The following is a 56,642-nucleotide window of genomic DNA, read 5'->3' as shown; positions in this document are numbered from 1 at the left end:
GCGATCTGGGTGTGGACGTGATCTCCCACCCGGAGCCCGTCCCGTACCGGGAGCTGAGGCGTCCGGGCGTCCAGGTGGTCCGGGTGGATCCGCGCGACGGCGACCTCGTGGCGGCCGTACGTCAACCGAGCGTCAGCAGCCTGCCGTGGGCGCTCGGCCGACTGGTCGAGGGGCGACGGCCCGCCTGAGCGCTCGGACCTACAGCCTCTTGTGGATCGCCTCCGCGGCCGCGAGGAGGTCGGCCGCCCAGCGCACCCCGGGGCGTCGACCGATGCGGTCCACCGGGCCCGAGACGGAGATCGCCGCCACGACGCTTCCGCCGGCGTCCCTGATGGGGGCGGAGATGGAGGCGACGCCCGCCTCGCGCTCGGCCACGGACTGGGCCCAGCCGCGTCGCCGCACCTCGGCGAGCTGACGCTCGGTGTAGGCGGCGTCCACCAGTAACGCCCGCTGGGTGGCGGGGTCGGCCCACGCCGCCAGGACCTTCGCACCCGAACCCCGGCTCATGGGCAGGATGGCCCCCACGGGGACGGTGTCCCGCAGGCCGGTCGGGGGCTCGGCGGAGGCCACGCAGATCCGCCGGTCGCCGTCGCGCCGATACACCTGGACGCTCTCCTCCGTGGCCTCGCGGAGGCGGGGCAGGACCGAGGATGCGGCCTCCGCCAGGGAATCCGCGGCGTGCGCGGCGAGCTTGGCCAGGCCCGGGCCGAGGCTCCACACGCCGGCGTCGTCCCGGGACAGGAGTTGGTGGATCTCGAGGCCCACCGCGAGCCGGTGGGCGGTGGCCCGGGGGAGTCCGGTGCGCTCGCAGAGGTCGGCCAGGACGCACGGCTGCTCGGCCACCGCGTGGAGCACCGTCATGGCTTTGTCGAGGACTCCGATCCCGCTATACTGTCTCACAGTTCGACTATAGCGTCCTACATGGTGAGAATCCATCGGTTCGACACCCGGGCGTGGACTGGAGGCGTGATGAGTGTGACACCGTCCGGAGGTGCCCGGGGCCGAACCCTGGCGGAGAAGGTCTGGGACGACCACGTGGTGGTCAGGGGCGAGGGGGAGGGCGAAGCCCGTCAGCCGGACCTCATCTACGTCGATCTCCACCTCATCCACGAGGTCACCAGCCCGCAGGCCTTCGACGGACTCCGGCTGGCGGGCCGCGTCCTGCGCCGTCCGGACCTCACCCTGGCGACCGAGGACCACAACGTCCCGACCGACATCGTCGGCGGGGCCGTCAACCTCATCGCCGACCGCGTCTCACGGACCCAGATCGAGACGCTGCGCACCAACTGCGAGGAGTTCGGGGTCCGGGCGTACCCGATGGGTGACCCGGGGCAGGGCATCGTCCACATCATCGGGCCCCAGCTCGGCCTGACCCAGCCCGGCATGACCGTCGTGTGCGGAGACTCGCACACCTCGACCCACGGAGCGTTCGGCTCCATCGCGATGGGTATCGGGACGTCCGAGGTCGAGCACGTCATGGCCACCCAGACACTGTCGCTGCGGCCGTTCAGGACCATGGCCGTCACCGTCACCGGCGAACTGCAGCCGGGGGTCTCCGCCAAGGACCTCATCCTGGCCGTGATCGCCCAGATCGGGACGGGCGGGGGTCAGGGGCACATCATCGAGTACCGCGGCGAGGCCATCGAGAAGCTCTCGATGGAGGCGCGGATGACCATCTGCAACATGAGCATCGAGGCCGGCGCCCGGGCCGGGATGATCGCCCCGGACCAGACCACTTACGACTACCTGAAGGGGCGGCCGCACGCCCCCGCCGGGGAGGAGTGGGACGCCGCCGTCGAGTACTGGACCGGCCTGCGGACCGACGATGACGCGGTGTTCGACACCGAGGTGGTGATCGACGGCTCCGCCCTCACCCCGTTCGTCACCTGGGGCACCAACCCCGGCCAGGGTGTGCCCCTCGGGTCCACCGTCCCGCACCCGGAGTCCTTCGGGGACGAAAGCGACCGTGTCGCCGCCGAGGGTGCGCTCGAGTACATGGACCTCGAGGCCGGCACCCCGTTGCGCGATGTCCCGGTGGACGTGGTCTTCGTGGGCTCGTGCACCAACGGGCGTATCGAGGACCTCCGGACCGTGGCGGAGATCATCGACGGCCGCGCGGTCGCCGAGGGTGTCCGGATGCTGGTCGTCCCGGGATCGATGCAGGTGCGCCAGCTCGCCGAGCAGGAGGGCCTGGACAAGGTGTTCACCGCGTTCGGCGCCGAGTGGCGTCAACCGGGGTGCTCCATGTGTCTCGGGATGAACCCGGACTCACTCGAGCCCGGCCAGCGCTGTGCCTCGACCTCCAACCGCAATTTCGAGGGCCGCCAGGGCAAGGGCGCCCGTACCCATCTCGTCAGCCCGGCGGTCGCCGCGGCCACGGCCGTCGTCGGCCGCCTGGCCTCGCCCGCCGATCTCGAGCCCGCGAAGGGGGCCTGATCATCATGGAGCCGATCACCACCCACACCGGCATCGGGGCGCCGTTGCACCGGTCCAACGTGGACACCGACCAGATCATCCCCGCCGAGTACCTCAAGCGCGTCACCCGCACCGGTTTCGAGGACGGACTGTTCTCGTCCTGGCGAGCGAACGAACCCGACTTCGTCCTCAACCGTTCCCCGTACGACCGCGCCTCGGTGCTCGTGGCGGGTCCGGACTTCGGCACCGGCTCGTCGCGCGAGCACGCGGTCTGGGCCCTGAAGGACTTCGGCTTCCGCGTCGTCATCTCCTCGCGCTTCGCCGATATCTTCCGCGGCAACTCCGGCAAGTCCGGACTGGTGGCCGCGCAGGTCGAGCAGCAGAACGTCGACCTGCTGTGGAAGATCATGGACGAGCGTCCGGGCCTCGAGTTGACCGTCGACCTGGGGACCCGGACCGTGACCGCGGGGGACGTGACCGTCCCGTTCGAGATCGACGACTACACCCGCTGGCGCCTCATGGAAGGTCTCGACGACATCGGGCTCACCCTCCGGCAGGCCGATGCGATCGCGGAGTTCGAGCAGCGCAGGCCGACCTTCAAGCCCGTCACCACGCTGCCCGGTCGCGGCTGACCGACCGGGCACCTGGCGGCTGACCGACCGGTCCGGAGTCACGTCCGGAACGCTCCCCGTGACGGCAACGTGTGAGTATGCTTATATTTCGTATGACGCGGTGCTCTGCCGCGTCGGCGTACTCACCCTAAGGGGGATCCCTCGTGAACAAGGCCGACCTGATCGCCGAGCTGGCGGAACGGATGGACGGAGACCAGCAGCTCGCCACCGAGGCGCTGGAGAACACTCTCGACATCATCGTGCGGGCGGTGGCGGCCGGAGAGTCCATCACCATCATGGGATTCGGCATCTTCGAGAAGCGCGCGCGTGCGGCCAGGGTCGCGCGCAACCCGCACACCGGTGAGTCCATCCCGGTGCCACCCACGTACTCGCCCGCCTTCCGGCCCGGGCAGTACTTTAAGTCCGTCGTCCAGGGCACCGAGACGCTCCCGGAAGGGCGACTCGCCGCAAAGCGGTCCAGTTCACACCAGTCCTTCGGCGGTGTCGGGAAGAACGGCGTGAACCACCGCGACAAGGTCAGCTGACCGTCTGCCTCACCGCACGGGGAGCGGGCTCGGGTAGTAGTCGGCGAACACCAGGGTCCCGCCGTCGAACCCCAGCCCCCAGGCTCCGGCCTTCTTGGTCGAGGTGTCTCCCACATCGATCCCGGCCAGCCCGGCCAGGTCCCCCACGAGTCCGGGAATCGCGGTTCCCTGGGAACTCACCGCCGCGACCCCGTCGCCGCCGGCGATCTCGACCACGCGCTCGCGCGCGGTGACGGGATCATCCAGGTACGCCTCATCGCTCAGGACCGGCTCGACGGCGACGCCGACCCCGAGTTCGTCGGCCAGTGGACCCACGGTCTGCTCGCAACGCACCCGCGGGGCGCTGTGGAGCCTCCGGACGCCGAACGCCCTGAGCATCGGGACCAGGAGTTCGGCCTGGGTGCGTCCGGCCCTGTCGAGCGGGCGCGACGAGTCGTCACCGCTCCACTCCGAGCGGCTCCCCGCCTTGGCGTGCCGGACCAGCAGGAGAACCGAATCCACCGGTCGGGCCGCGGCGAAGCGCGTCAGGATCTTGCGGTCCAACGCGTACGAGACCAGATCCCGGGCCTCATCCACCGGGAGCCACCGGATCTCGTCGACCTCGGAATTCGGCTCGAAGCCGCCCCCGGACGCCAGAGCGGACCAGTAGGTGACCTCCTTCCGGGTGTTCTCCTTGAGCGGGTACGCGGTGGTCCCGATCCTGGACTCGAGAGCCGCGGAGAACCCCGTCTCCTCCGCGATCTCGCGCACCGCGGTGACGGGCAGCGACTCACCGGGATCGACCTTGCCCTTGGGCAACGACCAGTCGTCGTACCGGGGGCGGTGGACCACGGCGCAGCGGGCGGACCCCCCGTCCATGCGGTACAGGACGGCCCCGGCCGCGGGGACCACCCGGACGCTGGTCCGGCCGCCGTTCGACTTCCTGCTCATCGGTCCCGGAACCCCGCGTGGACGGAGGCCATGCGCTCCTGGTGGTCGACCGAGTCGGACCGGTCCCCGGGGGCGGGCATCCGCGCCCACGAGGCGTCAGGCCTCAGATGGAAGCTGCGCGTGGCCGGGTCGAGGGCGGAGTCGAAGATGCGGTGGATCTGACCCTTGAGCCGGGGGTCGGTGACGGTGGTCATCACCTCGACCCGGCGGTCGAGGTTCCGGTGCATCATGTCGGCGCTGCCGATGAGCACCTCGTCCGCCCCGCGGAAGTTGAGGATCCGCGAGTGCTCGAGGAAGCGTCCGAGGATCGAGCGGACGTGGATGTTCTCGCTGAGCCCGGGGACACCGGCGCGCAGGGCACAGATCCCGCGGACCACGATGTCGACCTGCACGCCCGCCTGCGAGGCCCGGTAGAGGGCGTCGATGATCTGCTCGTCGACCAGCGCGTTGGCCTTGAGCCGGATCCCCGCCTCGCGACCCTCGGCCGCGAAGCCGATCTCGCGGTCGATCCGCTCGATGATCCCCGAGCGGATCCCCTCGGGGGCCACGAGCAGTCGTCGGTACTTGGAGACGTTGGAGAACCCGGTGAGGTGGTTGAACAGGTCCGTCAGATCGGACACGACCTCCTCGTCCGCGGTGAACAACCCCACGTCCTCGTACAGGCGGGCCGTCTTGGGGTTGTAGTTCCCGGTGCCGATGTGGGCGTAACGCTGTAGCCGGTCGCCCTCCTTCCGGACCACCAGGCAGGTCTTGCAGTGTGTCTTGAGTCCCAGCAGGCCGTACACCACGTGGACACCGGCCTGTTCGAGCTCTCGCGCCCAGCGGATGTTGTTCTGCTCGTCGAAGCGGGCCTTGATCTCCACCAGTGCGACGACCTGCTTGCCGGCCGCCGCGGCGTCGACGAGAGCGTTGACGATGGGGGAGTCGCCGGAGGTCCTGTACAGGGTCTGTTTGATCGCCAGCACGTTCTCGTCCGCAGCAGCCTGTTCGATGAACCGCTGGACGGTGGTCGCGAACGAGTCATACGGGTGCTCGACGAGGACGTCGCCCTCCTGGAGGGACGCGAAGATGTTCCGGGCGGTCTCACGCTCACCGAATGCCGGGGGGGTGGCGGGGACCATCGCCGGATCCTTGAGGTCGGGCATGTCCAGGCCGTGGATCTGCCACAGCCCCGTCAGATCGAGCAGTCCCGAGAACCGGATCACGTCCTCGGAGTCCACGTCGAGTTCGTGCTGGAGGATCCGGAGCATCCGCGGCGTCATGTCCTCGGCGATCTCCAGCCGCACGGCGGAGCCGAAGCGGCGGCGGGCGAGCTCGCGCTCGAGCGCCTGCAGCAGGTCCTCGTCACGGTCCTCCTCGACCTCCATGTCCGCGTTGCGGGTCACGCGGAAGACGTGGTGCTCGACCACCTCCATGCCCTGGAACAGGTCGCCGAGGTGGGCCGCGATGATCTCCTCGGCGGGCACGAACGAGTACTCGTCCTCCGCGTCCCGGGCGACCCTGACGAACCGGGGCACGTTGTGGGGGATCTTGACCCGGGCGAAGTGCTCCTGCCCCGAACCGATGTCGCGGATGATCACCGCGAGGTTGAGGCTGAGTCCGGAGATGTAGGGGAAGGGGTGCGCCGGGTCGACGGCGAGCGGCGTGAGGACGGGGAAGATCGAGTTCCTGAACAGCTCCGCCAGGGAGAACCGCTCGTCGGCGGTGAGCTCGCCCCAGGGCAGGATCCGGATCCCGTGTTGCTCGAGTTCGGGTCTGATCTCGTCGTGGAACAACCGGGTCTGCTCGTCGCAGAGCTCGCGGGTCCGGACACTGATCCGGCCGAGCTGCTCGGCGGGCGTCTGGCCGTCGGCGGATCTGACCGACAGACCCGTCTTGTCGCGGCGCTTGAGGCCGGCCACCCGCACCATGTAGAACTCGTCGAGATTCGACGCGAAGATCGCGAGGAACTTGGCCCTCTCGAGTAGCGGCAGGTCCTTCTCGCCCGCCAGGGCCAACACTCGTGCGTTGAAGTCGAGCCAGCTGAGTTCTCGGTTGAGGTAGCGGTCACGGGGTCGGGGGAGTTGCTCGAGCACGGGGTCGTCTGCGGTCACCGGACCATTGTGGCCGATACCCCGGCGGAGTGAGCACGTTGACTCAGAGAGGGGGTCCTCAGGACGGCCGCGGTGGCCTCACCGACGGCCCGTCCGGTCAGTGCCCGGACATCCTCGGGGGTGTCGACGTCGCGACCGGCCGCGCCCGAGGGGTCGGCCCCGTCGAGCGGGACGGCACCCCCCTCGGACAGGTGCCGGGCCGCGGAGCCGGGTCCGAACCGGGGCACGCGTGCTCCGGCGGGGCCGGTCCAGAACGCCATGGTGGTCCCGGCGCCACGATGGTCGGGGACGATCGAATGCGGGTGCCGGGAGGCGGCCGTGAGCACCCGGGCGAGTTGGCGGGCCCCGAGCTCGGGCAGATCCGCGGTCACCACGCCCACCGGGCCGGGGACGCCGTGGATCGCCCCGGTGAGCGCGGCGTTGAGCGGGTCGCCGTCCGGCCGTCCCGCGGCGTCGACCGGCTCCGGGACGATCTCGACCGGGAGGAGGCGGGCGAGCGCCGCCATGTCGGGATCCGAGGTCACCACCCGCACCCGGGAGACACCGGGCGTCGCGACGCAGGTCCGGAGCACGTCCGCGGCCATCGCGAGGGCGAGTGCCCGCCTGTCGGACGCCGGAAGAGCGCGGGCGAGGCGGCTCTTGGCACGGTCGAGGGCCTTGACGGGGACGATGATCGTCCACCCGCCATCAGCCGCCCCGTGACCCGACACCGTATTCATCGACCGCCATCCTGCCAGCAGACCCTCGCGAGCGCGCCGGGCCGGGTAGCGTTTGCTCACGATCCACCGGCGATGGCCCGGGTGGGGGACGACGAGCCGGGAGGCGAAATGGCACGGGTCGCGGTGATGGGTGCGGGGTCGTGGGGGACCGCCGTCGGTAAGATCCTCGCGGACGCGGGGTCGGAGGTGGTCATGTGGGCCCGCCGGGACGAGGTGGCCCTCGGGATCAACGAACGGCACTGTAACGAGAAATATCTGCCGGGCATCGTCCTGCCCGCGACGGTCACCGCCTCGACGGACCCGGCCGAGGTGCTCGCGGGCTCCCACGAGGTCGTCCTGGCGGTCCCGTCGCAGAGTCTCAGGGGGAACCTGGAGCAGTGGGTCGACCTCCTCGAGTCGGATGCCGGGGTCATCTCCCTGGCGAAGGGGATCGAGACCGGGACGCTGATGCGCATCAGCGAGGTCGTCGCCGAGGTCACCGGGTTGACGGCGGACAGGATCGCCGCGTTGTCCGGCCCCAACCTCGCGCGGGAGATCGCCGAGGGCCAGCCGGCGGCGACCGTGATCGCCTGTACGGACGTCGACCGGGCGGCCCGCCTGCAGGACGCGTTCGCCACCCCCTACTTCCGTCCCTACACCAACACCGATGTGGTGGGGTGCGAGATCGGTGGCTCCACCAAGAACGTCATCGCACTGGTGTGTGGGATCGCGACCGGGATGGGCCTGGGTGACAACACCATGGCCACGCTCGTCACCCGTGGGTTGGCGGAGTCGACGAGGCTCGGGGTGGCGCTCGGTGCCAACCAGATGACCTTCGCCGGACTCGCGGGGCTCGGCGACATGGTCGCCACCTGCACCTCGCCCCTGTCCCGCAACCGGACCTTCGGTGAACGGCTGGGCAAGGGCGAAACCCTGGAGCAGGCCCAGGAGGCCACCAACGGACAGGTGGCGGAGGGGGTCAAGTCCTGCACGTCGATCCGTGCGCTCGCCCGACAGGTGGGCGTCGAGATGCCGCTCACCGAGGCCGTCCACGAGATCTGCCACGAGGGCGGCGACGCCGTCGAGGTGGCGGTGCGCCTCATGAGGCGGAGCACCAAGCCCGAGTAGCCTCGGCCCGGTGAATCGCATCACCGTTGCCGTCCTCTATGGCGGCCGCAGCTCGGAGCACTCCGTGAGCTGCGTGTCCGCCGGCGCCGTCATGGCACATCTCGACCGATCCGTCTACGAGGTGATCCCCGTCGGGATCACCGGATCGGGGAGGTGGACCCTGGGTCCCGACGACGTGTCGGGCCTGCGGATCGTCGACCGCGTCATGCCGGAGGTCGACCCGGGGCGACCACAGGTGGCTCTCGGACTGTCCACCGGCGACCGCGGGGTCCTGCGGTACGTGGACGGGGAACGGGCCGGTGAGCAGGCCGCCCGTGTGGACGTGGTCTTCCCCGTCATGCACGGCACCCACGCGGAGGACGGCACCGTCCAGGGGCTCCTCGAGCTCTCGGGGATCCCCTACGTGGGGCCGGGGGTGTTCGCCAGTGCTGCCGGCATGGACAAGGAGTTCACCAAGGTCGTGCTGGGTGCGGCCGGTCTGCCGATCGGTGAGCAGGCGGTGTTGCGCCCCGGGGCCGAGACGCTGCCGCAGGCGGAACTCGACCGCCTCGGGCTCCCGTTGTTCGTCAAGCCCGCCCGCGGTGGCTCGTCCATCGGGATCACCAAGGTCTCCCGCGCGGGAGACCTCGACGCGGCGATCGCCGAGGCCCGCCGGTTCGACCCCAAGGTGATCGTCGAGGCCGCCATCGTGGGCCGCGAGGTCGAATGTGGTGTCCTGCAGTACCCGGACGGTCGGGTGGAGGCGAGCCTGCCCGCCGAACTCCACATCCCCGGTGAGCCGACCGGTCTGGAGGGTGAGACCGAGGGCGACTCCTTCTACGACTTCGACACCAAGTACCTCGACGACGTCTGCACGTTCGACCTACCCGCGCTGCTCCCCACCGCGGACACCGACCGATTGCGCACGCTGGCCGTCGAGGCGTTCCACGCCCTGGACGCCCGTGGACTGAGCCGGGTCGACTTCTTCGTCACCGAGCACGGACCGGTGATCAACGAGGTCAACACCATGCCGGGGTTCACCCCGATCTCGATGTACCCGCAGATGTGGGCGGCCTCCGGCGTCGACTACCGGACCCTGCTCGACACTCTGGTGCGGACCGCGCTCGCCGGCTGCTGACCCCGGGGGGTCACCCGATCGGAGCGGGCCGCGGTTCGACGGCCTCGAGACCGGCGGAGAGGGCGTCCGAGAGATCCTGGATCGGACCCGTACCGCCGGTCGCGGGGAGAGTGACCGCGATGTACTCCGGTCGGTCGACGGCGACCCAGGTGGACGACGTCACTGCGGGGTCCGGGTCCGGTTCGTTGAACCACTGGACGCCGTTGACCTCCTGGAGCGACACCCCGACGGTGAAGGTCGGCGGGGCCGGGAGGCCGCAGCGGACGACGACGGTCTGGGCGTCGGGCAGCCGGTACGCCGCGGCACCCGGCGGGGCGGGCTCGACGAACGCGACCCGGTTCGCCTCACCGAGGGTGTCCGGGAGGGACTCGACCAGCGACAGGCACACCTCGGAATCGGCTCCGGGGGCCGGGATGGTCACCGCGGTCACGGGCTCGCTCGCGGCGGACTCGGCTGCCTCGTCCCGGACGTCACGCACCAGGACGAGCACCACGGCGAGCAGCACCAGCGGGATGAGTACCGCCGCGACCACCACGAGGGGCGAGACCGGCGGTCGGTGGCCGCCATCGGATGACCGGCCGTCGGATGATCGGACGTCGGGAGTCCGCGGCCCCGAGCCGCCCGCGTCGTGACCGTCGCCCGGGACCGTGTCCGTGCTGCCCACCTCGAGTAGTCCTCTCTCCCGCGGTCGGCCGCCCGGGGTGGCGGCCGCTAGCCTGTCGGCAACGCTACAGCCACCCGCCGGTCCTCCCGGCGCCTGACCTCCGAGGACGCCGATGAGCCCTGCGACCGAACGGCCACCGACCGTCGCGGAGGTGGGGGAGGCCGGGGTGCTGGCGGTGTTGAGCGGTCCGGGGGACGCCCACTCCGGCGACCCGGTGGGCAACGGGGACGACGCCGCCGTCCTCGGTCCGGCCGCGGCGACGGTGGTGACGACAGACATGCTGGTCGAGGGGACCCACTTCCGCCTGGACCTGACCACCTGGAGGGACATCGGTCGCCGCGCCGTCGCACAGAACGTCTCCGACGTCCTGGCCATGGGCGCCGACTGCTCCCGCGTCCTCGTGGCCCTGGCGGTGCCCGGGGAGACGACGATGGAGCAGATCGGGGAGCTGGCCGCCGGGATCCACGGAGAGGCCGCGCGATCCGGTGCCGTGGTGGTGGGCGGTGATCTCACCAGCGCTCACCTCGTCGTCGTCAGTGTCACCGCGATGGGCACCCTCCCGGACGGCGCGCGCCCCCTGCGGATCGACGGCGCCGCCCCCGGCGACCGGGTGGCGCTCACCGGTCAACCCGGTCGCTCCGCGGCGGGGTTGGCACTGCTGTTGGCGGGCCACACCGAGGGCCCCCTGCAGCAGGCCCACCGGGTCCCCGTACCCCCGATCGGGTCCGGGAGGGCGGCCAGACTCGCCGGCGCCAGCGCACTCACCGACGTCAGCGACGGCCTGATGCGCGACCTGTCGGGATTGGCGCGGGCCTCCGGCGTCGCGGCGGACCTCGTCGTCGACGCGCTCCCCGTCGACCCCCGCCTGGGCGAGGCCGCCGCCGTCTTGGGTCTCCCCGATCCGGAGGCGCAGATCGCGGACTGGATCCTCGACGGCGGTGAGGACCACGGTCTGCTGGGCACCTTCCCGCCCGGGACCACCGTCCCCCCGGGTTTCACCGTCATCGGGACGATCCACGAGGGAGACCCCGGAACCGTCTCCCTCGACGGGCGCCCGCGGACCCCCGGGGGCTGGGACTCCGCGCGGGGTGCGAACTAGGCTGGCCGCATGGCTGTCTACGCACTCGGAGACCTCGAACCCGACATCGCCCCCGACGCCTGGGTGCACCCCGACGCGGTGGTGATCGGTCGCGTCCGCCTGGGACCGGGCGTGTCCGTGTGGCCGACCGCCGTCCTCCGCGGCGACTACGGGCGCATCGAGGTCGGCGCCATGACCAACATCCAGGACGGCACGATCGTCCACTGCACGGAGTCGGAACCGACGGTGTTCGGGGAGCACTGCATCGTGGGGCACAACGCGCACATCGAGGGGGCGACCATCGGGGACGGAGCCCTGGTCTCCTCCGGTTCGATCGTGCTCAACGGCGCCGTGATCGGTGCCGGGGCGGTCGTCGCCGCCGGGTGTCTGATCCCGCCACGGTTCGAACTGCCCCCCGCGCGGATGGCGATGGGAGCCCCCGCGCGGATCCGCGAGGGGTACGAGGTGGACCCGGCGATGCTCGAGGGGAACACGCAGAAGTACCACGAGAACGCGATGCGGTACCGCTCCGAGCTCCGACGGATCGACTGACCGGGTGGCGGGCGACCGATCGGCTCGACCTCCGCTGGGGGAGGTCGTCGACCCGGGGTGGGCGAGCGTGTTGGCGCCGGTGGAGGACCGCATCCACCGGATGGGCGACTTCCTCCGCGCGGAGGACTCCGCGGGCCGCGGATACCTGCCGGAGGGTGACCGGATCCTGCGCGCCTTCACCCAGCCGTTCGACGACGTCCGCGTGCTGATCGTGGGTCAGGATCCGTATCCGACGCCCGGGCACGCCGTCGGCCTGAGCTTCGCCGTGGACGGCCACGTCCGCCCCCTGCCACGGAGCCTGGTCAACATCTACCGCGAGTACTCCGACGATCTGGGGCTGCCGGCCCCCCGGCACGGCGACCTGAGCTCCTGGGCCGGCAGCGGGATCCTCCTGCTCAACCGGGTCCTCACGGTGACGCCGGGGCAGCCGGCCTCTCACCGACGGAAGGGGTGGGAGGAGGTCACCGGGCGCGCGATCGAGGCGCTGGTGGAGCGCGGCCGTCCGCTGGTGGCGATTCTCTGGGGCCGCCAGGCACAGTCCCTGGCGCCGATGCTCGGCGACACCCCGGTCATCGCCTCCGCCCACCCCTCACCCCTGTCGGCCTCGCGAGGGTTCTTCGGTTCCCGGCCGTTCAGCCGCGCGAACGACGAACTGCACCGACTCGGCGTGGACCCCGTCGACTGGCGACTGCCGGAGATGCCGGAGCAGACGTAGAGGCGCGCTCAGGCCCCACCGAAGCGCGGGGTGCGCTCAGGCCCCACCGAAGCGCGGGGTGCGCTCAGGCCCCACCGAAGCGCGGGGTGCGCTCAGGCCCCACCGAAGCGCGGGGTGCGCTTGGCGACGAACGCGTCCACTCCCTCGATGCCGTCGGGCGACACCGCGAGCGCCGCGATGGCGTCCCGCTCGGCGTCGAGCTGCTGCGCGAGAGTCCTCTCGCCGGACCGTCGCAACAGCTCCTTGGTGGCGGCATAGGAGGCACGCGGGCCCGCCGCGAGGCGGACCGCCAGCGCACGAGCCGTGGTGGAGACGTCCTCCTCCGTGTAGGTGGTGAGCAGTCCGATCCCGTAGGCCCGCGCCCCGTCCACAGGCTCGTTGCCCAGGATGAACGCCCGGGCCGCCGCGGGCCCGATCGCGCGGGGCAGCCGCCAGGACATCCCGCCGTCCGGCGACAGGCCGATTCCCGGGTAGGCCGCGAGCAGGCGGGTGTCCGGGCCCCCGACGGAGAAGTCGGCGGCCAACGCGAGGGAGAGCCCGGCCCCCGCGGCCCAGCCGGCCACCGCGGCCACCACCGGCACAGGTGCCTCCTCCAGTTGCCTGACCACCACGTGCAACCGGTCGGCCAGCTCGCGGACGTGCTCCGAGCGGTCCTCGGCGGCGGCGAAGCCGGGCACGTTCCCACCCGCGCAGAAGTTCCTGCCCAGGCCCACGAGGAGGATCGCACCGGCGTCGATCTCGCCGGCGAGGAGCGCGGCCAGTGCGGTTCCGGCCTGGGTGACGGCGTCGGAGTCCAGCGAGTTCCCCCTGCCCTCGAGGGAGATGGGGATGGTGAGCACACCGTCCTCGAGGGTGACGAGGGGAGTGGCGTTCAGGGCAGTGGTCATCTGGGCTCCAGGGAGTGGTACGGGCCGTCTCGGCCTTTTCGACGGCTGTCGCAAGGTGAGGGTACTAGGCTTGGCCGCGCCGACCGACGGAGTCGGACCGTTGGGGTGGACGGACGCCGAGGAGGGGTGATGGCACAGGAGTCGACGAGTGTCGAGAAACGTCCGTCATCACTGGACGCCCACGGGCTTCTGGGGTGGGCGCGTCGGTGTGTGGAACATCTGGCGACCCACCGCGAGGAGATCAACGCCCTGAACGTCTTCCCGGTGCCGGACTCCGACACCGGGACCAATCTGCTCTACACGATGAGAGCCGCGGTCGACAGGGCCGAGGGCGAGGAGGCGTGGATCGCCGAGGGCGGGGGAAGTGCCGGCGCCCGCGAGATCGCCGTGGCGCTCGGTCACGGGGCCGTCCACGGTGCGCGGGGCAACTCCGGCGTCATCCTGTCCCAGGTTCTCCGGGCGGTCGGCGAGGCCGCGACCTTCACCGTCGTCGACGCCTCCACCTACCGTCGAGCGCTCCGGACGGCGGTGACCCTCGTCGACCATGCGCTCAGCGATCCGGTGGAGGGCACCATCGTGACCGTGTTGCGGGAGGCCGCCGGGGGCGCCGGTCGGTCGTCGGCGACCTCGCTCGTCGAGGTGGCACGGGCGGCCGCGGATGCCGGGGCGGAGGCCCTCGACCGCACCACGTCCCAGCTGCCCGCGCTGGCCCGGGCGGGGGTCGTGGACGCGGGCGGCAGAGGCCTGCTGGTGCTGCTGGACACCATGGTCGAGGTGCTCGGGGGACAGGCGCCGGAGCGACCGGACTACTTCGTCCCCGAGGACCCGTTCACCGAGCCGTCCGCGCAGTGTGACGGGACGGACGGTGGTGCCCCGGAGTCCTCCGCCGACACCCGGTACGAGGTCATGTACTCCCTGACCCATTCGGACGACGCGCGCGCCGACGAGCTCAGGTCCGCTCTCCGGACCCTGGGCGACAGCGTGGTGGTCGTGGGCGACGGTGGAACGGGGGACAACGCCCGCTGGGCGGTCCACGTCCACACCGACGACATCGGAACGGCGGTCGAGGTCGCGCTCTCGCTCGGCCGGGTCACCGAGATCCGTGTGACGGACATGTTGGACCCGGTGGGCGGGAGCCCGTCGACAGGGCACCGTCGACGGGATGGGTCCGGGGAGGGGGCGGACCGGACCGGGCGCGAACCCGAGCGGACGGTGGTGGCGATCGTCCCCGACGGGCCGCTCGCCGAGCTGTTCTCGGGCGCGGGGGCGCGAACGGTCGATCCGGACGAGGGCGGGGTGATCGACGCGGTGCTGGCACTGTCCGCGGACGAGTTGCTGGTGCTGCCCAACGGTGAGCTGTCCAGGGCGCAGATCGGAGCACTCGACGCCGCCCTGCGCGACGTCGACGGCAACGCCCTCATCCTCCCGACGGGGTCGGTCGTCCAGGGGTTGTCCGCGCTGGCCGTCCACGACCCCTCGACCACGTTGTCCCTGGACGGCTTCGGGATGGCGGACGCGGCCGCGGCCACCCGGCACGCGCACCTGGTGCGGGCCGAACACGACGCGCTCACCCTGGTGGGTCGCTGCGCCGCCGGGGACCTCCTCGGCATGGTCGGCCACGATGTCGCCCTCATCGAGACGGACCCGGTGGACGCGGTGTGCGCGCTCGCGGACCGGTTGCTCTCCTCGGGCGGCGAACTCGTGACCCTGCTGCTCGGCGCCGACTACGACGACGCCGCGACGCAGGAGGCGCTGACCCGGATCCGCGACGGTCACCCCGACGTGGAGGTCGCCGGGTACGCGGCCGGACCGGGCCGGGTGCTCGCGCACGTCGGGGTCGAATGACCGCGTTCGCCACCACGGACACTCCGCTGTCGGAGGTCCTCGACGCCGGACTGGCCGAGAGGATCACCACGGCCTTCGGTCACCGGACGGTCGGCGACCTGCTCCACACCCTGCCCCGCCGCTACCGCCAGCACGGGCAGCGCTACGACCGGCGGGAGCTCGTCGACGGCGAGCGGGTGACGATCATCGGGACCGTCGCCACCGCAGCGACCCGCACCTACACCACCAAGCAGGGCCAGCCGCGGGAGATGCTCACGCTCACCGTGAAGGACGAGGACACCACGTTCAAGGTGGTCTACTTCGCCGGCCGCAGGATCAAGTTCATGCTCCCGGTGGGCACGGTGGCGATGTTCGACGGGACGGTGTCGCGGTTCCGCCAGTCCCTGGATCTCAAGCACCCCGAGTTCCTGGTCCTCCGATCGGTCGCCGGGCCCGGCGGCCAGCTCAAGGGCTCGGGTGACCTCGCCGCGCTCGCGCGACTCTCCGCGGAGATCGACGCCGAGGGCGGCCCGAGCCTGTTCGACCGCCCGCTCCTGCCCATCTACTCGGCCAAGGAGAGTGTGACGTCGTGGGACCTCCTCGGTGCGGTCGTCACCGCGATCCGCGCCCTGGTCCCCGTGGTGGACCCCCTCGACGACGCGGTCCGGCAGGCCGCGGGGTTGATGGGCCTCGACGAGGCGCTGCGCAAGGCCCACCTGCCCGGATGCGTCGAGGACGCGGACAGGGCCGGCCACCGCCTCCGGTTCGACGAGGCGATCGCACTGCAGCTGCTGCTGGGGGCCCGGCGCCGCTTCGTCGCCCGTGACCCGGCGCCGGCCAGCCCGGTGCGCGGGGACGGCGTCCGAGCCGCGATGGAGTCGCGGATGCCGTTCGAGCTCACCGCCGGGCAGCAGACCGTCCTCGAGGAGATCTCGGCGGACCTCACGCTCGACGAACCGATGAACCGCCTGCTCCAGGGTGAGGTCGGCTCCGGGAAGACGGTCGTCGGACTGCTCGCGATGCTCCAGGTGGTCGATGCCGGGCGCCAGTGCGTGATGCTGGCGCCCACCGAGGTCCTGGCCACCCAACACCACCGCTCGCTGACGGCCATGCTCGGTGATCTGGGGGAGCGGGGCCGACTCGGTGCCGCGGACCAGGCCACCCGGGTGGTGCTGCTGACCGGGTCCATGTCCACCGCGGAGCGGCGGGCGGCCCTGCTCGACATCGTCACCGGTGAGGCCGGGATCGTCGTGGGCACGCACGCGCTCATCCAGGACTCCGTCGACTTCTTCGACCTGGGGTTGGTCGTGGTCGACGAACAGCACCGCTTCGGGGTCCGTCAGCGTGACCGGCTCCGCGCCAAGGGGCGGGACGGGATGGTCCCGCACCTGTTGGTGATGACCGCGACGCCGATCCCCCGCACCATCGCGATGACGGTGTTCGGCGACCTGGAGGTCTCCGAGCTGGGGGAGCTGCCCGGTGGCCGCAGACCCATCTCGACCTCCGTCGTGCCGGCCCGGGACAGGCCGAGATGGGTGGAGCGGACCTGGGAGCGGGTACGGGAGGAGGTCGGGGCGGGTCACCGCGCGTACGTCGTGTGCGCGCGGATCGACGCCGACACCACCGACGCCCCGGACGGGGCCACGAAGGGAGGGGACGACGACAGGGCCGGCGACAGGCCCCCGCTGGTCGCCGCCGTGGAGCTCCACCAGTACCTGTCCACCGGGCCTCTCGCGGGGCTCCGCATCGGCCTCATGCACGGTCGGCTGCCTCCCGAGGCCAAGGACGCGACCATGACCGGTTTCGCCACCGGCGATCTCGACGTGCTGGTGTCGACGACCGTGATCGAGGTCGGGGTCGACGTACCGGAGGCCACAGTGATGGTGGTGATGGACGCCGACCGGTTCGGGGTGAGCCAGCTCCACCAGCTCCGGGGACGAGTGGGTCGGGGTGGCCTGCCCGGGCTCTGCCTGCTCGTGACCAACTCCCGCGAGGGGGGCAAGGCGATGGAACGTCTGAACGCCGTGGCCGCCACCACCGACGGGTTCCTGCTGGCGCAGCTCGACCTGGTCCAACGCCGCGAGGGCGACGTCCTCGGAGACGCCCAGTCGGGTGCGCTGGCCTCGCTCCGGTTGTTGTCCGTCGTCGACGACGGCGAGGTCATCGAGATCGCACGCCGGCACGCCGAGGAGATCCTCGACTCCGACCCCGGTCTCGACACCCACCCGGCGTTGGCCGAGCGGGTCCGCCGACTGTCCGGATCGGACGAGTCGGACTACCTGTTCAAGTACTGACCACCACCATCTCGACCATCAGGGGAGCCATGACCCGCATCATCTCGGGCCGCCTGCGCGGGCGGTCGATCACCGTGCCGCCCTCGGGGACCCGGCCCACCACCGACCGCGTCCGTGAGGCCCTGTTCAGCGCGATCGTCAGCCGGATGGATCTGGACGGTGCCACGGTCCTGGACCTGTTCGCGGGATCCGGCGCCCTCGGGTTGGAGGCGGTATCCCGGGGCGCCGACGAGGTGTGGTTCGTGGAGGACAACCCCCGGGCGGTCGCGAGCATCCGCGCGAACACCGCGGGTCTGTCGTCGTCGTTCCCGTCCGTCCGCCCGTCCGTGAGGCGGGCGGCGCTACCCGCCGCCGTCGCGGGGCCGTGCCCGGTGGCCGGCGGGTTCGACCTCGTCCTCGCCGACCCACCGTACGAGAAGTCCGGGGAGGTCGACGCCCCCGTCCTCGAGGCGTTGTCGGCGGGAGGCTGGCTGGCCGGGGACGCCCTCGTGGTGTGGGAGAGGTCCCGACGGGACCCGGCCGTGCGATGGCCCGACGGGTACGAGGTGGTGTTCGAACGGACCTACGGGGAGACCGCCGTCGAGATCGCCCGGACGGTTGATACGGTCGCCCGATGACCACCGTCGTCTGCCCAGGCTCGTTCGACCCGGTGACCCTCGGGCACCTCGACATCATCCGGAGGTCGGCGCAGCTGTTCGACGACGTGATCGTGTGCGTCGTGGCCAACCCCAACAAGCAGGGGACATTCACCATCGACGAGCGGAAGGCGCTCATCGAGGAGGTCTGCACCGACCTCCCCGGGGTCCGCGTCGACAGCTTCTACGGGTTGCTCGTCGACTACTGCCGCGAGAAGGGCGCCACGGCCGTGATCAAGGGCCTGCGCGACTCGACCGACTACGACTACGAACTGCCGATGGCCCACATGAACAGGTCGATCGCGGGGGTGGACACCGTGTTCCTGCCGACCCGGGCGGACCTGGCCTTCGTGTCCTCGTCGCTGTGCCGCGAGGTCACCCGTCTGGGCGGGGACGTCTCGCATCTCCTGCCGGATCCCGTCGCACGGGCCCTGAAGGACCGGCTGGGCTGAGCGGTGGGGCCGGGCGGCGAGCCCCTGCGCCCCGGACCACCGGACACACCGCCGCCGCACCCGCACCGGGACCCGGCTTGCGGGCACACTGGTGTGGCAAGAGTGACGATCCGGTGAAGGGACGAGCGTGTACCGAGTGTTCCAGGCCCTCGACGAGCTGAACGCGATGATCGAGGATGCCCGCAGTCTGCCCATGACCGCGAACTGCGTGGTGCCCCGGCACGAGTCGCTGCTGTTGCTCGATGACATCCGTGACTCCTTCCCCGGTGAGCTCGACGACGCCCAGGACGTGCTGGATCAGCGTGACAGCGTGCTCGCGGAAGCCGACGCGACCGCCCGGGACACCGTGTCCGCCGCGGATGCCGAGGCGGATCGCACGCTGCGTGAGGCCCGGGCGGACGCCGACGCGATGCTCGCCGACGCCAAGGCACGGGCCGATCGCATGGTCGCCGAGGCCACGGCCCACGCCGACGGCCTGGTGGGCGACGCCCGCGCGGAATCCGCCGATCTGCTCGACCGGTCCCGCCGCGAGGCCGAGTCGACCACCGCCCGTGCCCGTGCCGAGTCCGACCGGCTGGTGGAACAGGCCAACATCATCTACGACCGCACCATCACCGAGGCCCGCCAGGAGCAGCAGCGGATGCTGTCGGAGTCCGAGGTCGTCCGGATCGCCGACGAGGAGGCCAGCCGGATCCGGGACGCCGCGCACGCGGAGAGCGACCGTCGGCGCGAGGAGTGCGACGCCTACATCGACGACAAGATGGCGCGGTTCGAGGAGTTCCTCGGCTCGACCATCCGTACCGTGTCCCGCGGGCGCGAGGAGCTCCACGGCGTCACCCCGGCCGGGCGGCGTGAGGCCACCGGCCGCCGCGGGGCGCGCGAGGGCGATCACTACGGCGACGGGTACGGGGACTACTGATCAGAGACGGGTAGTCTGCTGGGCGTGTCCACCACCTCCCGCAAGCGACGCCAAGGCCGCCCGGCCGCCGATTCCCTCGTCCTCGACACCCGCAGCATCACCCGGTCCCCGGGGGCGATGACGCAGGTCCAGCGTGCCGCGGTGCTGCCGTCGGACATCGGGGTCGAGCTGATCCGGATCCCCCAGGGGGCCGAGGTCGACCTGGATCTGGCCCTGACCTTCGTCGAGGAAGGGGTGTTGGTGACCGGCACCGTCGCCGGGCGGGCCACCGTGGAATGTGCGCGGTGTCTCGGCGAGTTCACCAGCGAGGTCTCCGTGGATCTGACGGAGATGTACGCCGTCGAGGGCACGGCCGCGGCGGACGGCGCGGAGCAGGACGAGGTGCGCCTGCTCGACGGAGACCTGCTGGACCTGGAACCCGCCCTGGTCGACGCCTTCGGTCTCGAGTTCCCGATGTCGCCCACGTGCACGGACTACGGTCTCAGCGACTGCGTCAACCCCGACACCCCCGCGCCGGACGGGGTCTCGGGCAGCACCGAGGGACGCATCGATCCCCGCTGGGCCGGCCTGGCGGAGAAGTTCGCGGACCCCGGGATCGACGAGGGGGCCGGGTGACGGACCCCTCCCCGGAGCTCGGCGCGGTCCTGGGTGTGCAGCTCCCCGCGGAGCTGGCCGCACAGGCGCTGACCCACAGGTCGTACGCCTACGAGCACGGGGGCCTACCACACAACGAGCGGCTCGAGTTCCTCGGCGACGCCGTCCTGGAGCTCGTCGTGACCGAACATCTCTACACCGCGTACCCGGACCGCCCGGAGGGCGACCTCGCGAAGATCCGTGCCAGCCTGGTCAACACCTACGTCCTGGCGGACATCGCCCGCGAGCTGGGCCCCGACGGACTGGGCGCGCTCCTCAGGCTCGGCAGGGGGGAGGAACTCACCGGCGGGCGGGACAAGCACTCGATCCTGGCGGACACCCTGGAGGCGGTCTTCGGCGCCGTGTACCTGACCCACGGTCTGGAGGTGGCGCGGGGGATCGTCGAGGGGATCATCGGTGAGCGCCTCCGCGTGGTGCCCACCCTGGGTGCGGCGTTGGACTGGAAGACCAGCCTCCAGGAGAAGTGTTCGGCGCTCGGTCGGCCCAAGGCCCGGTACGAGATCACCTCCACCGGGCCGGACCACGACAAGACCTTCGCCGCGGTGGCGCTGGTCGGTGACGATCCACTGGGGGAGGGCGTCGGTCGGACCAAGAAGGAGGCCGAGCAGAAGGCCGCCGAGCAGGCCTGGGCCGCCCTGGACCGGGCCGCGGGCTGACATGCCGGAACTCCCCGAGGTCGAGGTGGTGCGGCGCGGCCTCGAGTCCCACGTGGTGGGTCGTCGGATCCTGGATGCCGACGTGTCCGGGGCCCGCACGGCCCGCCGTCAGCCCGGCGGGCCGGCGGAGATCGTCGCCCGATTGCGAGATCGGGTGGTGAGCGGGGCCGGCCGCCGCGGCAAGTACCTGTGGTTGACCCTGGACGGGGAGCACACCGCGGGAGCCGACTGTCTGCTGGTCCACCTCGGGATGAGCGGCCAGATGCTGGTCACGTCCTCCGACGCTCCCCGGGTGCGACACCTCCACGCCCGCGCGCTGCTCGACGACGGCAGGGAGTTGCGGTTCGTCGACCAGAGGACGTTCGGCGGGTGGACCGTCGTCCCGCTGGCAGAGGCCGCCGACGGCACCCGTGTGCTCCTGCCCGCGCCGGCCGCCCACGTGGCCGCCGACCCCTTCGAGCCGGGATTCGACGAGCTGGCCACGGCGCGGACGATCCGCCGCCGGGACACAGAGATCAAACGGCTCCTGCTGGATCAGACCGTGGTGTCGGGGATCGGCAACATCTACGCCGACGAGGCGCTGTGGCGTTCCGGTGTCCACGGCCGTCGGCGCGCGGGAGCGTTGACGCTGGCCACCGTCCGCGGGGTGCTCGGTCACGCCCGTGACGTGATGTCCGACGCGTTGGCCGCCGGGGGCACCTCGTTCGACGCCCTGTACGTCAACGTCAACGGGGCCTCGGGATACTTCGACAGGTCTCTCGACGTCTACGGGCGAGCGGGGCGGCCCTGTGCGAGATGCGGGACGCCGGTGGTCCGCGAGGACTTCATGAACCGCGGTTCCCACTTCTGCCCCGCCTGCCAGACGGCGCCACGCCGTGGTGGGGCGCGCCGGACCCGCTCCGTACGATGACCGTCATGACGACGAGCGGTAAGGACAACACCTCCCAGAACCCACCGGCCGCCACCGAACTCCGGGTGGAGCGGGCCGGGACCCGGCGGTACGTCGGGCTCTCGACGCGGGGCGCGCGAGTGGAGATCGGCTCGGCGGACGTCGAGGGCGTGTTCACCCCGGGTGAACTGCTCAAGATCGCCCTGGCGTCGTGCACCGCGATGGCCTCGGACTTCACCGTCTCCCGCCGGCTCGGCGAGGACTACGAGGCCACCGTGCGCGTGGCCGGGGACGCGGATCGCGAGGCCGAGCGGTACCCGCGGTTGGAGGAGACCTACGAGCTCGACCTGTCCGGGCTCGATCCGGCCATGCGGGACAGGCTGCTCGACATGATCAGGCGATCCGTCGACAAGGCGTGCACCGTGGGCCGGACGCTGCAGTCGGGCACCGAGGTCGAGCTCGGGTTCGATCTCCGATGACAGGCCGGCGCGCCGCTGACGGGGGCCCGGGCGGTCCCGATCCCGCCCCGGTCCGGATGGTCGCCTGGGTGCACGGACACGTCCAGGGCGTGGGTTTCCGGTGGTGGACCCGCTCCAGGGCGCTCGAGCTCGGGCTCGTGGGATACGCCGCGAACAAGGCCGACGGCCGGGTCCATGTGGTGGCCGAGGGGCCCCGCCGGGCGTGCCTTCAGCTCGTCGACCTGCTGCGGGGCGGGGACGGGCCGGGCACGGTGGAGCTCGTGGTGGACTCCTGGGAACCGGCCCGGGGGGACCTGACCGGATTCCGCGAGCGCTGAACGCACCCTCGGCCCCGGGCCCGGAACGGTGTAGGGGCATTCTGGAGACGGACCGATCGCGACGTTCGAGACAGACCGGAGGACCGGACCATGACCTCATTCAGGACCTCCGGCACAGGAGAAGAGAAGGTGACGTGACTACCGACACCTGGCACGCACTGGAGGTGCCGGAGGTACTCGACCGGGTGGGCACCGGCACCACGGGACTGACCTCCGAGGAGGCGACGCGCCGTCTGGAGCGCCACGGTCCCAACCGGTTGGAGGCGACCGACGCGACCGCCGCCTGGCGGGTGCTGCTCCGGCAGTTCCGGAGCCCCCTTGTCCTGTTCCTGATGGTCTGCGCCGCCATCACCCTGGTGCAGGGTCACCTGGTGGACACCGCCGCGATCACGGCGGCGGTCGTGCTCAACGCGGCGATCGGGTTCTGGCAGGAGCGCAAGGCGGAGACGGAGGTCCGGGCCCTGCAATCCCTGGCCTCACCCACCGCCCGCGTGCGGCGGGACGGTCACGTGCAGACCATCGACTCGGCCGATCTGGTGCCCGGAGATCTCGTGCACCTCGACAGCGGCGACCGCGTCCCGGCCGACCTGCGGCTGATCGAGGCGGTGTCCCTGAGGGTCGACGAGTCGATGCTCACTGGCGAGTCCCTGGCCACGGACAAGGACACGGACCCGGTCGCCCCCGATGCGCCGACCGGAGATCGGACCGGCATGGCGTTCAGCGGCTCGCTGGTCTCGTCGGGCCGTGCGACGGGTGTCGTGGTCGGCACCGGCGCGGGTACCGAGCTCGGGGCCATCAACGAGCTGGTCCAGGACACCGCGGCGGCGGCACCGCTCACCGCCCTGATCCACTCCATGGAGCGGTGGATCGGCCTGATCGTGGGGATCTCCGCTCTGGCCGTCTTCGCCGCCGGGCTCGCGCTCGGACACGACGTCTCGCTGATGTTCCGGACCGCGGTGGCTCTCGTGGTCTCCGCGATCCCCGAGGCGCTACCCGTGGTGCTCACCGTGGCGATGAGCGTGGGCGTGGCCCGGATGGCGCGGCGCAATGCGATCGTGCGGCATCTGCCGTCGGTGGAGACCCTCGGGTCCACGACGGTGATCGGGTCGGACAAGACCGGGACCCTGACACAGAACCTGCTCACCGTGGAACGGCTGTGGACCACGGAGGGGGAGATCGCTGTCGACGCCGCGACCGGGGTCGGCACCGACACCGGTCGGATCAGCGCCGTCGCGGAGACCGCCCTGCGCGCGGGCGCGCTGACCAACGAGGCCGTCCCGACACGGGACGACCCCCTTCGCTTCACCGGCGACGCGGTGGATGCGGCGATGGCCGCGGTGGCGGTGGGACTGGGCGTCGTCACGCCGACCGAACGGGCCGCCGCCCCAGTGGCGCACATGCCGTACGAGCCCGAGCTCGGGTTCTCGCAGACGATCCGGAGCGAGGGCGGTCGGCCGGTGCTGTACGTCAAGGGTGCGCCCGACGCGGTCTCCGCGATGTGCTCGAGCATGCTCACCGCAGGGGGCACCACGACCCTCGATCGGGCAGCCGTCCTGGCAGCCAACGACGCCCTGGGCTCGGAGGGGCTGCGGGTGATCGCCACGGCCCGCCGGGAGCTCGAGGACGGGGATCCGCGGCTGGCCGGCGACACCCTGGAGGGCGCACCGGAGGACCTGACCTTCCTCGGCCTGGAGGGGATGACCGATCCTCCACGTCCGGGCGTCCAGGAGGCGATCGCCGGCTGCCGGTCGGCGGGGATCCGGGTGATGATGATCACCGGTGACCACCCGGTCACGGCCACCGCGATCGCCGGGAGGCTCGGGCTGGACACCGGCACGCCCCCGCTGACCGGGGCCGAGATCGCGGCCCTGGACGACACGATGCTCCGGGCCCGGCTGGCGGATGCGACGGTCGCGGCCCGGGTGTCGCCACAGGACAAGATGCGGATCGTCGAGCAGCTCATGGCGATGGGCAACGTGGTCGCGGTGACCGGGGACGGTGTCAACGACGCGCCCGCACTACGCGTCGCCTCCATCGGGGTCGCGATGGGCGACTCGGGCACGGACGTCGCCCGCGAGGCCTCCGACGTCGTCCTCACGGACGACGACTTCAGCACGATCGTGCACGCCGTGGAGGAGGGGCGGGTCACCTTCGCGACCATCCGCAAGGCGACCTTCTTCCTTCTGTCCTCGGCGATCGCGGCGTTGCTGGCGGTCGCGATCAACGTCTTCACCAATTCCCCGCTGGTCCTGCTGCCCGTCCAGATGTTGTGGGCCAACCTGGTGACCTCGGGGATCCAGGTGATCGCCCTGGCATTCGAACCCGGCGAGGGCGACGAGCTGGAGGTCCCCCCGCGCGACCTTCGTGAGGGTGTCCTCGATGCCACCATGTGGTGGCGTACCGCGCTGAGCGGGGTGTGGATGGCGGTGGTGACGCTCGTCGTCTACGAGCGCGCGATCTGGGAGGGAGTGGACACCGATCACGCCCGCACCCTGGCACTGACAGTGCTGGTCGCAGCCAGTTTCTTCCACGTGATGAACGCCCGTGCCCTCCGTCGGTCGGTGTTCACCCTCAGCCCGCTGGCGAACCCGCTGTTGATGGCCGCGACGGCGGTCGCCGCCTGCCTCCAGGTGCTGGTCGTGAGCTGGCCGGTCCTGGCCGGCCCGATGGGTCTGAGCCCCCTGAGTCCAGGTGAGTGGGCGATGTGCGTGATCGTCGGGGCCACGGTCGTCGTGGTGTCGGAACTCCACAAGTTGGCGGTGAAGCCGGCTGCCCGGCGGCGCGCGGCGGCGATTGTCGCCGTCGGGGTCACGCCTCCGGGGCGGTAGCCGGCCGTGCCATAGGATCGACAGTCGTGTACCTCAAGTCGCTGACGCTCAAGGGCTTCAAGTCCTTCGCGGCACCGACGACGCTGAGGTTCGAGCCCGGCATCTGCTGTGTGGTCGGACCCAACGGTTCCGGCAAGTCCAACGTCGTCGACGCGCTGACCTGGGTGATGGGTGAGCACAGCGCCAAGTCGCTGCGCGGCGGCAAGATGCAGGACGTGATCTTTGCCGGGACCGCAGGCAAGGCACCGCTCGGCCGCGCGGAGGTGACGCTCACCCTCGACAACTCTGACGGCACGCTGCCCATCGACTACGCCGAGGTCTCGCTGACCCGGCGGATGTTCCGCGACGGTGCGGCCGAGTACGAGATCAACGGGGACCGCGCCCGCCTGATGGACGTCCAGGAGCTGCTCTCGGACTCGGGCATCGGGCGCGAGATGCACGTGATCGTGGGCCAGGGCAAACTTGCCGAGATCCTCGAGTCCAAACCCGAGGAGCGTCGCGCCTTCATCGAGGAGGCCGCCGGCATCCTCAAGCACCGTCGTCGCAAGGAGAAGGCGCAGCGCAAGCTCGCCGGGATGCAGGGCAACCTCGACCGGCTGAGTGACCTGACCGGCGAACTGCGCCGCCAGCTCAAGCCCCTCGGTCGTCAGGCCGAGGTGGCGCGCCGGGCCCAGTCCGTCCAGGCCGACCTCCGCGACGCGACCTTCCGGTTGGCCGCCGACGACCTGGTGACCCGACGCGCCGAGCTGGCGGACGCGGAGAGCGTCCGTGCCCGACTCGCCGAGCAGGTGGCCGTGGCCGTCAACCGGCGGGACGAGCTGGCCCGGTCGGTCGCCCAGACGCAGGCCCGGCTCGACGGCCTCACCCCCGAGGCGGACGCCGCACAGCAGCGGTGGTTCGCCCTGTCCACACTGGCCGAACGCGCCCGCGCGACGGCCCGCATCGCCTCCGACCGCGCGCGCTCGCTCGCGGCGGAGACGGCCGTCCACCACGGCACCGATCCCGACGAGTTGGATCGACAGGCCGACCGCGCCGAGGCGCACGAGCGGGATCTGACGGCCGAGGTCGAGCTCGCCGCGGACCGGGCGCGCCGGGCCACGGAGACCCTGAGGTCGGCCGAGGCGACGCTCGCCGGGTTGGAGGCCGAACACCTCAAGGCCGTACGGGCCATCGCCGACCGACGGGAGGGCGTGGCACGGCTCGCCGGCAAGGTGGAGACGCTCGCCGCACGGGTCGAGTCGACCGAGGCCGAGATCGCGAGACTCGACGCGGAAGCGGAGAACGCCCGCGCCGCGGTGGCGGCCGCCGAGGCCGAGTTCGACGCCGTCCACGCCCGGGTCGACGTCCACGCCGAGGGGGAGCGGACTCTCGACGAGCACCTGGGTCGAGCCGAGCGCGCTCACCTCGCGGCCCGCGCGCGACTGGCCGAACTGCGGGGGATCGAGAGGGAGGCGGACCAGCGGATCGCCAGGCTGGCCGCCCGGATCGAGACCCTCGAACAGAACAAGGGGGCCGGCGACGGAGCCGACTGGGTCCTCCGGCACCTCGGACCGGAGGTGGTCGCCGGAACCATCGGGGAGCTGCTCGGAGTCGATGCGGGGTGGGAGCGCGCGGTGGGGGTGGCGCTCGGGCCGGCCGTCGACGCCGTCGTCGTCGACCCGGGCGTCGACCGCCGGTCGGTTCTGGCCGCGCTCCGTGAGGCCGACGCCGGCCGGGCAGGCCTGGTCGGACGGGGCACCGCGGGCGACGACTACCGGCTGGAGGCGGACCTGGTCCCCGGCGCCCGGTGGGCGCTCGACGTGGTCGAGGTCCCCGCAGACCTGGTCGCCGCGGTCACGGCCCTGCTCGTGGACGTGGTGGTGGTCGAGGACCTGACCGGGGCCCATGCACAGGTGGAGGCGGATCGACGCGTGCGCGCGGTCACCCGGGGCGGCGAGATCGCGGGGGCGGGATGGACCGTCGGGGGCTCGGCCGCCGGACGGACGGGGCTCGAGATCCAGTCCGCCGTCGACGCTGCCGTCGCGCAGAGGGACGCCGCGCGCGCCGAGATCGGGACCACCCGCGCGGAGCTCGCCGGCGCGGAGGCGGAGGACGTCGAACGGGCGGACCGGTTCTCCGAGTCCCTCGCCGCGATCACCGAGTCCGACGCCGCGATCGAGGAGATCTACGCCGAACTCGCGAGGATCGGCACGCGCCGGCGACGCGCCGAGGCGGAGGTGCGGCGCCTCGAGCAGGCACGGAGGATGGCCGTCGACAAGCTCGACGCCTCCCGGGCCGAGCACGCCGAGCTCACCGACCGGCTCGCCCGCGCCGGTGACGACGACGAGGCCGCGCCACCCGCGGACGACGGGCGGGTCGCCGCGCAGGCCGAGGTCGCTGCCGCCCGGGGGGCCGAACTCGAGGCCCGACTGGCACACCGGTCGGCCGAGGAGCGCGCGGCGGGGGTCCGCGGCAGATCGGCGTCGCTGCGTAGGGCCGCACAGTCGGAACGCGAATCCAGGGCACGGGCGGCCCGTGCCGCCGCCGCACGCCGGCGCGGGGCCGAGGTCGCCGGAGTGGTGGACGAGCTGAGCGTGCGGCTGCTGGCCCGGCTCGACGAGCTGATCGCCGCAGCCGGGGCCGAGCGTGACCGGCTGGCGGCCGCGCGCTCGGAGGCCTCCGCACGGGTGGCCTCGCTCCGTACCGAGCTGGCGGGCGCGGAAGCCGAGGTCACCAGACTGGGGGACGCCGCCCACCGCGACGAGATCGTCCGGGCCCAACTCGAGGTCAAGGTCTCCGAGCTCGAGTCCGCGGTGCTGGAACGGCACGGCATCGAGCCCGAGGCCCTGGTGGCGGAGTACGGGCCGGAGGTGCCGCTTCCGCCGTCCGCGCTGGAGATCGAGGAGTACGAGGCGGCCCGCGAGCGCGGTGAGGACGTCACCCCACCCCCGCCGATGCCGTATCTGCGTGCCGAGCAGGAGCGTCGACTCAAGCTGGCCCAGAAAGATCTCGCGACCCTGGGCAAGGTCAATCCGCTGGCGCTGGAGGAGTTCGCCGCCCTCGAGGAGAGATACGCGTTCCTGTCCACCCAGCTCGACGACGTCAAGAAGGCCCGCGCCGACCTCGAGGGGGTGATCGACGACGTGGACGAGAGGATCGAGCAGATCTTCACCGAGGCATGGGTGGACGTCGAGCGCGAGTTCCGCGACGTGTTCTCCGTGCTGTTCCCCGGCGGTGAGGGCCGGTTGATCCTCACCGACCCCACGGACATGCTGGCCACGGGGATCGAGGTCGAGGCCCGGCCGCCGGGAAAGAAGGTCAAGCGCCTGTCGTTGCTGTCCGGTGGCGAGAAATCGCTGACGGCCGTGGCGATGCTGGTGGCGATCTTCAAGGCCAGGCCCAGCCCGTTCTATGTGATGGACGAGGTCGAGGCCGCACTCGACGACACCAACCTGCGCCGCCTCATCGGACTGTTCGAACAACTCCGTGAGACCAGCCAGCTCATCGTGATCACCCACCAGAAGCCCACGATGGACGTCGCCGACGTCCTCTACGGGGTGTCGATGCAGGGCGACGGCATCTCCAAGGTGATCTCCCAGCGCATGCGGTGATCGCGTGCCACCACAGTGCTGATCAGGCACCATGGGGCCATGACTGATCGAGAACTGCACATGGACGCGAGCCTGGCGCGGTCGGCCCGGATCCTGTGTCTGGTCTCCACCGGGGTCATCGCCGCACGGTCGGGGCTCGACCAGCAGAAGATCCGGGACTACGAACGCGGGGTGGGCGACCTCGACGACGCGGAAGTGCAGTCACTCTCCGACGCCCTCACGTATTACGGCGCCCGGTTCATCCCAGAGGACGAGAACGGGGGTGTGGGCGTGCGGCGCAAGTTCACCCGGACGAAGGTCAAGATGATCGACCGGTGGGAGAGCGAGGGCGGCCCGGTCAGGGAGGACGACGTCTAGAGACCGGCGGTCGAGATGGTCGGCGACACTCTCGTCACTCCCTCCGACGGCTCGCAGGCCGCGACCTCGCCGTGCCCGTCACCGCCCCGCTCCGCTTGGGACTGACCCCGGTCACGAGCGCCTGAACACCGCGCGGAGGCGCTCCCGGTTGACCATGCCGATCGCTCGCAGCGGGATCCCCGCCGGGCACACCCTCGAGCACTCGCCGTAGAGGGAGCAGGAGCCGAACTCCTGATCCGCAGCGCGGACCATCTCGCGTGCCCGGGAACCGCGTTCGCGGCTCGCCACCGGCATCAGGGCCAGATGCCCCAGCTTCGCACCCAGGAAGAGATTGGCCGATCCGTTGGGGCAGGCCGCCACGCACGCACCGCAGCCGATGCAGGCCGCCAGATCCAGTGCCGTCTCCGCGTCGTCGTGTCCCTGCGCGGTGAGGTCGGCGTCGGGGGCCGTCCCCGCGGGCAGCGACACATGGGCCCCGGCCTCGGCGATCCCGTCCAGCGCGGAGCGGTCCACCACCAGGTCCCGGATCACGGGGAACACCGCCGCGCGCATCGGTTCGATGCGCAGGGTGTCACCGTCGGAGTAGGCGTCGAGGCGCTGGTGGCACGAGGGGGTGTTCTCGGCCGGGCCGTGCGGGCGCCCGTCGACGGTCACCCCGCACGCACCGCAGATCCCCTCCCGGCAGTCGGAATCGAAGGCCACCGGATCCACCCCGTCGCCGACCAGTCGCTCGTTGAGCGAGTCGAGCAGCTCGAGCAGGCTCATCTCCGGTTCGGCGTCCGGAACGTGGTACTCCACGTAGCCGCCGGTGTCCTCGGGGCCGGCCTGCCTCCACACGCGCAATGTGAGTCTCACGGGGTGGTTCTCGCAGTCGTTCGTCGTGTGGTTCTCATCGGTAGTCCCTCGTGGTGAGCTCGACCGCGGAGAAGTCGAGCGGTTCGGCATGGCGGGTGAAGGAACGTGGGCCGCCCCGGTCGTCGCCGGCGGATCCCCACGCCGAGGCGAAGCGCCAGAGGTCGTCACGGCGCAGCGCCTCGCCGCCCGGGGACTGGTGTTCGTCGCGGAAGTGGGCGCCGCAGGACTCGTCGCGGTCCAGGGCGTCGATGCACATCAGTTCGGCCAGCTCGAGGTAGTCGGCCGTCCGGCCGGCCAGTTCGAGCACCTGGTTGAGGTGCTCACCTGTTCCGGTCACGCGGAGGTCGGACCAGAACCGGGCCCGGAGGTCGCGGATGCGCTCGATCGCGGTGGTGAGCCCCTCGGCGCTGCGGGTGACCCCGCAGCCCGCGTAGAGGATCTCGCCCAGTGCGCGGTGGAAGTGTGCGGGCCCGGTGGTTCCGCCCACCGCGAGGAGCGCCTCGACGCGCGCCCGGGCGCGGCCCACGGCGGTGGTGACCACCTCGTCGTCGTCGTCCGGTGGATCGTCCCCGAGGCGCGCGGCCAGGTGGGCCGGCACCGAGTACGGGAGGGTGAACCAGCCGTCCACGCTGGCGCTGAGCAGCGAGTTGGCGCCGAGCCGGTTGGCGCCGTGGTACGCCCAGCCGCATTCGCCGCCGACGAACAGTCCGGGGATCGAGGTCTGGAGGTCGTAGTCGCTCCAGAGCCCGCCCATGGTGAAGTGACAGGTGGGCGCGATGCGCATCGGGACGGCGTACGGGTCCTCGCCGGTGGCGTGGGAGTACATCTCGAACAGGTTGCCGTACCGTTCGGCGATCTGCTGCCGGCCGTCGCGGGCGAGGGAGTCCCGGAAGTCCAGGTACACCGAGTTCCGGCGGGGCCCCACCCCGCGGCCGTCGCGGATCTCCGCCGTGATCGCCCGTGAGGCCACGTCGCGGGGGACCAGGTTGCCGTAGGCCGGGTAGCGGCGTTCGAGGAAGAAGTCCCGGTCGGAATCGGGGATGTCGCCTGGTGATCGGTCGTCGCCCGGGTGCAGCGGCACCCAGATGCGGCCGTCGTTGCGCAGCGACTCGCTCATGAGGATGGTCTTGGCCTGCCAGGTCGAGTCCTTGGGCAGGGCGGTGGGGTGGAACTGCACGAACGACGGTGAGGCGAACAACGCCCCCCGCTGGTGGGCCCGCCACACGGCCGAGGCGTTGGAGTTCACCGCGAGCGTGGAGTCGTGGAAGACGTTCCCGTAGCCGCCCGTCGCCAGGACCACCGCGTGGGCGGTCTCGGCGCGGAGGTGTCCGGTGACGAGGTCGCGGACCACGACCCCGTGACATCCGGCGTCGTCGACGATCAGATCGAGCATCTCGTGGCGGGTGTGCAACCGCACCGTTCCCGCCCGGATCTGCCGCTGGAGGGCCTGGGTGCCGGCGATCTGGAGCTGCTGACCGGTCTGCCCGCGTGAGTAGTAGGTGCGTGAGACCTGCACTCCGCCGAACGACCGCGTGGACAGCACGCCCCCGTATTCCCTGGCGAACGGCGTGCCGATCCCCGAGAAGTGGTCGATGACGCGAACCGACTCCTCACCGAGCCTGAACGCCTCGGCCTCCCTGCCCCGGAAGTCGCCACCCTTGACCGTGTCGGCGACGAAGCGGTGCAGGGAGTCGCCGTCGACCCGCCTCGCGCGGGCGGCGTTGATCCCGCCCTGGGCCGCCACGGAGTGCGCGCGCCGCGGCGCGTCGTGGTAGGTCAGCGCGGTGACCCGGTACCCCAGCTCGCCGAGCGCGGCCGCCGCTCCGGCGCCGGCCAGGCCCGTGCCCACCACGACCACGTGGAAGCGGCGCCGGTTGCCGGGGGAGACCAGGGGATAGGTGTCCCGCCGCCGAGCCCAGGCCGTGGCGGGATCACCGTCCGGGGCGCCCGAGGACAGGAGGCCCCCGGCCCTCGCGTCGGGGGCCGTCACGGGCGGCGGCTCGAAGGTGCCCGACGCCCACGGGGCGCGTGGGCCGGTCATGCGAGCCACCCGGCCTGCACCGCGATCGGGATCAGGGCGTTGCCCACCAGGACGGCGACGGCGGCGACCCCACCCACGACCGTCGCCGCGGCACGGCTCCGGACGCCCGTCACCCCGAGATCGCCCGCCGCCGTGCGGACGCCGTGCGCCACGTGTACCGCCAGCAGGACCATGGTGAACCCGTAGAACGCGGCCACCCACGGCCTGGCGAAGCTGGCCACGAGGTTCGAGTACGCCGAACCGGGGACGAAGGAGTCACTGGCGGCGGGCGGTGTGCCGGTGGTCATGTCCAGGACGTGGAAGACCACGAACAGCAGCATCACCACGCCGGTCAGCATCATGGATCGCGCGCCGAAGGAACCGGCGGTCAGACCGGTGCGACGACGACGAGGACCCGCCGACGCCCGGGACCGTCGCGCGAGCACCACCGAGCACCAGATGTGTGCCACCAGGCTCAGCACCAGCACCACCCGCAGGGCCCACAGCACCCCCTCGTGCGGCACCAGGGGATAGAGCAGCGTCCGCAACCACCGGGCGTAGTCGTCGAAACCGGACGCACCGCCGAACACCTTGAGGTTGCCGATCATGTGCACCACGACGAACGAGGTGAAGACCAGGCCCGTCACGGCCATGACCGTCTTCGCGGCCCAGGTGGGCAACACAGGGGTACGCCGGAGGTGAGGCCTCCGGGCCCTGACCGGGACGTGCGGGGCAGCGACCTCGGTCACGCGCGGACACCTCCTTACGGGAACGCGCGCCAGTCTAGGTCCGCCCACGCCGCCCGGGGCCGGGATGAGGACGGGGGTCGTCGTCCATACTGGGCACCGTGAACACCACCTGGATCATCATCGCCGTCGTCGCCGTCCTGTTGCTCGCCGTGCTCGCGCTGGTCGTGGGCCTGCAGCTGCGCAAGAAGCGACAGATCTCGCTGAGCAGGCCGGAGGAGCGCAGGGAACTCACCCGTGAGGAACGCTCCGGCAACTACCAGGCGGGGACGGGCTTCTCGTTCACCGAGGCGGGCGGGACCGCCACCGCGGCACCCCCGCGGGAACCCCTGCCCCGCGAGACGTCCCGGCCGGTCGAGACGCCGGTCGTGCCCGAGCCGGACACCCGATCCGGCCCGAGCGACGACACGGTCGTCGTGGAACCCGCGCCCGTCGAGCCGGTGGTGGTACCGCCGGAGGTCCCGGACGAGGAGGTCCCGGTCCCCACGACCGAGCTGATCACCGGGGTCCCCTCCCCGGTGGCCCCGGTCGAGCGGATCGACCCGTCCGAGGGACGCCTGGACCGCCTCCGCGGTCGACTGGCGCGCTCGCAGGGCGCCGTGGGACAGGGGCTGCTCGGGCTCCTCGGCGCAGGTGATCTCGACGAGGACGCATGGGAGGAGATCGAGGACACCCTGATCATGGCGGACCTGGGCACCACCGTCACCCAGCGCGTCGTCGACCGCCTGCGCGAGGACATCGCGACCCGGCAGATCCGCACCGAGGCCGAGGTCCGGGAACTGCTGCGGCAGGCCCTCGTGGACAACCTCCATCCCGAGTACGACCGCTCGCTGCGTGCGCTGCCGAACGACGGCACACCCGCCGTGATCCTGGTCGTCGGGGTGAACGGCACCGGCAAGACCACCACCACCGGCAAACTCGCCCGCGTCCTGGTGGCCGACGGACGCCACATCCTCCTCGGAGCCGCCGACACCTTCCGCGCCGCGGCCGCCGACCAGCTCCAGACCTGGGCCGAACGGGTGGGAGCGGAGGTCGTGCGCGGCAAGGAGGGCGCCGATCCCGCGTCGGTGGCGTTCGACGCGGTCGCCCGGGGTGTCGAGACCGGGGTGGACGCCGTCCTGGTGGACACCGCCGGCCGCCTCCACACCAAGACCGGGCTCATGGACGAGCTCGGAAAGGTCAAGCGGGTCGTGGAGAAGAAGACCCCGGTCGACGAGGTGCTGCTGGTGATCGACGCGACGACAGGGCAGAACGGTCTCATGCAGGCGCGCGTGTTCAAGGAGGTCGTCGACATCACCGGCGTGGTGTTGACCAAACTCGACGGCACCGCCAAGGGCGGCATCGTCTTCCAGGTCCAACACGAACTCGGGGTCCCGGTCAAGCTCGTCGGACTGGGCGAGGGAGCCGACGATCTGGCGCCCTTCACGGCGGACGCCTTCGTGGACGCCCTGCTCGGGACCTAGGACGCGCGAGTACCCAGGACACACGATCGGAACCACAGGGCCGGCCACGTTACAGACCGGAAACACGCCCGCGCATCGACCGAAACAGCGGAAAGGAATTCTTCTGAACCGAGAGTGAGTGACAAACGCTCACCATGGAGACGAGGAGGACCTCACCGTGAGAGGTGACAGTGTCTTGTTGCTCGCCCAGGAGGCGACGACGGAGATCGATGCGGGAGACACGGCCTGGATGCTCATGGCGGCATCCCTGGTCCTGCTCATGACGCCCGCACTGGCGATGTTCTACGGCGGGATGTCCCGCCAGAAGTCAGTGCTCAACATGATGATGATGTCGTTCAGCGCGATGGGGGTCGTCGGGATCGTCTACGTGCTGTGGGGCTGGTCGATGTCCTACGGCGAGCAGGACGTCCTCGGGCTGTTCGCCAACCCCTTCGAGATGTTCGGTCTCGCCGGGGTGATCGGCGACGCGGACAACTGGGTGACCTCAGCGTCGGGCGCCTACCCGCAGGTCGTCGACGTGGGCTTCCAGGTCACCTTCGCGATCATCACGGTCGCCCTCATCTCGGGAGCCATCGCCGAGCGGGTGAAGTTCGGTACCTGGCTGACGTTCGCCGCCGTGTGGGTCACGCTCGCCTACTTCCCCATGGCCCACATGGTCTGGGGCGGCGGGCTCCTCTCGCATTCGGAGAACAGCCTCGCGGCGATGATCTTCGGCACCGTCGACGATGGTGAGGGCGGCCTCGTCGCAGCCGTCGCCCCGGTCGACTTCGCCGGTGGCACGGTGGTCCACATCAACGCCGGTATGGCGGCGCTGGTCCTCGTCCTGCTGATCGGCAAGCGCTACGACTTCGGGCGTACCGCGTTCCGGCCCCACAGCCTCCCGCTCGTCATGCTCGGTGCCGGTCTGCTGTGGTTCGGCTGGTTCGGTTTCAACGCCGGTTCGGCGTTCGGTGCCAACGGGGCCGCCGGCCTGGCCTGGATCAACACCACCGTCGCCACGGCCGCCGCGATGCTCGGCTGGCTCCTCACCGAGCGGATCAGGGACGGTCATCCGACCAGCCTCGGTGCCGCCTCGGGTGTCGTCGCCGGTCTGGTCGCCATCACCCCGGCCGCCGGGTCGGTCCACCCCCTCGGCGCGATCGCCCTCGGTGCCGTGTCCGGCGCCCTGTGTGCCCTCGCCGTGGGACTCAAGCACCGTTTCGGCTACGACGACTCGCTCGACGTCGTGGGCGTCCACCTCGTGGCGGGTCTCTGGGGCACCATCGCCATCGGCCTCCTGGCCACCGGCACCTTCGACACCGATGCCGGCGTGTTCTACTCGGCGGACGGGTGGAAGCTGCTCGTGGTCCAGATCGTGATCGCCGTGGCGGCGCTCGTCTTCACCGCCATCATGACCGCGATCGCCTACGTGATCTGCCGCCCGCTGGGATGGCGCATCAGCGAGACGGACGAGCAGTCCGGTATCGACGGCGCCGAGCACGCGGAGTCCGCGTACGAGGCCTCCACCAACGCGCTCATCCGTTGAGCCGACATCTGCGAAAGGAACCCCTGACATGAAGCTCGTCACCGCGATCGTCAAGCCGTTCACGCTCGACGACGTCAAGGCAGCACTCGAACAGGCGGGAATCCACGGTCTCACCATCAGTGAGGTCCAGGGTTACGGCCGCCAGAAGGGTCACACCGAGGTCTATCGCGGTGCTGAGTACGCCGTGGACTTCGTCCCCAAGATCCGGGTCGAGGTGGTCGTCGACGACGAGACCGCCGACACCGTCGTCCAACTGATCGTGGATGCCGCGCGAACCGGGAAGATCGGCGACGGGAAGGTCTGGGTGACCCACGTCGAGAGCATCGTCCGGGTCCGCACGGGCGAGGCGGGCGACGCCGCGATCTGATCGACGACACCACGAGGCGCGGTCGACCCCGGACCCGGGGCCGACCGCGCTTCTCCGTCATTCCCCGTGCCTCACCGTCGCTCTCGGTGCACGTGCACGGGCGTTCACAGAAGCGAAACACCGTGGCCGCTGCGAGGTGACACGGCACCGACAGTCTGGAGACACACTCATGAGGGAAAGAGGGACGACGTGAGCCTCACGGGGGACGGTGAGCGGGCCATGGCGCTGCGGGACGGACGCGAGCAGATCCTCTCCGCCACGTCGGCCGACCTCCCCGCGCCGCACCTGCGGGACGCACTGTGCGAGCTGTACGAGATGGAACTCGGACGGCTCGCGGAGGAGGCGGGGATCGGCCCGGGGTCCGGGTTCGCCCTGGTGGCCTTCGGCGGGCTCGGCCGGCGTGAGGTGCTCCCGTACTCCGATCTCGACCTGGTGCTGGTGCACGAGAGACGACCCGACCGCGACGTCGGTGAGCTCGCCGACGCCATGTGGTATCCCCTGTGGGACTCGGGCGTGGGCCTGGACCACAGTGTGCGGACCGTGGACCAGTGTCTCGCGGTGGCGGCTGCGGACGTCTCGGTGGGATTGAGTCTGTTGGACGCCCGCGTGATCGCCGGGGACGCGGACCTGGGCGCGCTCGTGGTCGACGGCGCCCGGCGACAGTGGCGTGACCAGATCGCCTCCCGGTTCGACGATCTCGTGGCCTCCGCGGTGGCCCGGCGTCAGCGGTCCGGGGTGATCGCGCACCGGAGCGAACCCGATCTGAAGAACGGCGTGGGCGGTCTGCGGGATTCGCAGTTGGTCACCGCGCTCGCCGTGGCACACCTCAGCGACGGACGACCGGTCGTCCCCGGAGGGCTGACGACCGCGCACCGTCTCGTGCTCGACGCGCGGACCGAGCTCCACCGGGTGAGCGGGCGGCCCCGGGAGGTGCTGCACGCCGAGTACGGGGACGAGGTCGGACAGGCGCTCGGGCTGGGGGATCGCTTCGACCTCGCCCGTGCGCTCAGCGACGCCTCCCGGACCATCGCGTTCACCGCGGATCAGGCCATCCGTGGCTCGTGCGCGTCGCTGTCCTCCCGCGGTCTGACCGGGCTGCTCCGCAGATCGCCGGTCCGCAGACCACTGGACGACGGCGTGGTGGAGCACGCCGGTGAGGTGGCACTCGCGAGGAACGCCCGTGTCACCGAGGACCCGTGGCTCCCACTACGGGTGGCGGCGGCGGCGGCCCGGTTCGGGCTCCCCGTGGCCGGTTCGACGCTCGGGGTACTGGTGGAGCGTTCGCCGGTCCCCGAGGGTCGGTGGCCCGCCGAGGCGCTGTCGGACCTCCTCGTCCTGCTGGGCTCCGGCGAGGGCCAGGTGCCGGTCGTCGAGGCGCTGGACCGGAGCGGGCTGTGGGAGCGGATGCTCCCCGAGTGGTCGGAGGTGAGGGATCTGCCCGCCAGGGACCGGGCTCACGTCTACACCGTCGATCGTCACCTGGTCCAGACCGCCGTGGAGGCCTCCCGGCTGACCACCTCGGTCGCGCGGGCGGATCTGCTCCTGTTGTCGGCGCTGCTGCACGACCTGGGCAAGAGTCGCGAGGGCGATCACAGCGAGACGGGCGCCGAGATGGTCGGCCCCATCGTGCGACGGATGGGGCTCGATCCCGACGACGTCGACACCCTGGTCCGGATCGTCCGGCACCACCTGCTGCTGGCCGTGACCGCGACCAGGCGTGACCCCTCGGACCCGGCGACGGCCGACTCCGTGCTGGCCACGCTCGACCGGGACGCGACCGCCTTCGACGTGCTCGCCACGCTCACCGAGGCCGATTCGCTGGCCACAGGGCCGACGGTCTGGACCCCGGGCAGGGCCAGGGCACACGCGATGCTGGTCGATGCGTGCCGGGACCGGATGGGGTCGCAACCCGGCGCGGTGGAGGCGCCGACCGTCGACGCCACCCGGCCGCACGGCCCCCCCGACGTCGTGGTGGACCTGCGCCCCGCCGGGACGGGGACCAATCACGAGATCACCCTCGTGGTCCCGGGCTCGGGCAAGTCCCTCGCGGTGACGGCCGAGGTCCTCGCCGCGCACCGGCTGGAGATCGTCGACGCGGAGATCGACCTGCGCCCACCCGGTGGGGTACGCGCGAGGATGACGGTGTCCACCCGTTTCGGCGACCCCGTCGACCCGAAGGTCCTCCGCCAGGACCTGCGCCGGGCGGTAGACTCCGGGGTGTCGGCCTCGCTGAGGGCCGCGCTCGCACGCAACGCCTCCCGCCTGATCGGACCGCCCCAGGCCAGGTCCTCGGTCCTGGTCAATCGACGGACGGATGCCGACGGCATCCTGCTCGAGGTGCGGGCCGAGGACAGACCGGGGTTGTTCGCCAAGGTCATCGCGTCGATCCTGGGCAAGGGGGCGAGGATCGACTGGGTCGTGGTGCGGACCCGCGGCGCCGCGGTCGAGGACGTCTTCGCCCTGTCAGGCCCCGGAGCGGTACTCAGCACGGCCACGGAGGTGGAGTCCCTACTGCCCCGGCGCGATCCCGCCACGCCCGGCGTCGGGCGTGCCGATACCCTGTGAGCAGTCGTCGTCGACGACGCCGGGGCCACCACGCCCCCGGCCCGCGACCCAGGGAGCTGTAGCCGTGTTCGATTCCTTGTCCGATCGCCTGGCAGGTGCGCTCAAGGACCTGCGCGGAAAGGGGCGGCTCAGCGACGCCGACATCGACGCGACGGCGCGCGAGATCCGCCTGGCGCTGCTCGAGGCGGACGTCGCCCTCCCCGTCGTGCGCACGTTCATCTCGCGCGTCAAGGAACGGGCCAAGGGCTCCGAGGTGTCCGAGGCCCTCAACCCCGCGCAGCAGGTCGTCAAGATCGTCGACGCCGAACTCACCGCGATCCTGGGTGGCCAGGCGCGGCGCATCGAGTTCGCCAAGCAACCCCCGACGGTGATCATGCTCGCCGGTCTGCAGGGTGCGGGTAAGACCACTCTGGCGGGAAAGCTCGCGTACTGGCTCAAGGGCCAGGGTCACACCCCGCTCCTCGTCGCGTGCGACCTGCAGCGGCCGGGTGCGGTCGACCAGCTCCGGATCGTCGGCGAGCGCGCGGGCGTGCAGGTCTTCGCACCCCATCCCGGCACGTCCGTCGGGGGAGACGGCGAGGTCGTCGGCGTGCAGGAGCCGGTGGCCGTGGCCCAGCGGGGCCTCGCGCACGCCCGTGCCAAGATGCACGACGTCGTGATCGTCGACACCGCCGGCCGGTTGGGTATCGACGAGGAGCTCATGGCCCAGGCCAGGGGCATCCGTGACGCGGTCCAGCCGGACGAGACCTTCTTCGTCCTCGACGCGATGATCGGCCAGGACGCGGTGATGACCGCGGAGGCCTTCCGCGAGGGGGTCGGCTTCACCGGCGTCGTCCTGACCAAGCTCGACGGCGACGCCCGTGGCGGCGCCGCGCTGAGCGTCCGTGAGCTCACCGGCACCCCGATCATGTTCGCCTCCGACGGCGAGAAGCTCGAGGACTTCGACGTCTTCCACCCCGACCGCATGTCGAGCCGGATCCTCGGCATGGGCGACGTGCTCTCGCTCATCGAGCAGGCCGAGACCGTCTTCGACGCCAAGGACGCGGAGAAGACCGCGGCCAAGATCGGCTCGGGGGAGCTCACGCTCGAGGACTTCCTCGACCAGATGCTGATGATCCGCAAGATGGGCCCCATCGGAAACCTGCTGGGAATGTTGCCCGGGGGCAAGGAGATGAAGGCGGCCGTCGGCGACATCGACGAGAAGTACCTGGACCGTATCCAGGCGATCATCCGGGGGATGACGCCGGAGGAGCGTGCCGATCCGAAGATCATCAACGGATCCCGCCGCCAGCGCATCGCCAAGGGTTCCGGTGTCACGGTCACCGACGTCAACCAGCTGGTGGACCGGTTCTTCGAGGCCCGCAAGATGATGAGCCGCATGGCGGGTCAGATGGGCATGCCCGGAGCCGGCCGGAAGAACCAGCGCAAGGGCAAGAAGGGCAAGGGCAAGGGCCGCGGGCCGACCCAGCCCAAGAACAGGGGAATGATGCCCGGTGGGATGCCGGGGATGCCTCCGGGGATGCCGAGGATGCCGGGGATGCCCCCCGGAGGGATGCCGGATCTGTCCCAGATGCCGCCCGGACTCGACAAGCTCCCCCCGGGACTCGAGGGCATCGATCTGAACGACCTGAAGTTCCCCAAGCGCTGACCCGGTCGGCCGCGCGGGCACCGATTGGTACCAGCGGTGGCGGGGCGTTTAGACTGGTGCGCTGGACGCCGTCACCGGTGGGTCCCGTCGTGCTGGTCGCGAACGGGTGCCCGCGCCGAACGGCGGTCACCCGGAAGGCGAAACCGGGCCCCGCAACAGGTGCGGGAGTCGCTGAATCGCCACGTGACCCGCAAGAGAAAGCGAGACGCCACATGGCCGTCAAGATCAAGCTCACCCGCCTCGGCAAGATCCGTAACCCGCAGTACCGGGTGGTCGTGGCCGACGCCCGCACCCGCCGCGACGGACGCGCCATCGAGACGATCGGGCTCTACCGCCCCAAGGAGGAGCCGAGCTTCATCCAGATCGACTCCGAGCGTGCGCAGTACTGGCTCGGCGTGGGCGCCCTGCCCACCGAGGCCGTCGAGGCGCTCCTCAAGATCACCGGCGACTGGCAGAAGTTCAAGGGCCTCGAGGGCACCGAGGGCACCCTCCGGGTCGCCGAGCCCAAGCCCAGCAAGCTGGAGCTGTTCAACAAGGCGCTCGAGGAGGCCCAGGGCGAGCCGTCCGCCGAGGCCATCACCACCAAGCGCAAGGCCGAGAAGGCCAAGAAGGCCGAAGAGGCGAAGAAGGCCGAGGACGACGCGAAGAAGGCCGCCGCCGAGGCCTCCGAGGCCGAGTCCGCCGAGGCCGGGTCGCCCGACGCCGAGAACGCCGAGGCCTGAGTCCGATGAGTGACATGGTCGTCGACGCCGTCGACCATCTCGTCCGCGGCATCGTGTCGGATCCCGACGCGGTGTCCGTCAGGTCGAGCGGCGGTCGGCGCGGCACGGTGATCCGCGTGACCGTGTCGCCCGAGGACCTCGGACGCGTCATCGGCCGCGGCGGCCGTACCGCCTCCGCGATCCGGACGATCGTCTCCGCCGTCGGCGGGCCGGACGTGCGGGTCGACGTGGTCGACACCGACCGCTAGTCCCACTCGGAACCCACCCGCACCGGAAGGACACCATGGAACTCGTCGTGGGCCGCGTCGTCAAATCCCACGGAGTCCGCGGTGAGCTGGTGGTGGATGTGCGGACCGACTCGCCCCGTGACCGTTTCGCGGTGGGCGAGCGCCTGCTGGGCCGCACCGGCAAGGGGAACAACGTCACGGACCGAGAGGTCACCGTAGAAGCCGCCCGGGATCATTCCGGGCGGCTTCTCGTGCGCCTGGAGGGCGTCTCGGACCGCAACTCCGCCGACGAGTTGCGCGGGATGCTCCTGCTCGTGGACTCCGAGGCGTTGCCGGAGACCGGGGATCCGGACGAGTTCCATGACCACCAACTGGTGGGCCTGCGGGCCCTCGACACCGGTGGGGCAGAACTCGGTGAGGTCACCGAGGTCGTCCACACGCCGGGTGGGGAACTGCTCGCGGTGCGCCTCGCAAACGGTGCGGACGCGCTCGTGCCGTTCGTCACCCGGATCGTGCCCGAGGTGGACCTGGGTTCCGGTACGTGCGTCATCGACCCACCGGAGGGACTACTCGATCTGGGGACCTCGTGACGGGGACCGACGACACGGTTCCCGCTCCGCGACTCCGGCTCGACGTCGTCACCGCGTTCCCGGACTATCTCGCCCCGCTCCGTCTGGCGCTGCCCGGGCGGGCCATCGATCGCGGAATCCTGGATCTCGAGGTCCACGACCTCCGTGCGTGGGCCCACGACGTGCACCGGTCCGTCGACGACACCCCGTTCGGTGGGGGCCCCGGCATGGTCATGAGGCCGACGGTCTGGGGTGAGGCTCTCGACGAGCTGGTACCCCCGCCCGCGGACGACTCCGCAGAACGGTCTCTCCTCATCGTGCCCACTCCCGCCGGCCGGCCCTTCACCCAGGACGACGCCCACCGGTACGCCCGTCGCGGTCACCTGCTCTTCGCCTGCGGCAGATACGAGGGGATCGACCAGCGGGTGATCGACGAGGCCTCCACACGGATGGACGTGGAAGAGGTGAGCATCGGCGACTACGTGCTCATCGGGGGAGAGGTGGCGGTCCTGGTGATGGCGGAGGCCGTCGTCAGGCTCCTGCCGGGAGTCCTGGGCAACCAACGCAGCCACGAGGAGGACTCCTTCTCCGACGGGCTACTCGAGGGGCCGAGCTACACCCGACCCGAGGAGTGGCGGGGACGGCCGGTTCCCGCGGTGCTCAGGAGCGGCGACCACGCGAAGATCGCGCGGTGGCGGCGAGACGAGTCACTGCGACGCACCGCGCAGCGCCGACCTGAGCTGCTCGACGGCGCAGATCTCCGTCCGGCGGACCTGGAGACGCTCGCCTCCGTCGGCTGGACGCCCCGCGCGGGCTGATTTGGGGCGGGCGGGCCGGGAATGGCACACTAGCGAGGTTGATCATCCGGGCGCATCCGTGCGTCCGCGGACGGTCGCGCTGATCCGGGCACGAACCGGTCGTCCCGCCGGGAGGCGGGCGCCAGGGTCCTCTGTCCTCAATTCCTGACATCCGAGGAACACAATGAACACTCTCGACTTCATCGACAACAAGTCTCTCCGCGACGACATTCCGGCGTTCCGCCCCGGCGACACGCTCGACGTGCACGTCAAGGTCATCGAGGGCTCCAAGGAGCGCGTCCAGGTCTTCAAGGGTGTCGTGATCCGCCGCCAGGGCGGTGGCGTCCGGGAGACCTTCACCGTCCGCAAGGTCTCCTTCGGCGTCGGCGTCGAGCGCACCTTCCCGGTCCACTCGCCCACCATCGACCACATCGACGTCCTGACCCGCGGAGACGTCCGTCGCGCCAAGCTGTACTACCTCCGCAACCTCCGCGGCAAGGCCGCGAAGATCAAGGAGAAGCGCTGAGCGCATAGAGCGGGTCGGACTCGGCCGCCGTGTGCGGTGGCCGATCGACTACGCTCGTCCGGGTGAGCAGCACCGAATCACCCGGACAGAACCCCTCCGAGCCGGGCCCCCGAGAAGACGGGGACCCGGCTCGAGGCGTGGGTGGGGGTCGACGCGACGCGCGGACCACCGAGAAGAAGGGGCAGCCCTGGTACATCGAGATCCCCATGTTGGTGGTGATCGCGCTGGTGCTGGTGTTCGTCTTCCAGACCTTCGTCGGGCGGGTCTACCAGATCCCGTCGGAGTCGATGGAGCCCACGCTGCACGGATGTGCCGGCTGCACGGGTGACCGGATCTTCGTGGACAAGATCTCGTACCGGTTCGGCGATCCGCAGCCCGGGGACGTCGTGGTGTTCGAGGGGCCGGATTCCTGGAACCAGGGATACCAGTCCATCCGTTCTGACAACCCGGTGATACGGACCCTGCAGGACGTCGGAGGGGTCATCGGCATCGTCCCACCCGACCAGAACGACATGGTCAAGCGCGTGGTCGCCGTGGGTGGTCAGACCGTGGGCGGGTGCTCGCCGGACGGTGGCCTCCTCGTGGACGGCGAGCCCCTGGACGAGCCGTACCTCAACGCGGATCCCGCCCTCGAACGCAACCCGCTCAACTGCGCGTTCGGACCGGTCACCGTCCCGGAGGGAAACTACTGGGTGATGGGTGACAACCGGGGCAATTCCGCCGACTCCCGCTACCACATGGGCGACGAGTTCCAGGGCACCGTCCCCGGGGGGAACGTCATCGGCAAGGTGCAGGCCATCATCCTCCCGTTCAACCGGATCGGGTCCGTCCCCTCGCCGGACATCCACGCGGGGTGAGCCCGGTCCGACCGGGCCGGGTCAGGGTGACCCGGCGTGACGGACGGCTGGCACTCGAGGCGGCCCTGGGACGGCGCGGCCTCGGGCCGGTCGCCGGGGTCGACGAAGCCGGACGCGGGTCGTGCGCGGGTCCGCTGGTGGTGGCGGCATGCGTTCTGGGTGACCGCCTCCCCCCGGATCTCGCCGACCTCGACGACTCCAAGAAGTTGTCCCCGCCCACCCGGGAACGGCTCCACGACGCCGTGCTGCGGAGGGCGACCGCCGTGTCCGTGGTGGTGATCGAGCCCGATCGGATCGACGAGCGGGGTGTGCACCGGTGCAACCTCGAGGGGATGCGTCGTGCGGTGGCCGCTCTCGACCCGGCACCCGGCTTCGTCCTCACCGACGGGTTCGCCGTGGACGGGCTCGGATGCCAGTCCACGGCGGTGATCGGGGGCGACGCGGTCGTCGCATCCATCGCCGCCGCGAGTGTCCTCGCAAAGGTCACCCGCGATCGGATTATGGTGGACCTCGACCCGAGGTACCCGGGCTACGGGTTCGCCGCCCACAAGGGGTACAGCACCGCGGGTCACGCCAGGGCGATCGAGCAGCTCGGTCCCAGCGACATCCACCGGATGTCGTACGCCAACGTCCGTCGCGCCGCCCAGGCGCATTCGAGGAGCAGCACTAGATGAGCGCCGAGGATCTGGAGAACTACGAGACCGAGATGGAGCTCTCGCTGTACCGCGAGTACCGCGACATCGTCGGTCAGTTCACCTACGTCGTCGAGACGGAGCGGCGCTTCTATCTCGCGAACGCGGTCGAACTGATCCCGAGGTCCGCGGACGGTGAGGTCTACTTCGACGTCCGGATGTCGGACGCCTGGGTGTGGGACATGTACCGGCCTGCCCGTTTCGTGAAGTACGTGCGGGTCCTGACCTTCAAGGACGTCAACATCGAGGAGCTCGACAAGCCCGAACTCCGCCTCCCGGAGTAGTACCCGGCGGCTGGTCCTCCACAGCCTCCGGCGCCTCCACAGGGTGCTCCCGGCCCGATCCGCGTCCAGCGGATCGGGCCGGTGTCGTGGTGCAGGGTGAGCCGCGGTGGCCCGGACGGACCGGGCCGCCGGGGAGGGGCTCGGGATGGCGGGGGACAGGGCGGGATCGCCCACCGGCACGCACGGGGGTGACGGTCGCCGACGGACCGGGGCGATCGGGGAGGCGCATGCGGCGGGGTTGATCGAGGCGCGTGGGGGCGCGGTGATCAGCCGGAACTGGCGGAGCCGGACGGGGGAGCTCGACCTGGTCGCCCTGGACGCCGCGGGCCGGTTACGGTTCGTCGAGGTCCGCACGCGGACCGGCACCGGGTTCGGGACGCCGGCCGAATCGGTGACCGCGGTCAAGCGGCGCCGTCTGCGCACGCTGGCACGGGAGTGGCTGGCGGCCAACCCGGGTCCCTGGCGTCAGGTCTGCTTCGACGTGATCGGAGTGGATCTCGCGGACCCCTCCCGTCCGAGGCTGGAACTGTTCGAGGACGTGTTCTGAGATGGCGCTCGGACGGACGTGGGCGGTGACCCTCTCGGGGATCGGTGGCCAGCTCGTCGAGGTCGAGGCCGATGTGGGGCGCGGACTTCCCGGGGTGAGCATCGTGGGGATGGGTGACGGCGCGGTCATGCAGTCCAGGGAGAGGATGCGGGCGGCGGTGGTCAACTCGGGCCTGTCCTGGCCGACCGGGAAGGTGGTGCTCTCGCTGTCGCCCGCGGCGCTGCCCAAGCGCGGATCGGGATTCGACGTGGCGCTCGCGATCGGGGCCCTCACCGCGTCGAGCGAGCTACCGGCCGGGGGGTTCGAGGGCACACTGCTGGTCGGTGAGTTGGCGCTCGACGGTCGCGTCCGCCCGGTCCGTGGGGTGCTGCCGGCGGTGCTCGCGGCGCGGGACGCCGGTCTCCGGCGCGCGATCGTGCCGGCCGGGAATCTGGCGGAGGCCAGGTTGGTGGGCGGCATCGATACGGCGGGGGTGGAGTCCCTCGCGATGCTGGCGGCATGGAGCCGAGGCGTCGGCGACCTGGTCACCGTGGCCCCGGAACCGCCGGCCGCGGGAACGGACGACGGGGTCGACCTGGCGGAGGTCCACGGCCAGGACGATTGCCGGCGCGCGATCGAGGTCGCGGCGGCCGGGGGGCACGCGCTGCTCCTGCGGGGGGCGCCCGGGACGGGCAAGACGATGCTGGCCCGGCGTCTGCCCGGTCTACTACCGGATCTGGGGGAGCGGGAGGCGCTCGAGGCCACGGCGATCCACTCGGTGATGGGCCGCCTGTCGGACCACGACCCGCTGCTCCGGCGCCCGCCGTTCGTCGCCCCACACCACACCGCGTCGGCGGCAGCGCTCGTCGGCGGTGGGAACAACACCGCCAAGCCGGGGGCCGCTACCCTCGCGCACCGGGGTGTGCTCTTCCTGGACGAATGCGCGGAGTTCCCGGGACGGGTTCTGGACAGCCTGCGGACTCCGCTCGAGGACGGGGAGGTGCGCATCGCGCGCCGGGACGGGGTCTCGGTGTTCCCCGCACGATTCCAACTGATCATGGCGGCGAACGACTGCCCTTGTGGTTCACCGCGTCCCTCCGACTGCACCTGCACCCCCGACGCGCGCCGCCGCTACGGCAAGTCGTTGACCGGCCCGCTGCGCGACCGGGTGGACATCCTGGCCCGGACCCTGCCGTTGGGGTCAGGTCTGTTCGCGGTCGGCGAGGAGGAGGACAGCGCAGTGGTGCGTGCCAGGGTCGCGCGGGCCCGGGGGGCGGCAGCCGAGAGGTGGGCGGCGTGTCCGGATGCCGCGGGCGCCCGGGCGAACGCCGACGTCCCCGGGAGGGTGCTGCGCACGGTGCGTGGGCTCGACCCCCGCGCACTGCGACCGCTCAACCGATCCCTGGCGCTCGGGGTGCTGTCGCCCCGGGGGGTGGACAGGTGCCTACGGCTGGCGTGGACGGTCGCCGATCTCGACGGCGCAGGGGTCCCCGGGGAAGCGCACGTGTCCGAGGCACTCGTGCTGAGGGGGGAGGACTGATGGACGGCGGTGACGGCGTGGTGGTGACCCCGGAGGTCCGCCGGGCCTACGCGTACCTGGGGGCGGTGACGGAACGGCCGACGGCGGAACTGTGGGATCTGGTGGACGAGGTCGGACCGATCGAGGCCTGCGACCGCATCAGGGTGGCGCGGGTGCCGGAGGCGCTCGCGGAGCAGTCGGCGTCCCGACGTGACCGCGTGGACGGCGCGGCACTCATGGATTCCGCCGGCGAGGTCGGCGCCCATCTGGTGGTCCCCGGGGACCCGGGGTGGCCGGCACACGCCCTCGAACCGCTGGACCGACCGAGGGGTCGACGCCGGGGCGGCCACGGCGGGGTCGCGACCGCGCTGCGCCCGCTGGGCCTGTGGTGGCGGGGGACCGCCGATCCCGCCCTGTCGCTGGGACGATCCGTTGCCGTGGTGGGCACCCGCGCGCCCACGCCGTACGGTCGTGCCGTGGCCGCGGATCTCGCCTCGGGCGTCTGTGCAGAGGGGTTCACGGTGGTCTCGGGAGGCGCGTTCGGCATCGACGCGGCCGCTCACCGCGCGGTCCTCGGTGCAGGTGGGTGCACGATCGCGGTGCTCGCCGGTGGCGTCGACCGGCTCTATCCCCGCGGCAACGACGGGATGCTGAGAGCGGTCGCGGAGTCGGGGGCGGTGGTCTCGGCGCAGGCTCCCGGTACCGGGGTGACCCGGTACCGGTTCCTCGACCGGAACAGGCTCATCGCGGCCCTGTCCCGGGCGACGGTGGTGGTCGAGGCGGCCGCTCGCAGCGGCGCGTTGAGTACCGCGGCGTGGGCCGCGGCCTTGGACCGTCCGGTGGGCGCAGTCCCCGGACCGGTCACGTCGGTCGCCTCGGTGGGGTGCCATCTGCTCGTGCGGGACAGGGGAGCGGTCCTGGTCGGCAGGACCGCCGACCTGATCGAGCTGGCCGGCGACATGGGGGAGACCGCCGCGCCGCCGACCGGGCACTTGAGTTCCTGGGACGGGCTGGACGACGTGACCCGTCGGATCCTGGAGGCGCTGCCCGTCACCGGCGGATCCGCGCCGGCCGAGATCGCGGCGTCCGCGGGGACGGCGCCGACCGTCACTCGCGCGGTACTGGGCCGGCTGCTGTCCGCGGGCGCGGCGGTCCGCGGTCCGGAAGGGTGGCGCAGATCCGGGGACGGCGGTGTCCAGCTGACGATCCCCGTCACGTGAAGCGGTCGACGCGCTTGCGCGCCAGGGTGACGCACGTGACAATTGGTACCCATGGGACATCCGGGCGGTGCGGACGACGGTCACGACGGGCCCCGGTCTCCGCTCGAGGACGTCATCGACGACTACGTCCGGGATCTGAGAACCGGCCAGTCGCGCTCAGAGGCCACCGCGCGTTCCTACCGCTCCGACGTCCGTGCGTTGGTCGCCTATCTGGGAGCGGACGGCGACGGGCCGGACACGGCGACCGATCTCGCCGCGGCCCTCACCCTGCCGGCGCTCAGGGGGTGGCTGGCCGCCCAGGTCGTGGCCGGCGCGGCCCGGTCGACCATCGCCCGGCGGGTGGCCGCCGCCCGGTCGTTCAGCACGTGGGCCTGTCGCCGAGGTGTGCTCCCCACGGACGTGGCGGCCCGGTTGGAGGCACCCCGGGCGCGACGTCACCTCCCACAGGTCCTCGATCGGGCCCAGGCCGCCGAGACGATCCGGACCGCCGAGCTCGGGGCCGCAGAGGGCGATCCGATCGCCCTCCGTGATCGTCTGGTCGTGGAGCTGCTCTACTCGTGCGGTGTCCGCGTGGCCGAGCTCTGCGGAGTGGACGTGGACGACGTCGACACCGGGCGCCGGCTCCTGCGGGTGACCGGCAAGGGCGACAGGGAACGCGCGGTCCCCTACGGCCCGCCCGCCGAGCGTGCACTGCGCGCCTGGCTCGACGGCGGCAGGCCCGCGCTGGCCACCTCCGCCTCGGGTCCGGCGCTGCTCCTGGGGGCGCGCGGAGGCCGCCTCGACCCCCGGGCCGCGCGCCGGGTGGTCAACGAGGTCACGGCCGCCACCCCCGGATCGCCGCAGGTCTCGCCCCACGCCCTGCGTCACAGCAGCGCCACACACCTGCTCGAGGGTGGAGCCGACCTCCGCCACGTCCAGGAACTGCTGGGTCACTCGACTCCGGCGACCACCCAGATCTACACGCACGTCTCGGCGGAACGCCTCCGTGCCGCCTACCGGGGCGCCCATCCGAGAGCCTGACAGGTTCGGTCCGTGGAGGGGTCAGCCGAACCCGTCGCCGGGAAGGGTCGGCTTGAGGCGGATCGGCCTGTCCTCGACCGCCAACAGGCTCAGCGGATCGAGGTAGTCGTCGTCGTTTCCCGACGGCCCACCCGAGGCCAGGCGCGCGCCCCAGTGGAGGCAGGAGTCGACGGGACACCCGGCGTGGCCGGTGAGAAGGTGCGCCACCACATCCCCGGTGGTGACGCCGTCCCCGGTGCGCACGGTGGCCCGCACCGGTTCGTAGGTCGTGCGCAGTCCCGAGCCGTGGTCGATCGAGAGCACCGGACGACCGCCGACAGGGCCCGCGAACAGCACCGTGCCGCCGGCGGGTGCGTGAATCGGTGTCAGGAGTGGCGCCGCCAGGTCCACCCCCCGATGGCCGGCCAGCCAGCGCTCGGCGGGAGGGTCGAAGGGCGTCACCACCGCCACCGGACCGGGGAGCGGCCTCCTCAGGTCCCGGCGAGGGGGATCCGGGACGGCGGTGGCGGGAGGGACCACGACGAGGGTCGCGACGACGGCCGCGGCCACCGTCGCGGCCGCGGTGGCGATCACCGACGGTCGGAGGCGCGGCGTCGCGGCGGTCGGTGTCGGGGGGCTCATGGATCGAGTACACCCGGAGACGCGGCGGGGAATCCGACCGACAGGCCCCGCTGTGGAGGAGGTCCACGACCTTCCACAGGGGCGGGACGGCTATCGATCGCGTGTTGGAGTGCGGGCGCGGGCGGGTTATGATTGCCGATGCGGTCGACTGACGTCGATTGACTTCGCGTGTCCTGCACCTCCCTCGGGAGGTGCATCCGGACCCGGGGCCTCACAGCCCCGGCTTCACCGGACACCGGACCCGTAGGTGCCCCTGCTCGTCGGGGGTTCGGTCCGCTGCGGTCACCAGGGCCCGAGACCACCCGGTTTCTCGGGCGTAACCCGATACACACCAGAAAGCGAGGACGAGGGCCTCGCGGTCCGGCTGCTTCCAAGCCGGACGAGCCCCTCAACACTTCCATGGCAGTCATCTCCATGAAGCAGCTGCTCGACGCGGGCGCACACTTCGGTCACCAGACCCGTCGTTGGAACCCGAAGATGCGGCGGTTCATCTTCACCGACCGCAACGGCATCTACATCATCGACCTTCAGCAGACGCTCACGTACATCGACCAGGCGTACGAGTTCGTCAAGGAGACCGTCGCCCACGGAGGCACGGTCCTGTTCGTCGGCACCAAGAAGCAGGCCCAGGAGGCCATCGCCGAAGAGGCCGCGAAGGTCGGGATGCCCTACGTCAACCAGCGGTGGCTGGGCGGCATGCTCACCAACTTCCAGACCGTGCACCAGCGCCTCATCCGCCTCAAGGAGCTCGAGGCGATGGAGCAGTCGGGTGGATTCGAGGGACGCACCAAGAAGGAGATTCTCATGCTCACGCGTGAGATGACCAAGCTGGCGCGCACCCTCGGCGGCATGCGGGACATGACCAAGGTCCCGTCCGTCGTGTGGATCGTCGACACCAACAAGGAGCATATCGCCGTCGGCGAGGCACGCAAGCTCAACATCCCGGTCGTCGCCCTGCTCGACACGAACTGTGATCCCGACCTCGTGGACTACCCGATCCCGGCCAACGACGACGCGATCCGCTCGGTCAGCGTCCTGACCCGGGTCATCGCCTCGGCCGTCGCCGAGGGCCTCAAGGCCCGTTCACAGGCGGGCAAGGCCACCGGCGAAGAGGCCGAGCCCCTCGCCGAGTGGGAGGCCGAGCAGCTCGACCAGGTGACCGGTGAGACCGCGGCACCCGAGGGCGAGACGGCAGCCGAGGCCCCCGCGGCCGAGGCCACCGCGACCGAGGCCCCCGCGGCCGAGGCCGAGGCCGCTGCGACGGAGGCCCCCGCGGCCGAGTCCACCGAGGCCTGATCTCCCACCACCAGCTCGAGCACGTCGGGCCCGGCCGCCCACGATCCCCACGCGGGATCTCCCGGGGGCCGGGCCCGACGTGTCGGTGACGGTGGGCGAGGGTCCCCCGGCGCCGAGGCGTCTAGGGTGGAGTCGATCGCGCCCGCCGGCCGACGTCAACAACTTCCGACACATCACGAACTCTTTTTAGGAGGGTCGCCCCACCATGGCGAACTACACCGCTGCCGACGTCAAGCGTCTGCGTGAGCTCACCGGCTCCGGGATGATGGACTGCAAGAAGGCACTCGAGGAGACCGACGGCGACTTCGACAAGGCCGTCGAGGTCCTGCGTATCAAGGGCGCCAAGGACGTGGGCAAGCGTGCGGAGCGCACCACCGCCGAGGGCCTCGTCGCCGTCAAGGACGGTGTCATGATCGAACTCAACTCCGAGACCGACTTCGTGGCGAAGAGCGCCGAGTTCATCGCGCTGGCCGACAAGATCGTCGACGTCGCCGCCTCCCAGGGCATCTCCGACCTCGACGCCCTCAACGGCGCCGAGCTCGACGGGTCGACGGTCGCCGACGCGGTGGTCTCGTTCTCCGCCAAGTCCGGCGAGAAGCTGGTCCTGCGTCGCGTGGGCAAGCTCGACGGCCCCGTCGCGGTCTACCTCCACAAGCGCTCCTCCGACCTCCCGCCGGCCGTCGGCGTGATGGTGGCCTACCAGGGCGAGGGCGAGTCCGCCGAGGCCGCCGCCCGCTCGGCCGCCATGCAGATCGCCGCGCTCAAGGCGCAGTACGTCTCGCGCGACGAGGTGCCCGCCGAGATCGTGGCCAAGGAGCGCGAGATCGCGGAGGCCACCGCCCGCGAGGAGGGCAAGCCCGAGCAGGCTCTGCAGAAGATCGTCGAGGGTCGTCTCAACGGCTTCTACAAGGACGTCGTCCTCCTGGACCAGCCGTCCGTCACCGACAGCAAGAAGACCGTCGGCGCGCTCCTCACCGAGGCCGGCGCCACGGTGACGGCCTTCCTCCGTTTCGAGGTCGGCCAGGCCTGATCCGCCCCTGGTACCCGCGCTCGCGGGTACTCCTCCGACGGCGGCACCCGGACTCCCGGGTGCCGCCGTCGGCGCGTGTCCGACCGGCCCCGTACGCGGGCGCGCGGGCTGCGGTGTGGCGGCGGTGGCGATAGGGCAGAATAGACGAGGTCCCACCAAGGGCCGTACGGCTTCTCGACGACGACGTCGGGGGCGTTGACGCACGAGACGGGCGTGATCCGTCCGGGACGAGGAGAGCGATGACCGACCCGCGGGACGGCTACAAGCGTGTGATGCTCAAGCTGGGCGGAGAGATGTTCGGCGGGGGCGGCGTGGGGATCGACCCCGATGTGGTCCAGTCGGTCGCCAGGCAGATCGCCGAGGTGTCCCGCACGGGCGCGCAGATCGCGATCGTCATCGGCGGCGGGAACTTCTTCCGCGGCGCCCAGTTGCAGCAGCGTGGCCTCGACCGCGCACGGAGCGACTACATGGGGATGCTCGGCACCGTCATGAACTGTCTGGCGCTGCAGGACTTCCTCGAGCAGGAGGGCGTGTCCACGCGGGTGCAGACCGCCATCCACATGGGTCAGGTCGCGGAACCGTACATCCCCCTTCGTGCCGAGAGGCATCTGGAGAAGGGGCGTGTGGTGATCTTCGGCGCGGGCATGGGAATGCCCTACTTCTCCACCGACACGACAGCCGCCCAACGGGCGCTCGAGATCAAGGCCGAGGTGCTGTTGATGGCCAAGGCCGTCGACGGGATCTACTCGGACGACCCGCGGACCAACCCCGACGCCGAACTCTTCGCACGGATCGAGCACCGCGAGTGCCTGGAACGGGGACTGAAGGTCGCCGACACGACCGCGTTCAGCCTCTGCATGGACAACAAGATGCCCATCCTGGTCTTCAACCTCCTCACCGAGGGCAACATCGCGCGCGCCGTCGCCGGTGAGGAGATCGGGACCCTGGTCAGCAGCCCGGCCTGAGGCGCGGGATCCGCGCCCCTCATCCACGTAGAGAACGGAAGACAACACATGATCGACGACACCCTGCTCGAGGCCGAGGAGAAGATGGAGAAGGCCGTGGAGCACGTCCGTGACGAGCTCGCCGCCATCCGTACCGGTCGCGCCAACCCCGGCATGTTCAACCGGGTGCTCTGCGAGTACTACGGGACCCTGACCCCCATCACCCAGATGGCGAGTATCGCGGTGCCCGAGCCCCGGATGCTCATCATCAAGCCGTACGAGATGTCCCAGATCGGTCCGATCGAGAACGCCATCCGGAACTCGGATCTCGGCGTCAACCCGACCAACGACGGCCAGGTTCTGCGCGTGACGGTCCCACAGCTCACCGAGGAGCGCCGGCGCGATCTGGTCAAGCAGGCCAAGTCGAAGGCCGAGGACGGGCGTATCGCGCTCCGTGGCGTCCGGCGTAAGGCGATGGACGAGCTCAAGCGCATCGTCAAGGACGGTGAGGCGGGCGAGGACGAGGTCAACGCCGCCGAGAAGGAACTCGACAAGCTCACCCATCGCTTCGTGGCAGACGTGGACGAGCTCGTCAAGGCCAAGGAAGGCGAGCTGATGGAGGTCTGATCTTCCATCACCTTCCGACCCACCCCCGAGACTCGAGGAGAATGCCGTGGACACCGCCCCGCCCGGCCCACCCGGGCCCACCGCCGCGGCCGCGGCTCCGCCGTCGCGGGCGGGCAGGGACCTGACCCGCGCCATCCCCGTGGGAATCGGGCTCGGGGCGCTGGTGATCGCGAGCATCGCGTTCAACCCCAGGGCCTGGTACCTGGTCGCGGCCGGTGCCGTGGCCATCGGGACCTGGGAGGTGTTCAAGCGGCTCCGGCAGGCGCAGTTCCGCCTCCCACTGGTGCCCCTGCTCCTCGGTGGACAGGCGATGGTCTGGGCCGGGTTCTTCGCCGAGGCAAAGGGCGCCTTCGCCGCGTTCGCCGCCACCACCGTCCTGGTCCTGGTCTGGCGCCTCCTGATGGCGGGACTGACCACGGCCCCACAGAACTATTTCCGGGACGTCTCGGTCGCCGTGTTCGTCCTCGTGTGGATCGCGGTCCCGGGCGCTCTCGGCGCCATGCTCGCGGACGGCGACCACGGGGCGCAGCGAGTCGTCGCCCTGATCCTGTTGGTGGTGTGTTCGGACGTCGGGGGATACGTCACCGGCGTGCTGTTCGGCAGACATCCGATGGCGCCCGCGGTGAGCCCCAAGAAGTCGTGGGAGGGTTTCGCCGGATCGATGGTGTTCGCCATCATCGGCGGGGCGCTCGTGGTGGTGCTGCTGTTCGACGACAACTTCCTCAAGGGCGTCCTGCTCGGCGTCCTCACTGTCTTCACGGCGACCCTGGGCGACCTCATCGAGTCACAGGTCAAGCGTGACCTCGGCATCAAGGACATGGGCACCATGCTGCCGGGTCACGGCGGGTTCATGGACCGCCTCGACTCGGTCCTGCCCACCGCCGTCGTGGTGTGGATCATCTTCACCTACGTCGTCCCGACCTGAGCGTGCGGGGGCGCGCTCACCGGCGGTCGGCCGTGGGGACGACACCCCTCAGTGGTGGCGGGCCGACACCTTGCGCGCCTTCCGGGCGCGCATCCGCAGCTGCAGGATCCGGAATCCGGCGAACAGCGCCATGATCAGCGCGCCGGCGATGGCGGCGAACAGGATCAGGACCCCCAGGGGGAGGCTGAACTCCAGCCCCAGATACCGCACGCCCGTGGACGTGGTGTTCTGCGCGATGAAGATCAGCAACAGGATCGTCACCAGGGCGCCGAGGACCAGTCCCACCCAGGCCGACCCCAGCTTGCCGCCGTGGGTGTCCATGACGTCGTCGTCGTGGCTCCCGCGTCCACCGCGTGAGTCCCCGGCGGGGACCGTCGCAGGAGCCGAGGCGTGGGTGTCCTCGACCGGCGCGATCTCCGCTGCTCCGGCGGTGTGGTCGGTGTGCTGGGGATCAACTGGTTCGTGCGAACGCGTGGCCATGGGAGGACTCTATTCCCTCACCGGCGCCGACGGCATCCGCTGGCGGTGTGTCGTGCGGTCCGGTTTCTGACACAATGGCAGCCATCATGGTTGAACCACTACCCCTCGTCTTCGACGCCCCCCGCCGGGGTCTTCCGCCTCGTCACTTCGCCGACCTCGACGCAGAGGGCCGGGCTGCGGCGATGAGCGAACTGGGGGTCCCCGCCTTCCGGGGGAAGCAGCTCGCCAACCAGTACTTCGGACGACTCGAGGCCGACCCCGCGGAGATGACGGACCTCCCGGTCGGTCTGCGTGAACAGATCGGTTCCGAGTTGTTCCCGCGCCTGGCCTCCTCGGTCCGGCACATCTCCGCCGACGGGGGCACCACGCGCAAGACGTTGTGGAAGCTGCACGACGGCTCGCTGGTGGAGAGCGTGCTCATGCGCTACCCGGACCGGGCGACGCTGTGCATCTCCAGCCAGGCCGGGTGCGGCATGGCGTGCCCGTTCTGCGCCACCGGCCAGGCCGGGCTCGACCGCAACCTCTCGGCCGCCGAGATCCTCGAGCAGGTGCGCGAGGCCGCCCGGGCGATGCGGGACGGCGAGGTCCCCGGCGGCCCGGGACGACTGTCCAACGTGGTGTTCATGGGGATGGGTGAGCCGCTGGCCAACTACAAGCGGGTCCTCACGGCTGTCCGGGGGATCGTCTCGCCGCCGCCGTCCGGGTTCGGATTGTCCCAGCGTTCGGTCACGGTCTCGACGGTCGGAGTCGTCCCCGCGATCCATCGCCTCGCGGAGGAGGGACTCCAGGTGACCCTGGCGGTCTCGCTGCACACCCCTGACGACGAACTGCGCGACACCCTCGTGCCGGTCAACAACCGGTGGCCCGTCTCCGAGGTCATGGACGCCGCGCGGCACTACGCCGACGCCACGGGCCGGCGGGTGTCGATCGAGTACGCGTTGATCCGCGATGTGAACGACCAGACGTGGCGCGGGGAGATGCTCGGTCGGCTGCTCGTACAGCGCCTCGGGCCCATGGCCCACGTCAACCTGATCCCTCTCAACCCGACTCCGGGCAGCGAGTGGGACGCCAGCCCGAAGCCCCAGCAGGACGCGTTCGTCGCCGCGGTCCAGCAGTCCGGTGTCTCCTGCACCGTCCGGGACACCCGTGGGCAGGAGATCGCCGCCGCCTGCGGCCAGCTCGCCGCCGAAGGCTGAGCTCCGAGGGCCGATCACCGTGAGGTGAGCCCGGGCCGTCCCCGATCA

General features: G+C 71.2%; 56 protein-coding genes (1 of these 56 cut by a window edge). 45 read left to right on the top strand and 11 right to left on the bottom strand.

Annotated features, from left to right (window positions below; all coding sequences use genetic code 11):
* A protein-coding gene (locus ABD250_RS01170; protein ID WP_259843903.1) for a substrate-binding domain-containing protein crosses the window boundary here: on the top strand, positions 1-188 show its end. 664 nt of this gene lie to the left of the window's left edge; the window shows 188 of its 852 coding nt (coding positions 665-852); the start codon falls outside the window, past its left edge; the stop codon is at positions 186-188.
* A 10-nt stretch (positions 189-198) separates the two neighbouring features.
* On the opposite strand, the gene ABD250_RS01165 is transcribed toward ABD250_RS01170, so the two are convergent.
* Positions 199-900, bottom strand: coding sequence for an IclR family transcriptional regulator (locus ABD250_RS01165; RefSeq protein WP_179525504.1), 702 nt, complete (start codon positions 898-900; stop codon positions 199-201).
* A gap of 69 nt (positions 901-969) precedes the next feature.
* On the opposite strand from ABD250_RS01165, the gene leuC reads away from it, so the two are divergent.
* The 3 genes from leuC to ABD250_RS01150 all read left to right on the top strand — a co-directional run bounded on the left by leuC (position 970) and on the right by ABD250_RS01150 (position 3,571).
* A complete protein-coding gene (gene leuC / locus ABD250_RS01160) occupies positions 970-2,436 on the top strand; it encodes a 3-isopropylmalate dehydratase large subunit (RefSeq protein WP_182658112.1) in 1,467 nt (488 codons plus the stop codon).
* Positions 2,437-2,441: 5 nt separating this feature from the next.
* Positions 2,442-3,047: a 3-isopropylmalate dehydratase small subunit gene (leuD, locus tag ABD250_RS01155; RefSeq protein WP_182609742.1), complete on the top strand. Its 606-nt coding sequence runs from the start codon at positions 2,442-2,444 to the stop codon at positions 3,045-3,047.
* Positions 3,048-3,190: 143 nt separating this feature from the next.
* Complete coding sequence (locus tag ABD250_RS01150; RefSeq protein ID WP_179525501.1) at positions 3,191-3,571, top strand: HU family DNA-binding protein; 381 nt, start codon at positions 3,191-3,193, stop codon at positions 3,569-3,571.
* Between the two features lie 9 nt (positions 3,572-3,580).
* Here the strand turns inward: ABD250_RS01150 and ABD250_RS01145 are convergent, their stop codons facing one another.
* The 3 genes from ABD250_RS01145 to cofC are packed head-to-tail and all read right to left on the bottom strand — an operon-like array spanning position 3,581 to position 7,313.
* Entirely contained in the window at positions 3,581-4,501 is a 921-nt protein-coding gene (locus ABD250_RS01145) for an NUDIX hydrolase (protein ID WP_182658111.1), read from the bottom strand.
* Entirely contained in the window at positions 4,498-6,594 is a 2,097-nt protein-coding gene (locus ABD250_RS01140; RefSeq protein ID WP_182609743.1) for an RNA degradosome polyphosphate kinase, read from the bottom strand. The genes ABD250_RS01145 and ABD250_RS01140 overlap by 4 nt, the downstream gene beginning before the upstream one ends.
* Complete coding sequence (gene cofC / locus ABD250_RS01135) at positions 6,591-7,313, bottom strand: 2-phospho-L-lactate guanylyltransferase (RefSeq protein ID WP_259843907.1); 723 nt, start codon at positions 7,311-7,313, stop codon at positions 6,591-6,593. The genes ABD250_RS01140 and cofC overlap by 4 nt, the downstream gene beginning before the upstream one ends.
* A gap of 108 nt (positions 7,314-7,421) precedes the next feature.
* Between cofC and ABD250_RS01130 the strand changes: the two genes are divergently transcribed.
* Positions 7,422-8,420: an NAD(P)H-dependent glycerol-3-phosphate dehydrogenase gene (locus ABD250_RS01130; protein WP_182652674.1), complete on the top strand. Its 999-nt coding sequence runs from the start codon at positions 7,422-7,424 to the stop codon at positions 8,418-8,420.
* A 10-nt stretch (positions 8,421-8,430) separates the two neighbouring features.
* Complete coding sequence (locus ABD250_RS01125; protein WP_182659294.1) at positions 8,431-9,537, top strand: D-alanine--D-alanine ligase family protein; 1,107 nt, start codon at positions 8,431-8,433, stop codon at positions 9,535-9,537.
* Between the two features lie 10 nt (positions 9,538-9,547).
* Here the strand turns inward: ABD250_RS01125 and ABD250_RS01120 are convergent, their stop codons facing one another.
* Entirely contained in the window at positions 9,548-10,201 is a 654-nt protein-coding gene (locus ABD250_RS01120; RefSeq protein ID WP_182659293.1) for a DUF3515 domain-containing protein, read from the bottom strand.
* 112 nt (positions 10,202-10,313) lie between these two features.
* Here ABD250_RS01120 and thiL point away from each other — a divergent pair, with 112 nt between their 5' ends.
* The 3 genes from thiL to ABD250_RS01105 are packed head-to-tail and all read left to right on the top strand — an operon-like array spanning position 10,314 to position 12,546.
* Entirely contained in the window at positions 10,314-11,300 is a 987-nt protein-coding gene (gene thiL, locus ABD250_RS01115; protein ID WP_344390054.1) for a thiamine-phosphate kinase, read from the top strand.
* A 9-nt stretch (positions 11,301-11,309) separates the two neighbouring features.
* A complete protein-coding gene (locus ABD250_RS01110; RefSeq protein ID WP_179525493.1) occupies positions 11,310-11,831 on the top strand; it encodes a gamma carbonic anhydrase family protein in 522 nt (173 codons plus the stop codon).
* Positions 11,832-11,835: 4 nt separating this feature from the next.
* The gene (locus ABD250_RS01105) at positions 11,836-12,546 is read left to right on the top strand and encodes a uracil-DNA glycosylase (RefSeq protein ID WP_182658749.1); all 711 of its coding nucleotides are present in this window, start codon (positions 11,836-11,838) and stop codon (positions 12,544-12,546) included.
* 92 nt (positions 12,547-12,638) lie between these two features.
* Here the strand turns inward: ABD250_RS01105 and ABD250_RS01100 are convergent, their stop codons facing one another.
* Positions 12,639-13,433: an enoyl-CoA hydratase-related protein gene (locus ABD250_RS01100; RefSeq protein ID WP_182691340.1), complete on the bottom strand. Its 795-nt coding sequence runs from the start codon at positions 13,431-13,433 to the stop codon at positions 12,639-12,641.
* Between the two features lie 129 nt (positions 13,434-13,562).
* Between ABD250_RS01100 and ABD250_RS01095 the strand changes: the two genes are divergently transcribed.
* From ABD250_RS01095 to ABD250_RS01035, 13 genes are all read left to right on the top strand, one after another.
* Positions 13,563-15,278 (top strand): DAK2 domain-containing protein, encoded by a 1,716-nt coding sequence (locus tag ABD250_RS01095; RefSeq protein WP_182658802.1) that lies wholly within the window; start codon positions 13,563-13,565, stop codon positions 15,276-15,278.
* Complete coding sequence (recG, locus tag ABD250_RS01090; RefSeq protein WP_182658803.1) at positions 15,275-17,551, top strand: ATP-dependent DNA helicase RecG; 2,277 nt, start codon at positions 15,275-15,277, stop codon at positions 17,549-17,551. The genes ABD250_RS01095 and recG overlap by 4 nt, the downstream gene beginning before the upstream one ends.
* A 29-nt stretch (positions 17,552-17,580) precedes the next feature.
* Positions 17,581-18,168 (top strand): 16S rRNA (guanine(966)-N(2))-methyltransferase RsmD, encoded by a 588-nt coding sequence (rsmD, locus tag ABD250_RS01085; RefSeq protein WP_182658804.1) that lies wholly within the window; start codon positions 17,581-17,583, stop codon positions 18,166-18,168.
* A complete protein-coding gene (gene coaD, locus ABD250_RS01080) occupies positions 18,165-18,638 on the top strand; it encodes a pantetheine-phosphate adenylyltransferase (RefSeq protein WP_182610806.1) in 474 nt (157 codons plus the stop codon). The genes rsmD and coaD overlap by 4 nt, the downstream gene beginning before the upstream one ends.
* 127 nt (positions 18,639-18,765) lie before the next feature.
* Positions 18,766-19,557: a DivIVA domain-containing protein gene (locus tag ABD250_RS01075; RefSeq protein ID WP_182658805.1), complete on the top strand. Its 792-nt coding sequence runs from the start codon at positions 18,766-18,768 to the stop codon at positions 19,555-19,557.
* A 24-nt stretch (positions 19,558-19,581) separates the two neighbouring features.
* A complete protein-coding gene (locus tag ABD250_RS01070) occupies positions 19,582-20,172 on the top strand; it encodes a YceD family protein (RefSeq protein WP_182610669.1) in 591 nt (196 codons plus the stop codon).
* A complete protein-coding gene (gene rnc, locus ABD250_RS01065) occupies positions 20,169-20,867 on the top strand; it encodes a ribonuclease III (protein WP_182610668.1) in 699 nt (232 codons plus the stop codon). The genes ABD250_RS01070 and rnc overlap by 4 nt, the downstream gene beginning before the upstream one ends.
* 1 nt (position 20,868) lies before the next feature.
* Positions 20,869-21,777: a bifunctional DNA-formamidopyrimidine glycosylase/DNA-(apurinic or apyrimidinic site) lyase gene (gene mutM, locus ABD250_RS01060; protein ID WP_182658806.1), complete on the top strand. Its 909-nt coding sequence runs from the start codon at positions 20,869-20,871 to the stop codon at positions 21,775-21,777.
* 5 nt (positions 21,778-21,782) lie between these two features.
* A complete protein-coding gene (locus ABD250_RS01055; protein WP_182610124.1) occupies positions 21,783-22,235 on the top strand; it encodes an OsmC family protein in 453 nt (150 codons plus the stop codon).
* Complete coding sequence (locus ABD250_RS01050; protein WP_182610125.1) at positions 22,232-22,552, top strand: acylphosphatase; 321 nt, start codon at positions 22,232-22,234, stop codon at positions 22,550-22,552. Before ABD250_RS01055 ends, ABD250_RS01050 begins: the two co-directional genes overlap by 4 nt.
* A gap of 134 nt (positions 22,553-22,686) precedes the next feature.
* On the top strand, positions 22,687-25,380 hold the full coding sequence (locus ABD250_RS01045) for an HAD-IC family P-type ATPase (protein WP_206685744.1): 2,694 nt from the start codon (positions 22,687-22,689) through the stop codon (positions 25,378-25,380).
* Between the two features lie 26 nt (positions 25,381-25,406).
* The gene (gene smc, locus ABD250_RS01040; RefSeq protein ID WP_344390036.1) at positions 25,407-28,970 is read left to right on the top strand and encodes a chromosome segregation protein SMC; all 3,564 of its coding nucleotides are present in this window, start codon (positions 25,407-25,409) and stop codon (positions 28,968-28,970) included.
* A 39-nt stretch (positions 28,971-29,009) separates the two neighbouring features.
* Complete coding sequence (locus tag ABD250_RS01035; RefSeq protein ID WP_031264898.1) at positions 29,010-29,327, top strand: hypothetical protein; 318 nt, start codon at positions 29,010-29,012, stop codon at positions 29,325-29,327.
* Between the two features lie 111 nt (positions 29,328-29,438).
* Here ABD250_RS01035 and ABD250_RS01030 read toward each other — a convergent pair whose 3' ends face one another.
* From ABD250_RS01030 to ABD250_RS01020, 3 genes are read right to left on the bottom strand one after another with little or no spacing between them, the layout of a single operon-like run.
* Positions 29,439-30,182: a succinate dehydrogenase/fumarate reductase iron-sulfur subunit gene (locus ABD250_RS01030; RefSeq protein WP_182658027.1), complete on the bottom strand. Its 744-nt coding sequence runs from the start codon at positions 30,180-30,182 to the stop codon at positions 29,439-29,441.
* A 34-nt stretch (positions 30,183-30,216) separates the two neighbouring features.
* On the bottom strand, positions 30,217-32,223 hold the full coding sequence (locus ABD250_RS01025) for a fumarate reductase/succinate dehydrogenase flavoprotein subunit (protein WP_344390031.1): 2,007 nt from the start codon (positions 32,221-32,223) through the stop codon (positions 30,217-30,219).
* On the bottom strand, positions 32,220-32,951 hold the full coding sequence (locus tag ABD250_RS01020) for a succinate dehydrogenase cytochrome b subunit (protein ID WP_344390029.1): 732 nt from the start codon (positions 32,949-32,951) through the stop codon (positions 32,220-32,222). The genes ABD250_RS01025 and ABD250_RS01020 overlap by 4 nt, the downstream gene beginning before the upstream one ends.
* 89 nt (positions 32,952-33,040) lie before the next feature.
* On the opposite strand from ABD250_RS01020, the gene ftsY reads away from it, so the two are divergent.
* From ftsY to ABD250_RS00935, 17 genes are all read left to right on the top strand, one after another.
* Complete coding sequence (gene ftsY / locus ABD250_RS01015) at positions 33,041-34,411, top strand: signal recognition particle-docking protein FtsY (protein ID WP_194306847.1); 1,371 nt, start codon at positions 33,041-33,043, stop codon at positions 34,409-34,411.
* A gap of 229 nt (positions 34,412-34,640) precedes the next feature.
* Positions 34,641-35,936, top strand: coding sequence for an ammonium transporter (locus ABD250_RS01010; RefSeq protein ID WP_182610326.1), 1,296 nt, complete (start codon positions 34,641-34,643; stop codon positions 35,934-35,936).
* A 28-nt stretch (positions 35,937-35,964) separates the two neighbouring features.
* Positions 35,965-36,303 carry a P-II family nitrogen regulator gene (locus ABD250_RS01005; protein ID WP_182610323.1) on the top strand — a complete coding sequence of 113 codons (339 nt, stop codon included), beginning with the start codon at positions 35,965-35,967 and terminating at the stop codon, positions 36,301-36,303.
* 189 nt (positions 36,304-36,492) lie between these two features.
* On the top strand, positions 36,493-38,868 hold the full coding sequence (locus ABD250_RS01000; protein ID WP_182658265.1) for a [protein-PII] uridylyltransferase: 2,376 nt from the start codon (positions 36,493-36,495) through the stop codon (positions 38,866-38,868).
* Positions 38,869-38,932: 64 nt separating this feature from the next.
* Positions 38,933-40,516, top strand: coding sequence for a signal recognition particle protein (gene ffh, locus ABD250_RS00995; protein ID WP_182658264.1), 1,584 nt, complete (start codon positions 38,933-38,935; stop codon positions 40,514-40,516).
* A gap of 212 nt (positions 40,517-40,728) precedes the next feature.
* Positions 40,729-41,238 (top strand): 30S ribosomal protein S16, encoded by a 510-nt coding sequence (rpsP, locus tag ABD250_RS00990; RefSeq protein ID WP_182639169.1) that lies wholly within the window; start codon positions 40,729-40,731, stop codon positions 41,236-41,238.
* A 5-nt stretch (positions 41,239-41,243) separates the two neighbouring features.
* Entirely contained in the window at positions 41,244-41,486 is a 243-nt protein-coding gene (locus ABD250_RS00985; protein ID WP_179525471.1) for an RNA-binding protein, read from the top strand.
* A 35-nt stretch (positions 41,487-41,521) separates the two neighbouring features.
* A complete protein-coding gene (rimM, locus tag ABD250_RS00980; protein ID WP_182639168.1) occupies positions 41,522-42,055 on the top strand; it encodes a ribosome maturation factor RimM in 534 nt (177 codons plus the stop codon).
* Complete coding sequence (trmD, locus tag ABD250_RS00975) at positions 42,052-42,852, top strand: tRNA (guanosine(37)-N1)-methyltransferase TrmD (RefSeq protein WP_179525469.1); 801 nt, start codon at positions 42,052-42,054, stop codon at positions 42,850-42,852. The genes rimM and trmD overlap by 4 nt, the downstream gene beginning before the upstream one ends.
* Positions 42,853-43,015: 163 nt before the next feature.
* Positions 43,016-43,357, top strand: coding sequence for a 50S ribosomal protein L19 (gene rplS / locus ABD250_RS00970; RefSeq protein ID WP_017836979.1), 342 nt, complete (start codon positions 43,016-43,018; stop codon positions 43,355-43,357).
* Positions 43,358-43,419: 62 nt separating this feature from the next.
* Positions 43,420-44,214 (top strand): signal peptidase I, encoded by a 795-nt coding sequence (lepB, locus tag ABD250_RS00965; RefSeq protein WP_182610318.1) that lies wholly within the window; start codon positions 43,420-43,422, stop codon positions 44,212-44,214.
* Complete coding sequence (locus ABD250_RS00960; RefSeq protein ID WP_182610317.1) at positions 44,211-44,888, top strand: ribonuclease HII; 678 nt, start codon at positions 44,211-44,213, stop codon at positions 44,886-44,888. Before lepB ends, ABD250_RS00960 begins: the two co-directional genes overlap by 4 nt.
* Positions 44,885-45,190, top strand: a complete 306-nt coding sequence (locus ABD250_RS00955; protein WP_007632861.1) for a DUF2469 domain-containing protein — start codon at positions 44,885-44,887, stop codon at positions 45,188-45,190. Before ABD250_RS00960 ends, ABD250_RS00955 begins: the two co-directional genes overlap by 4 nt.
* A 106-nt stretch (positions 45,191-45,296) precedes the next feature.
* Complete coding sequence (locus ABD250_RS00950; protein WP_375544390.1) at positions 45,297-45,737, top strand: YraN family protein; 441 nt, start codon at positions 45,297-45,299, stop codon at positions 45,735-45,737.
* 1 nt (position 45,738) lies between these two features.
* Positions 45,739-47,256 (top strand): YifB family Mg chelatase-like AAA ATPase, encoded by a 1,518-nt coding sequence (locus tag ABD250_RS00945; RefSeq protein ID WP_259848218.1) that lies wholly within the window; start codon positions 45,739-45,741, stop codon positions 47,254-47,256.
* Positions 47,256-48,455, top strand: coding sequence for a DNA-processing protein DprA (gene dprA / locus ABD250_RS00940; RefSeq protein WP_259848220.1), 1,200 nt, complete (start codon positions 47,256-47,258; stop codon positions 48,453-48,455). The genes ABD250_RS00945 and dprA overlap by 1 nt, the downstream gene beginning before the upstream one ends.
* A 51-nt stretch (positions 48,456-48,506) precedes the next feature.
* A complete protein-coding gene (locus ABD250_RS00935) occupies positions 48,507-49,475 on the top strand; it encodes a tyrosine recombinase XerC (protein WP_259848221.1) in 969 nt (322 codons plus the stop codon).
* 21 nt (positions 49,476-49,496) lie between these two features.
* Here ABD250_RS00935 and ABD250_RS00930 read toward each other — a convergent pair whose 3' ends face one another.
* On the bottom strand, positions 49,497-50,096 hold the full coding sequence (locus tag ABD250_RS00930) for a M23 family metallopeptidase (protein ID WP_182658349.1): 600 nt from the start codon (positions 50,094-50,096) through the stop codon (positions 49,497-49,499).
* A 399-nt stretch (positions 50,097-50,495) separates the two neighbouring features.
* On the opposite strand from ABD250_RS00930, the gene rpsB reads away from it, so the two are divergent.
* The 5 genes from rpsB to ABD250_RS00905 all read left to right on the top strand — a co-directional run bounded on the left by rpsB (position 50,496) and on the right by ABD250_RS00905 (position 54,918).
* Complete coding sequence (gene rpsB / locus ABD250_RS00925) at positions 50,496-51,392, top strand: 30S ribosomal protein S2 (protein ID WP_259848222.1); 897 nt, start codon at positions 50,496-50,498, stop codon at positions 51,390-51,392.
* A gap of 205 nt (positions 51,393-51,597) precedes the next feature.
* On the top strand, positions 51,598-52,422 hold the full coding sequence (gene tsf, locus ABD250_RS00920) for a translation elongation factor Ts (protein WP_179525458.1): 825 nt from the start codon (positions 51,598-51,600) through the stop codon (positions 52,420-52,422).
* A 239-nt stretch (positions 52,423-52,661) separates the two neighbouring features.
* Complete coding sequence (pyrH, locus tag ABD250_RS00915; protein ID WP_107747435.1) at positions 52,662-53,387, top strand: UMP kinase; 726 nt, start codon at positions 52,662-52,664, stop codon at positions 53,385-53,387.
* Positions 53,388-53,435: 48 nt separating this feature from the next.
* A complete protein-coding gene (gene frr, locus ABD250_RS00910) occupies positions 53,436-53,993 on the top strand; it encodes a ribosome recycling factor (protein ID WP_182658325.1) in 558 nt (185 codons plus the stop codon).
* 46 nt (positions 53,994-54,039) lie between these two features.
* The gene (locus tag ABD250_RS00905) at positions 54,040-54,918 is read left to right on the top strand and encodes a phosphatidate cytidylyltransferase (protein ID WP_182658326.1); all 879 of its coding nucleotides are present in this window, start codon (positions 54,040-54,042) and stop codon (positions 54,916-54,918) included.
* Positions 54,919-54,966: 48 nt separating this feature from the next.
* Here the strand turns inward: ABD250_RS00905 and ABD250_RS00900 are convergent, their stop codons facing one another.
* Positions 54,967-55,398, bottom strand: coding sequence for a LapA family protein (locus ABD250_RS00900; protein ID WP_179525454.1), 432 nt, complete (start codon positions 55,396-55,398; stop codon positions 54,967-54,969).
* An 86-nt stretch (positions 55,399-55,484) separates the two neighbouring features.
* On the opposite strand from ABD250_RS00900, the gene rlmN reads away from it, so the two are divergent.
* On the top strand, positions 55,485-56,594 hold the full coding sequence (gene rlmN, locus ABD250_RS00895; RefSeq protein ID WP_179525453.1) for a dual-specificity RNA methyltransferase RlmN: 1,110 nt from the start codon (positions 55,485-55,487) through the stop codon (positions 56,592-56,594).
* Positions 56,595-56,642 lie beyond the last annotated feature (48 nt).

The organism is Dietzia cercidiphylli (assembly GCF_039531545.1).
GTDB lineage: Bacteria > Actinomycetota > Actinomycetes > Mycobacteriales > Mycobacteriaceae > Dietzia > Dietzia natronolimnaea.
The sequence above is the reverse complement of the archived record's forward strand: the minus strand, read 5'-3'. Positions and strand labels throughout refer to the sequence as shown.

Excerpts from the sequence above, each read along its gene's own strand:
- leuC (WP_182658112.1), top strand. The coding sequence starts at position 970 with ATGAGTGTGACACCGTCCGGAGGTGCCCGGGGCCGAACCCTGGCGGAG.
- leuD (WP_182609742.1), top strand. The coding sequence starts at position 2,442 with ATGGAGCCGATCACCACCCACACCGGCATCGGGGCGCCGTTGCACCGG.
- ABD250_RS01145 (WP_182658111.1), bottom strand. The coding sequence starts at position 4,501 with ATGAGCAGGAAGTCGAACGGCGGCCGGACCAGCGTCCGGGTGGTCCCC.
- cofC (WP_259843907.1), bottom strand. The coding sequence starts at position 7,313 with ATGAATACGGTGTCGGGTCACGGGGCGGCTGATGGCGGGTGGACGATC.
- ABD250_RS01130 (WP_182652674.1), top strand. The coding sequence starts at position 7,422 with ATGGCACGGGTCGCGGTGATGGGTGCGGGGTCGTGGGGGACCGCCGTC.
- thiL (WP_344390054.1), top strand. The coding sequence starts at position 10,314 with ATGAGCCCTGCGACCGAACGGCCACCGACCGTCGCGGAGGTGGGGGAG.
- ABD250_RS01110 (WP_179525493.1), top strand. The coding sequence starts at position 11,310 with ATGGCTGTCTACGCACTCGGAGACCTCGAACCCGACATCGCCCCCGAC.
- ABD250_RS01100 (WP_182691340.1), bottom strand. The coding sequence starts at position 13,433 with ATGACCACTGCCCTGAACGCCACTCCCCTCGTCACCCTCGAGGACGGT.
- ABD250_RS01095 (WP_182658802.1), top strand. The coding sequence starts at position 13,563 with ATGGCACAGGAGTCGACGAGTGTCGAGAAACGTCCGTCATCACTGGAC.
- recG (WP_182658803.1), top strand. The coding sequence starts at position 15,275 with ATGACCGCGTTCGCCACCACGGACACTCCGCTGTCGGAGGTCCTCGAC.
- rsmD (WP_182658804.1), top strand. The coding sequence starts at position 17,581 with ATGACCCGCATCATCTCGGGCCGCCTGCGCGGGCGGTCGATCACCGTG.
- coaD (WP_182610806.1), top strand. The coding sequence starts at position 18,165 with ATGACCACCGTCGTCTGCCCAGGCTCGTTCGACCCGGTGACCCTCGGG.
- mutM (WP_182658806.1), top strand. The coding sequence starts at position 20,869 with ATGCCGGAACTCCCCGAGGTCGAGGTGGTGCGGCGCGGCCTCGAGTCC.
- ABD250_RS01055 (WP_182610124.1), top strand. The coding sequence starts at position 21,783 with ATGACGACGAGCGGTAAGGACAACACCTCCCAGAACCCACCGGCCGCC.
- ABD250_RS01050 (WP_182610125.1), top strand. The coding sequence starts at position 22,232 with ATGACAGGCCGGCGCGCCGCTGACGGGGGCCCGGGCGGTCCCGATCCC.
- ABD250_RS01035 (WP_031264898.1), top strand. The coding sequence starts at position 29,010 with ATGACTGATCGAGAACTGCACATGGACGCGAGCCTGGCGCGGTCGGCC.
- ABD250_RS01025 (WP_344390031.1), bottom strand. The coding sequence starts at position 32,223 with ATGACCGGCCCACGCGCCCCGTGGGCGTCGGGCACCTTCGAGCCGCCG.
- ABD250_RS01010 (WP_182610326.1), top strand. The coding sequence starts at position 34,641 with ATGCTCATGGCGGCATCCCTGGTCCTGCTCATGACGCCCGCACTGGCG.
- ABD250_RS01005 (WP_182610323.1), top strand. The coding sequence starts at position 35,965 with ATGAAGCTCGTCACCGCGATCGTCAAGCCGTTCACGCTCGACGACGTC.
- rpsP (WP_182639169.1), top strand. The coding sequence starts at position 40,729 with ATGGCCGTCAAGATCAAGCTCACCCGCCTCGGCAAGATCCGTAACCCG.
- ABD250_RS00985 (WP_179525471.1), top strand. The coding sequence starts at position 41,244 with ATGAGTGACATGGTCGTCGACGCCGTCGACCATCTCGTCCGCGGCATC.
- rimM (WP_182639168.1), top strand. The coding sequence starts at position 41,522 with ATGGAACTCGTCGTGGGCCGCGTCGTCAAATCCCACGGAGTCCGCGGT.
- rplS (WP_017836979.1), top strand. The coding sequence starts at position 43,016 with ATGAACACTCTCGACTTCATCGACAACAAGTCTCTCCGCGACGACATT.
- ABD250_RS00955 (WP_007632861.1), top strand. The coding sequence starts at position 44,885 with ATGAGCGCCGAGGATCTGGAGAACTACGAGACCGAGATGGAGCTCTCG.
- ABD250_RS00945 (WP_259848218.1), top strand. The coding sequence starts at position 45,739 with ATGGCGCTCGGACGGACGTGGGCGGTGACCCTCTCGGGGATCGGTGGC.
- dprA (WP_259848220.1), top strand. The coding sequence starts at position 47,256 with ATGGACGGCGGTGACGGCGTGGTGGTGACCCCGGAGGTCCGCCGGGCC.
- ABD250_RS00935 (WP_259848221.1), top strand. The coding sequence starts at position 48,507 with ATGGGACATCCGGGCGGTGCGGACGACGGTCACGACGGGCCCCGGTCT.
- ABD250_RS00930 (WP_182658349.1), bottom strand. The coding sequence starts at position 50,096 with ATGAGCCCCCCGACACCGACCGCCGCGACGCCGCGCCTCCGACCGTCG.
- rpsB (WP_259848222.1), top strand. The coding sequence starts at position 50,496 with ATGGCAGTCATCTCCATGAAGCAGCTGCTCGACGCGGGCGCACACTTC.
- tsf (WP_179525458.1), top strand. The coding sequence starts at position 51,598 with ATGGCGAACTACACCGCTGCCGACGTCAAGCGTCTGCGTGAGCTCACC.
- pyrH (WP_107747435.1), top strand. The coding sequence starts at position 52,662 with ATGACCGACCCGCGGGACGGCTACAAGCGTGTGATGCTCAAGCTGGGC.
- frr (WP_182658325.1), top strand. The coding sequence starts at position 53,436 with ATGATCGACGACACCCTGCTCGAGGCCGAGGAGAAGATGGAGAAGGCC.
- ABD250_RS00900 (WP_179525454.1), bottom strand. The coding sequence starts at position 55,398 with ATGGCCACGCGTTCGCACGAACCAGTTGATCCCCAGCACACCGACCAC.
- rlmN (WP_179525453.1), top strand. The coding sequence starts at position 55,485 with ATGGTTGAACCACTACCCCTCGTCTTCGACGCCCCCCGCCGGGGTCTT.